The following is a 57,550-nucleotide window of genomic DNA, read 5'->3' as shown; positions in this document are numbered from 1 at the left end:
GGCAGCACCGCGTTCCAGACCGCGCCGCCGATATTTTCAAAGTAAATATCGATACCGTCAGGACACGCGGCCTGAAGCTGCTGCGCAAACTCCGGCGAGCGATGATCGATAGCCGCGGAAAAGCCCAGTTCGTCGAGCAGATACGCACATTTCTTCGGGCCGCCAGCGATTCCTACCGCGCGCAACCCCGCCTGTTTCGCCAGTTGCCCGACGAGCGAGCCCACTGGTCCGGTCGCCGCGCCGACCACCAGCGTTTCGCCCGCTTTGGGTTTGCCGATCACTTCAAGTCCCGACCATGCCGTAAAACCCGGCATGCCCAGCACGCCGAGATAGGCCGAGGCCTGCAGACCGTCGAGCGAGAGCTTCCTGAGCCCGGCAGCAGGCAGCGCCGCGTGCGAGCGCCAGCCGGCTTGCGCGAGCACCACGTCGCCGGGCCGTAAGTTCGCGGCTTGCGATTCGAGCACCGTGGCCACGCTTTCGCCGGGCATCGGCTGGCCGACCTCGGCGGGTTTCGCGTATGACTTGCTGTCGTTCATCCGGCCGCGCATATACGGATCGAGCGACAGCGTATCCACCCGCAGCAACACCTGACCGGCTTCGGGGACCGGCATCGGCACCGTTTCGACGCGGAAATTGTCGAGACTCGCGCGAGGTGTCGTGGGGCGCGAGGCCAGAACGACCTGGGTTGCATGTTGCGTTGTCATGGATGTGTCCTTTCTGGAAATGGGGGCGCGCAGCCGCGAGCACCGGCCGCGAGCACCGGGCGGCGGCAGGTGGAAGCATTTTGCATCGAAGCGCGGTTTGCTTCAGACGCGGCGACATGCTCGCCGGGGACCGTGTGGCGAGGCCGGTCAATCGAGCGGCGCGACAGATGCCGCGCCGCCCAACCTGCCGATCATGCTGAGCGCGTTGCGCTGCCCTTGATCCTCGAAGCAGTTGTTGAAGATCACGTGCGTTTTGGCGGCGCGGGGTGCAATGGTGCGAATCGACGCCGCCAGTTCGTCGAGTTCGGCGTCGTTGTAATCGTAGTTGAAGCGGTCCGACGCCGAGGCGCCGGACCCCGGGCTCCACGAGGCGGTGTTGCGGCCATGCAGGCGCACCATCGCGAGTTGTGGATTCGTGACGTCCCACACCGTATGAACGCGGCTCGTCACACCGGGCGGGGCGTCGACGATGACGTGCACCAGCTGCCGCTCGCGCAGAAACGCCAGCGTCGAGGGCGCCTGGCGTTCGTCGAGCCACGACTGATTGCGAAATTCGACCGCCATCGTATAGCCCGCCATACGCGCCGCGCATTCGTCGACATGCGCGAGATCCTGCGGCGCGCGGGTGATCCACGGCGCGAACTGGAACAGCACTGCGCCGAGCCGCTCTGTCTGCCGCAACGGTTCGAGCGCTTCGAGGTATCGTCGCCACATCTCGTCGCGAATCTCCACCGGCAGATCGCGGTAATAGAGGTTTTTCTTGCGCGTCACGGAAGCGGCGGATGTGCCGAGCGCCATCGCGATGTCTTTCGGCAGCGCGTCAGGCGAAGTCTGATGCCCGGTGAAAAGCCGGAACGCCTTGAAATTGAAAGTGAAGCCGGGCGGCGTGCGTTCGGACCATAGCAGGGAATTCGTCACCGAAGGCATGCCGTAGTAGGCGGAGTCGACTTCGACGAGCGGAAACCGCGAGGCATAGAAACGCAGCCGCGCTTGAGCCGTGCTGCAGCCGCGCGGATAAAAACGCTTGCAGGCGATCAGCGTTTTATCGGTCCATCCGGCGGTGCCGCACTGAATGTTCATCGTTGCCGGTCAGCTAACCCGCTTCGGTTTGTGCGGACCCTCCCGCCAGTTCACGGCGCAGGGTCGCGATATCGAACGGCTTGGGCAGCAGACGCGCACCAGGGATGGCTTCGCCGATGTCGGCTTGCTCGCCGAAGCCCGACATCAGCACGATGCGCAGATCCGGTTGCGCATGTCGCAGCGTGCGGGCGAGCGCGTCGCCGGAAAGCCCCGGCAGGGTGACGTCGCTTAGCAGGATGTCGTAACGATGCGCGGGCGCGAGCGCCAGCGCTTCCTCGGCGCTGCCGACGGCGGTGCATTGCAGGCCGAATGTCGCCAGCAGTTCGCCCATCGCCTCGCGTGACGGCGAATCGTCCTCCACCAGCAGCACGCGTGTCGCGGCAGAGGAGGGCGCAGCGGGGCCACCCACGAGTGCGGCGCGGTGCGCGTTGAGCACACCACGCACCTTGCGGGCGAGATCGTCGCGGCGATATGGCTTGCTGAGCAGTGTCACGCCAGAGTCGAGCTTGCCGTGATGGAAGATCTCGTCGCGCGTGTAGCCGGAGGTGAACAGCACCGGCACCGCGGGCGAACGCGCCGCGGCCAGCCGCGCCAGTTCGACGCTCTTGACGGTGCCGGGCATCACGACGTCGGTAAACACGAGGTCGAGCGGTACGTCGCTGTTGATGAATTCGAGCGCTGCGTCGCCATCCGGGGCAGTCAGCACTTTATAGCCGAGTTGCGCCAGCATTTCGACGGCGGTCAGGCGCACTTGCGCATCGTCTTCGACGACGAGAATCGTCTCGCGCCCGCCGGCCGGCGCTTCGGTCTGGTCGAGGAACTCGACGGTCTCGGCTTCGTGGCAGCGCGGGAAATAGAGCTGCACGGTCGTGCCTTGACCCACCACACTGTCGATCAGCGTGTGGCCGCCGCTCTGTTTGACGAAACCGAACACCATGCTGAGGCCAAGGCCGGTGCCGTGGCCGTTGGGCTTGGTGGTGAAAAACGGTTCGACGGCCCGTTCGAGCACTTCAGCCGGCATGCCGACGCCGGTGTCGCCGATGGAAAATACTAAGTACTCCCCATCAGGTATGTCGGTGCGGCCTCTGACGAGCAGATTCTGGGCGCGAATCGTGAGCGTGCCTTCGCCGCGCATCGCGTCGCGGCCGTTGATGGCGAGATTCAGCAGGGCGTTTTCAAGCTGGTTGCGATCGGCGAGGACGTTCCAGAGATCGGCACCCAGCACGGTTTCGACGCGGATCGTTTCGCCGAGCGCGTGGTGCAGCATCTCGCTCATGCCGTCGAGCAGACGCCGCGGATTCAGCACGGCGGGCGAGAGCGGCTGGCGTCGCGCGAAGGCGAGCAGATGTGCGGCCAGTTGCGCGCCGCGTTTGACGGCCTGCGTGGCCGCCGCGATACGGCGCTGCGTAGCGGGGTGATCGCCCGCCTCGGCGGCAAGCATCTGCAGATTGCCGTTGATTACCTGCAGTACGTTATTGAAGTCATGGGCGACGCCGCCGGTCAGGCTGCCGATCGCCTCCATCTTTTGCGCCTGGCGCAATTGCTCTTCGGCCAGCGCGCGCGCTGCAACGGCGTCCGTCACGCGTTGTTCGAGCGTTTCCGTGAGCTGGCGCAACGCCTGCTCGGCGATCTTGCGTTCGTGAATGTCGATCAGCACGCCGGGAAAACGGTAAGGCGCACCGTCTGCGTCGAATTCGCATTGACCGTTTGCCTGCACCCAGATGTATTCGCCATCGGCACGGCGCAGCCGGTATTCGGCCCGGTACGGCTTGCCGGTCTGGATGGATTCGGTCGTCAGGCGATGCGCGTATTCGAGGTCGTCAGGATGAATCGACTCGCCGGTCGCGGTGCGCGTGACGCCTTGCCGCGCCTGCTCGGCCGCCATGCCGAAGGTGCGGGCAAAACGTTCGTCGCCCGTTAGCATGTCGGTCTTGACGTCCAGCACCCAGGTGCCGAGCACGGCGCCGGTATTGAGCGCGAGCTGCAGGCGTTCGTTGGCCTCGCGCAGCGCGGCCTCGGCGCGTTCCCGCGAGCGTTCGGTGAGCACGCGGCCGGTCGTCTCCACCACCACGGCGATCACGCCGGCCGGCGCGCCGCTGTCATCGGCCACCGGGCTGTAGTAGAGGTCCATCCACACGTCCTCGGGACGGCCGTTGCGCAGCAGCACGAGTTCCTTGTCACGGTACGACAGCGTGCCGCCGGCCAGACAGGTGTCCATTACGTTGCGGTTGAAGGCGGCCACTTCCGGCCAGCCCATTTCCACCGGGCTGCCCAGCAGGTAAGGATGGCGGCCGCCGGCAAATTCCGCGTAGGCGTCGTTGTAGACCATGTAGCCTTGCTGGCCCCACAGCATCACGAGCGGCAGGGGCGAACCGAGTACGAATTGCACGGCGGCGACCAGACTTTGCTGCCATTCGTCGATGGCGTTCAGTTCGGTCGCGCTCCAGTCGTAAGCCCGGATGCGTTCGGCCATTTCCCCTTTCCAGCCGGGGCAGCCGTGGTCGTCTGCCGTGAATGGCATGGTTCTGCTCCACCTTGATCACTGTGATGAGCGTGTTCGGGCTGTGCGGCGGCAGCGCTCCTGGCTCGCGGCGCAGGGACGCGGGCCGCTCACGCGCGTGAGGCGTCGGACGTGTTCGAGAACAGAAAATTATTGTAGGCCACATCGACTTCCAGATGACGGGAGCCCGTCTCGGGCAGGGCAGGTTTGAACGGCATACGGTGCGGGCTTCGCGGCACAGAGGCATTACTCCAGACGGATGATCGGGCTGCGATGTCAGCCGATGGGTAGCAAATCGCGTTCCTGGGCGTCGGGTTTAGCTACGTGGACGTTGTTCCGCGTCGCCGTATGGTTGTTTGCCGATTCGGGCTGTGGCATGGTGATTGGCCGGCGCTCAACCGATCGCCTTTCGAACCCACCACCATGCCGAAGAAAAACGCCACACGTACTGGACTTCCCAAGCCGGACGCCCGCCAGGATCTGCTGATTGCGCGCCGTAACGCGAAGATGGCGCGCTCGGCACACGCCTATGTGCGAGGCAACACCACCAAGTTTTATGAATGGCTCGACGGCATCGAAAATCACACGCTGCCGGAAGGGCCCGCTGTGTGGATCTGCGGCGATTGCCATGCGGGCAACATCGGGCCGGTGGCGAATGCGCAAGGCCGCGTGGAAATCCAGATTCGCGATCTGGACCAGACGGTGATCGGCAATCCGGCGCACGATCTGATCCGCCTCGGCCTGTCGCTCGCCACCGCCGCGCGCGGCTCGGATCTGCCGGGAGTGACCACCGTGCGCATGATGGAAGCCCTCGCTGACGGTTACGAACGGGCCTTCGACGACGCCTCGGACCACAACGACATCCAGGCCGAAAAACCCGAAGCGGTGCGCGTCGTCATGAAGCAGGCTGTGCGACGTTCATGGCAACACCTGGCCGAAGAACGCATCGAAGACGTCGAGCCGGAAATTCCGCTTGGCAAGCGTTTCTGGCCGCTGTCGAAAAGCGAGCGCAGCGAGATCGTCGCGCTGTTCGAGAAACGCACGATGGCGGGTCTGGCGACGGCGTTGCGTTCGGAGGACGACGAGGCCAAGGTCTCCGTGCTCGACGCGGCCTATTGGGTGAAGGGCTGCAGTTCGCTTGGACGTCTGCGCTATGCGGTGCTGCTCGACGTCGACGGTGCGGCGCTCGACGGCGACGATCTGTGCCTGATCGACATCAAGGAAGCCGCGCAGGCGGCCGCGCCGCGCTATGCCGACGCCACCATGCCGCGCGACAACGCGCAGCGGGTGGTGGAGGGCGCGCGCCATCTCGCGCCGTTTCTCGGCGAGCGGATGCGCGCCGCGCGGCTCGCCAAACGCTCGGTGGTGATCCGCGAGCTGTTGCCGCAGGATATGAAGCTGACCATCGAACAACTGACGCGCGACGAGGCGATGCGCGCGGCGCGTTTTCTGGCGTTGGTCGTGGGCAAGGCGCATGCTCGGCAGATGGACGATATCGAACGCAAGGCGTGGCTCGGCGAACTGCGGCGCAACCGCGGCAAGACGATCGACGCGCCGCCGTGGCTCTGGAAGAGCATCGTCGAACTGGTGAGCGGCCATGAGGCCGGCTACCTCGAACATTGCAGGCGTTACTCGCTCGACGCCGCCGCGTGATAGAGTGCGCCGGACCTGCCGCCGGCGGGTGACGCATGGCGCGGTGCAACGCTGATTTGAATATGAGTATGGATATCGATTTTGAGTGCACGATGTGCGGCAATTGCTGTCACGATCTGCGCTTGCCGTTGACCGTCACAGAAGCGCTCGCATGGCTCGAGCGCGGCAACGAGGTGCAGCTTCTGTGCGAGGCGTTGCCCTGGCCGGAAGAGCCTGCCGCGGACAATCTGCTGGCGGCGCATAAACGCCGCCGGTCGTTTGCGGCGCTGAGCGGCAGCTTGCCGGCGCGGATCGTCGTGATCCTGACGGGGGCGTTTGTTGGGCCGTGCCCAAACCTGCAGGCCGACATGCGCTGCGGCATCTACGAGGAACGGCCCTTCGTCTGCCGGATCTATCCGGCGGAAATCAATCCGTTCATTGAACTGGAGCCTGCCAGCAAGGGTTGCCCGCCGGAAGCCTGGACGCCGGGACTCGCGCCGCTGGTGCGGGCAGGGCGGCTGGTGGATGCGGCCACGGTGGCGTTGACCGAAAAGTCACGCGCGGCCGACGCGGCGGATGCGCCGCTCAAGCAGAGGTTGTGTGCGCTGCTGGGCATCGATGCGGCTGCGTTGGCCAATGAGGGGTTCGTGGTGCATTCGCCGGCGCGGGAGGTGTTGTTGGCGGCGTTGCGGAAGGTGAGTGCCGAGGGCGTGGTGGATGCGTCACTTGATGCCTCTGATGCGCAATCGTCGGCGCAGGCGCCAGCCTGGCGTTTCGTATCGAATCGGCGTGCGACGGTGGATACACTGGTGTCGGTGGGGGCGCTCGGGGACTTTGTGGATGCTTCCGGAGAGGCGGCGTTCGAGTATCTTGGGTTTTTTCCGGCGCAGGCTTAGCGGGTGGCCCGGTTGCCTTCTCTGGTGCGAGCGGGGCAAGGTGCAAGTCTCGAGGACGCGGCGCGATTGTCGTTCCGCGTCAGGGGCTTGGGCGGTATTTGGCGGGGTTGTCCACAGTGTTGTCAACGAATTCTGTGGACAACTTTATCTCGCGAGCAACCTGCTGCCGTCACCCGCATGCGTCAAGACATCCCGGCGACCCTCCCCCAAACGCTCACCCTCCCTAATTCGACAACGAAACATACGGCGAACTTAGCGGCGCCGGCGGGAACGGTTGCAATCCTGCCTGCTTGGTAAAGCTATACCGCACATACAAGGCCGCCAGCCATTCCCGGTACTGATACGCGTTGCCGAGCGAAGCCGTCGCGCCCACCGCCACCTGCGGCGCGAGCTGATACTCGCCCACCGCGCTAAACGAATAGGCCACCCCGGTTTTACTCTGGCTGGGGTAAATCGCGCCGCTGTCGAGCGTGGGGTTTGTGATGCCAGCCATGTTCGCCGCGGCGGCCGCCTGCGCGCTGCCACTCGTCGGGAAATACGGTGACGAATTCAAGCGGTAATGCTGCACGCCGATCGAGCCTTTGAAGTCGTACGTGAAGTCGCCGTTGCGACCCATGTATTCGATCGGCAGGTTCAGGATCACGTACTGCTGCGGGCTGAAATAGCCACCTTGCCCATACGTGAAGTAGGACAGGTTTTTGTCGTAGCGCATCAGCGTTGTATTAACGCCGACCGTGAAAGTCTGATCGGCGTCCTTGTAGAGTCGTGTATAGACACCGCCGCCGCCCTTGACCGCGTAGTTGTCCGGCACGTTGCTGCCTTCGAGATACTGGAACGAGCCGTTCACATACAGGCCGCTCGTGCCGTCGTCCCAGGCGAGGCTTGCCAGGCCGCCGTTCGACGTAATGCCGCCCCATTGCAGATTCTGGCCTGAATCCTTGGCGCCCGCGTAGGAGAGCAGGCTGTCCGTGACCGCGCGCCGGGCGACGGCGAGCGAGTAGGACACTTTGTCGGTGATACCGCCGTCATACTCCGCACCGCCGACGATGTTCTCGATCGGAAAGCCGATCGGCGTGGTGCCGACGTCGGCCTTGAAGCTGTGCGTTTCATAGCCGACCGACAGCCCGACGCCACTGGCGGTTTGCGAGCCGAACCGGTTGGTCGCATTGGCGGCCTGGGTCGACGCGGCCGTGTCCCCCGGCAGAAAGGGCGCGAGGCCGGAGCCGAAGCGCGCCAGGGTGGAGAGCTGGCCGCTCGCGGTGCCTGCGTCGAGCGTCACCGGCGTGGCCGTGACCACCACGTGTCCGTTGCCGGCCTGGATGCGTCCCTGCACGGGGGCTTCGATATCGGTCAACTGCGACAGACCGTCTTCTCCGGCGCGATTGCGGAACACCACACCGGCCGACACGGTACTCGTCTGCTCGCGATTGACCTGCGCCAACTCTTCTGCAACCCCGAGCGTCTGCGAACTGGCGACGCTGGCGGGCGAGGGCGCATAGCTGCCGCCGTTTCCTGCGGGCGCGGCCTGGGCAGCGGGCGCCTGCGGATAATACGGCTGGGCATAGCCTGCCGGCGGTTGCGGAATATACGGCTGTTGAGCGTAATAGCCCTGATTGCCGTAGTTCTGATTCGGATAGGGCTGTTGCGGCTGGCCGTACCCCGGTTGCCCGTAGGTCTGCTGCTGCGGATACGGCTGCGGCGCGTAGGCCTGTTGCTGGGGATAGGGCTGCTGTCCGTAGTATGGCTGCTGCGCATAGCTTTGCTGCCCATAGGGCGCCTGCGCATACTGCTGTCCCGCGCCGGCCGTGCTGCGCGTGCCGTTCTGGTTACGCGCCATCGTCTGCTTGCGGTTCGTCTTGCGCTGATTGCCTGGCAGTGCTGGATAATTACCCTGCTGGGATACTGCCTGCGCGGCCGCGTTGGCTTGCGCCTCGCGCGCGGCGGGCGACATCGGCCACGGCGTCGACGCATACGGCGCGGGAGCACCATAAGGCGCCGCGTTCTGCGGGTAGGGCGCGTTATAAGGCTGCGTGTATTGTTGCGGATAGGGCTGCGCGTATTGCTGTGGATACGGCTGTTGCTGCTGCTGTTGCGGATAAGACTGCACCGGCGCCGACGCCTGTCCTTGCCCCGGATACGGCTGCAACGGCGCCGCAGCCGGCAAACCGCTCTGGCTCGATCCGTAGGTGTCCGGACCATATCCACCCGCGCCATTACTGGAACTCGGCATGCCGGAGGGATTGAGCGGTGCGGCGGAAGGCGGCGCATACGGCGCGGAGTACGGTGCCGAATAAGGCGCCACATACGGCGAGGGCGGTTGGGGCGGCGGATAGTTCGGCACGGTCTGCGTCGGAAGAGAGGACTGCGAGTACGGGGACGCTGCGGGCGCGCTATGAGGCGTCGTTACGGTGATGCTGAAGCCGCCGCCCGCGCGCGGTGTCGAGGCCGCGCTCGTGGCGTCGGCCGGCACGTCGACGGCGGTCTTGCCTTCGAACGGATTGGTGCCGGGCAGCGGCGTCGCACCGATTTGCCGCATCGCAATTTCCCAGCCACGCGGCACGTTGCCTGCCGAGCCGGCGCGCGGCGCGGCGCTCGTCACCGGCGTATTGGCCGCGACCAGCGAGCGCTGCAGATACGTCGACGCCAGCGTGAGCTTGCCTTCGGCGCGATACATGCGGCCGACGGCGGCCAGTACGTCAGGATCGTCCGGCGCGTTGTTCAGCGCCTGGCCGGCCAACGATTCGGCGTAACGGAAGTCCTTGGCGCCGGTTGCCGCAGGAATCGCCGCGAGCATCAGGCTCTGGTCGTCGGGACGGCGTGTCAGCGCCGCGCGGTAACTGGCGAGCGCGTTGCGGTCGTCGCCCGCGGAGGTATAGAGACGCCCGAGTGCCGCCTGCAGGTCGGCGTTGTCGGGCATCGCGGCGAGCCACGGCGCGATCACGTCGTAGGCGCCGGCCAGGTCGCCGCGCTGGCGTACCGTGTCGCATTGCCGGATCACGATTGCCAGATTCAGATTGCTGAAATCGGCGCGTTGCTCCGGGGTCAATTGCGTGGCGGCGAGCTGGCGCATCACTGTGCCTAGTTCGGTATCCTGATGAGTAGCAAGCAGGATGCTGGCGTATTGCAGTTGCAGATCCGGGTTGCCGGGCGCGGCGCTCATGGCGCTGCGCACGAGCCACACGGCGCGGTTCGAATCGCCCGCCTGCTGATACGCCGACGCCACCACGCCGATCAGTTCGGGATTGCCATCCGCAACCGGCTCGGCGGCGGCCAGCGTGGCGAGAGCCTGCTGGGTTTGCCCGCTCCTGGTCATCTGGATCGCGAGGCTCGCCTGCTGATGCACCCACAGACGATGCTGCAAGGTGGCCATGGCGTCGGTGCGCTGGGCGGCGGGAATGCGGTCGAGTTGCGCGAGCCCCGCGGACCAGTCCTGGGTTTCCGCCGACAGCAGCGCGCTCGCATAGAGCGCGTCGGTCATGTCGGGGCGGGCGGCCAGCAAGCCGTCCATCATGCTGCGCGCGTTGCCGACCGCGCCCTGGCGCACGTAGATGCGCGCAAGATCGAGCCGCAGCCACGGATCGTCAGGATTGCTGAGCAATGCGTCTTCGAACAGGCTGCGTGCCGCGCCCAGGTCGCCGCGTGCTTCGGCCGCGCGCGCCTGGGCGGCTTGCGCCTCGCCGCGCAGACGGTCGATACCGCCCGCTTTCGATTGCTGTTCCGCGTTCAGTTGATTGGCGAACTGCAGCGCTTCGTCGCCCCGTCCCTGAGCGGCGAGCGAGCCGACGAGGCCACGAATCGCATCGGGATTGTCGGCCTGGCGGCGCAGCGCCATCCGGTAAGCCTGTTCGGCGCCGACCGGGTCGCCATTGTTCAGCAGCATCTCGCCGAGCAATACTTGCGCGGTGACGTCGGACGGATTGATGGCGATGGCACGCTCGAACAGCGATTTGGCCTTGGCGAAATCGCCGTTGCTGCGCGCGCCGAGTGCGTCGCTGGTGTAAGTCCAGTAGGTCGCGCTGAGCAATGCGTCTTTCCAGCGTGCCGGATTGGCGCCCCGCGAAGCCCGTTCCAGGTCGTCGCGCGCTTCGGAGAAGTGCTCCTGCTTGAGCGCGGCGATGCCCATGCCGCCGAGCGCGTCCCCATCGTTCGGACTGCTTGCCAACACCGAAGAAAACTTCGCGCGCGCCGTGGCGAGGTCGCCGCGATCAAGCGCCGCAAAGCCGTCGGCGACGGTGCGCCCGCGCGCATCGACGGCGGCGTTTTGCTGGGCGCGTTCACGGGCCGCGGCGTCCTGCTGCACCATCGAATCGGAACGCGCCTTGACTGCGGCGTCGTCGGGAGCGAGTTGCAGGTAGGCCTGGTAGAGCGGGGCGTCCGAGGCGCGGGCGTCGAGCCATAGCAAGGCTTGCCGCCAGCTTTTGCGCGCGGCGGCGCCCACTGAGCTGTCGCCCGAAAGTTTCTGGAGTTGCGCGATGCCTTCGCGGCGCGTCACGTCGCGATACGTCAGATGCTGCGCGTAAGCGAGTGCAAAGCGCGGATCGTCCGGATTCTGCTGCGCGAGCTGCTGCAAGCCGTGGCGTGCCTGGTCCCAGCCCTGCGGCGTGGCCGCGAGTGCCTGGTAGTATTCGAGTTGCAGTTCGGGCGTGGCGGGTTTGCCTTCGAGCGCGCGCTGATACTGCTGCACGGCGCTGGCGCTCTGGCCGCTTTGCTGCAGGCGGCGGGCGTCGTTGACGGTCTGGTCGCGCAGGCTGCTTTCGCCGAGGCGTCGCCCGAGTTCGTCGATGCTCGGATAATTCGGCGCGACTTCCCGCAGACGCGCCAGATATTGCTGTGCACCGCTGCCATCCTTGCGGTCGGCGAGCACCATGCCCATGCCGAACAGCGCGTCGGGCTGTTTCGGATCGATGCGCAGCACTTTTTGCCAGGCCTGCTCGGCGAGGTCGCCACGGTGATGGGTCTGCCAATACTTGCCCTGGTCGATCAGCACGTTGAGCGGATCGGACGAAGCCTGGGCAAGCACGGCGCCGGGCAGCGTCGCGGTCGAGACGCTAACGAGGCTCAGCGCCAACGCGAGGGCGCTCAATCGCATGCGTTTCTCCAACTCGGCAGCAGCCGGCCGGCGTCATCGAAGCGATAGCGGCCTTCGATGAATCCCGTGCCGAACAAACCCAGCACACGATCGTAATAGACCGGTTCATGTCCCGCGACGGCGTTGTCGAGCGCCGCCAGATGGGTGCGCGCGAGACCCAGGTCGCGTTCGTCACCGAGCGTCTTGAAGTACGGCGCCAGCGCCCCCCAGTAGCTAAGCGGCCCTTCGCCGCTTACGACGCCAGTGGTCGCCGCCACCTTCTCGGGCGGAAAACCGGCTTCGGTGACCTGCAGACGCATGCCGCCAAGCGCCGCGAGCCAGGGCCTGGCGAGCGGATCGCCAGGCGCGGCCATGCCGGCCCACAGGTAGGCGCGGATCGCGTCGTAGCTGCCGGTGTCGCCGCTTTTCGGATCCACCACGAACTGGCCGGCGCGCCATGCGGCCCAGTCAGGCACGAAACCGCGCGGAGATGTGGTCTTGATGAGCTGATAGGCGTTATCCGCGAGCTTGTTCCATGGACCGCCAGGTACGGCCTTGGCCAGCGCGCGTAGCACTGACAGTGGGAAATAGCTGGGATTCAGGCGCGTCACGTCGCCGGTCTGGAAACCTTGCGAACCAGGCAAGAGCATCGGGCCGAGACCGGACAGGCTGACCACTTCCTTGCTGGCGATCTGTCTGGCCAACGCCTCGCCGAGCGTCGTGTAGCGGCTGTCGTTCCACAGGCGTCCCGCCTGCAGCAGATCGTAAGCAATCCATAGATCGGAGTCCGAAGCAGAATTCGGATCGAGCACGCCGTAAGAACCATCGGGCTTTCTGCCCCATTGCCACGAAGGCAAACGCACATCCTGCGCGTCGAACTGATTACCCGCGAGGTTGGTGCGGGTCCAGTCGAGCAGGCGGTCGAAGGTGGCGCGATCGTTTGCCACCAGCGCGAAGAACATGCCGTAGGACTGGCCTTCCGACGTGGTCTGCTGGGTCGGCGTCGAAAAGTCGATCACACGTCCGTCGGCCTGCACGAAGCGTTCGACGAAGGTGCGATAGGCCGGCCAGTCGCACGAGGCCGCATTCGTGCCTGGATTCGCGGCTGCGGCGTGATGGGGCAGCACGGCCGCCACGGATGCGGCGAGGCCGAGAGCCAGCGCGACGGGTGCCGTTTTGAGTGTCACCGGCATTTCAATCCCTCAGGCGGCGCGCCGCGATCGAGCGCAGCGCACGGTAGAACAGCGCTGCGATGATCAGCGCGGCGAAGATGCCGCCGAGCAGCAGCAGGAGCGGATGCGACGACAGCGCCCAGCGCAGGTATTCCTGCGGCGACAGATGGCCGATGTAATACGCCGTGCCGTTCGAGGTAATGGTGACGCTGCGGCCGTGGATCACAGCCATTGCACCTTGAATTTGCGGCAGCACGTCGGCGTCGAGCAGGGCCGCGTTGAGGTCGGCATCCGACTGGCCCGCCGCGCTGACGAACGCCACCGCGCTGCGCTCTTTCTGCAGCGGCGATTCGAAACCGGTCAGGAGCGCCGCGCCGTTCGAACTGACGAGCGACAGGTCGGCGCGCGCCGGCGCGCGTTCGACGCCGCGTTCGCCGTGCCACCAGTCTTCCAGCTTGAAGACGATGTCGGACAGTTCGAACGTGCGCGTATCGCCGTCGCTCGAGAACGGCATCGATTTGGCCCAGCGCTGCAGCAGCGGTTGACGGCCAGGCGCGCCGAAAATCAGCAGATCCTTGTTGGCGAACTGGTCGACCTGGTCGGCGTTGGTGACGGTCACGCCGGTGACCGGATAGCCGGTCGACGCGCCCATGCGGCCCATCTCCAGCAGGTACAGGCTGTAGTCGCTCGAATCCGCGTCGTTCGGCAGGATCACGGCGGTCTCGGAAAGGTCGGCCATGCGCGTGAACGGGAAGCCGCTATTGGCGAACGCGGCCAGATCGGGCAGCGCCATGTAATGCGGGAACGACGACAGGTCGATGGTCGAATTCGGATCGATCGAGCCCACCACGTTGTCGAGCAGGCGGCCGTGGCATTCGCCGGTGTTCGGGATGTCGTAGTAGAAGTGCAGCCGCAATTGCGCGCGCGGCGTCAGCAGCAGCGGCGGAATATAGACGGTGCGGCGCGCGTCGCTGGTCTTGTCCGGCTGGATGGTGCTGAAATAGCGGCCGAGGTCGAACATCGACGCGGGCCGCGCTGGAATCGGCAGCGACTGCACGAAGCCGTCGTTGATGCTGATGTTCAGCGACGAGCGATCCGGCGCCGGGCGCACGGTGTAGCGATAGCGCAGGTCGATCGGCGCGCCCTTGGTGTGCCACATGAACAGATCGGGCGGCACGCGCAGGTTCACGCGCACGGCGTCGGCGTCGTAGCCTGCCACGCTCAGGTCGCGCGCCTCGGCCAGTTCGCCGAAGCGCACCGGGCGATTGGTGGGCAACCAGTTCGGCGCATCGTAAGGGGCGCGCGGGCCGAGCTCGTTGAGTTGTGTGATCGTCGCGCTTTCGCCGGACAGTACGCTTTGGCCCACGCCGAGCGCCTTCGCGGCGGTCTTCAGTTCGGCTTCGTTGCGGCCGAGCACCAGCAGCAGTTTGCCGCGCGCGGGCGCGTCACGGTCTACCACCGCGACGGTCGGGCCGGAGATGGCGGGAATCGTCACGCCGGCAGGGCGCTGATCGGAGGTGGCGAACACCACGGCATTGCCGGAGAGCGGCGCCTCGTCGAGCTGGGCGGGAAAGCGCGCGCCGCGATAACCGGCCAGCGCGCCGAACCACGACGCCACGATCCCGGCCGCCTCCAGCGTTTCCGAGCCGGGTTTCGACGGCAACACGAACGGCAGTTCGAGCCGCCGCACGTCGCGACGGTCGAAGAACGGCTGCGGCAGCGCGGCCAGATCCGGCTTGCTGGTGAGCGAGGCGTAGGTCAGATCGAGCGAGCTCGCATTGCTGACGGTGGCCCACAACGACGAATTGGCCGGGTCTTCGCACTGCTGCGTGTAGTGGCCGATCAACTGCACATTGAGGTGATTGAATTCGGTGATGAAGCGCGGATCGATCGAGACGTCGCGCGCCACCAGCAGGCCGGCCTGCTCATGCGGCACCGGCAGCGTGGCCGCGACTTCGCCGTTCACCAGCACCTTCAGTTGCGAGATCGCCGGCAGCAGGGCGGGCGAGTAGCTATAGACCAGATGCAGGACCGCGCCGGTCACCACTTCGTCGCTGCGCACCGAAAACGCGATGCCGTTCTGGCCTTCGGTGCCGCGCAACTGCAACGGATCGAGCGCGCCGAAGTCGGCGAAGGTCAGCGTCTGACGGCGGCCGCCCGGCACCAGGGTGCCGGGTTCCGCGGTGGTCGGCGTCTTGATGCCGAGCGCTTTCACGGACGACGCGGCGAGCGCCGGTGTCGGCGTGGCCAGCGCGGGCTGCGTGATGGCGTTGGGATCGAATGGCACGGCGGCGCTCGGCGCCGGCACGTTGCCTACGCCGGTGGCGTCCGCCGGATTCGCTGCTGCACCCGCTGTCGTGCCGCTTGTTGCCGCGCCGGATGTCGCACCGCGCGCCGAGGCTGCGACCACTTCCGCGGCCGCCGCCAGCGGCGCCGCCAATGCGGTCTGAACGGCCAGCCAGCAGGCGAGTGCCCGAACGAGGCGGCGCGAACGCAAGCGCGTTGCCCATCCCGTCATGCCGCGCCCGTCTTGCAAGTGTTGATTCTGTGTCCGCGCAATCCCTTTGCCCATAAGTCAGTCTTTTTTCGTTTTCAGCTTTTTGACGTCGATTGGACGGCTTTTCATCGAGCCGCGCAGGTCTTCGTAGAGATGTTCGAACAGGCCGGCAATACCGCGCACGCCGACCAGCAAAACGTGTGAGAGTCCGCGCAGCGGGGTGTCCTGCTGACGCCCTTCGGCCCAGCCCATCCAGGCGTCGGCGCGTGCGAAGGTCGACTTGACGAACTCGTACTCCTGCTCGCGCGACATGGCGTCAAAGCGCAAGCCGACCCGTCCGGGCGCGGTGAAGCCGACCGTGGCGGCGAACGCATATTCTTCATCGCCGCGAAACAGGGAGACGGTCACGCGTTCGTGCATCGGCACCTTGATGGCGCCGGGCAACTCCACGCCAACGCCGCCTTCCGAATAGTCGATGGTCTGGCAGGCGAGCGTGCGGCCCGTCGAAAATTTCAGCATCACCGGCATCTTCATCGCCACGCGGTGCACGGCGCGAATCTGGCGGCGCTCGCTCGCCGCCGCCACGCTCGCGCCGAGAATCAGCATGTTGTAGCCGGTCCAGGCCAGATTGAGCACGGTGGTCTGCACTTCGCTATGCACTGCCAGGTTCAGATAGATGTGCACGAGGCCCGTGATGAAACCGATCAGGTTCAGCAGCAGCAGGAACAGATAGGGACGAGAGATGGACCAGTCGAAGTAATTCTTTTCGATCTGGCCGCCCTTGGCCGTCACGTTGAACTTGCCGAGCTTCGGGTTGATCAGCGCGAGCAGGGTCGGCGCGGTGATGTACGACGCCAGCACCGATTCATAGACCTCGGCCCAGAACGAATGGCGGAACAGGCGCTGCATGCGCGAATTGGTGACGCTCGCATGCATCATGTGCGGCATTGCGTAGATGGCGATCGTGCCGGCGGCCGCTTCGATCACGTGCGCGCCGAAAAACAGGAACGACAGCGGCGCGGTCAGGAACACGAGTCGTGGCACGCCGTAGAAGAAGTGCATCATCGCGTTCAGATAGCAGAGCCGCTGGCCGATCTTGAGGCCCTTGCCGGTCAACGGATTGTCGATCCGGAAGATCTGCGTCATGCCGCGCGCCCAGCGAATCCGCTGGCCGATGTGGCCGGACAGACTTTCGGTCGCGAGGCCGGCCGCCTGGGCAATCGCCAGATACGCGGTGGTGTAGCCGAGACGGTGCAGCTTCAGCGCGGTGTGCGCGTCTTCGGTGACGGTTTCCACCGCGATGCCGCCAATCTCCTCGACCATCGAGCGGCGCAGCAGCGCGCACGAGCCGCAGAAGAAAGTGGCGTTCCACAGGTCGTTGCCGTCCTGCACGAGACCGTAGAACAGCTCGCCTTCGTTCGGCACCTTGCGGAAGGTGCCGAGATTGCGCTCGAACGGATCGGCCGAGAAGAAATGGTGCGGCGTTTGCAGCATCGACAGCAGCTTGTCGCGCAGAAACCAGCCGAGGCCGATTTGCAGAAACGAGCGGGTGGGGATGTGATCGCAGTCGAAGATCGCGAGGTACTCGCCGCTGGTGATCTTCAGCGCCTCGTTGATGTTGCCGGCCTTGGCGTGGCGGTTGTGGGTGCGGATCGTCCAGTTGACGCCCACTTCCTCGCAGAACGCCTTGAACTCGGGACGGCGGCCGTCGTCGAGCACGTGGATGGCGAGTTTGTCGGTGGGGTAGTCGAGTGCGAGCGCCGCGTAGATGGTCGGCTTCACCACCGAGAGCGGCTCGTTGTAAGTGGGGATGAACACGTCGACGGTCGGCCAGGCGCTGCGATCGGCCGGCAACGGCAGCGGCTCGCGCTTGAGCGGCCAGGCGGTCTGGAAGTAGCCGAGCATCAGCACCACGGTCGAATAGACTTCGGCGGAGACCAGCAGCAGGCCCCAGACGGCGTCGAGCGGATGCTCCCAGTATGTCGTGGTGGTGAGGCGCCAGAACATGTAGCGGCCCGAGGCGACCACCGACAGCATGATCATCACGAGCGTCGCATAACGGCCTTGTAGACGGCGGAACAGCAGCGCGCAGATGAAGCAGCAGGTGGCGAAGGTCAACTGCTCGTAGAAGGCGAGCGGCACCGTAAACACGAAGTACAGGATCACCAGCGCAAACAGCGTCAGGCACACCACGACCGGCGTGCTGCCCCACAGGCGGGCGTCGACGATGCGCTCGAGCCGCGAAGGCGCGGCAACGGGTTCTGTCATGCGTGCTTGCGGCGTGCTCATGCGACACTCCCCGGCGAAACGGCAATCGAATCGACCCGCGACATCAGCCACTGGCTGCACGCGCGGAAATCGGCGGCGGCCTGGCTGAGCGGATCGTAGTGGATCAGCGTGGTGTCGCAGGCGAGCGACTCGCTCACCCCTTCGTCCTGGTGGATGACGCCAGGGAACAGCTTCTCGCCGAGCAGATGACGCAGCACCTTGAGGACGTCCTTGGTCAACTGGCGCGACTGGTCCACCTGGTTGACCACATAACCCACGCCGCCGAATTCGGGGCGCGGCGCGGCGTAGGCGTCGATCATCCGCTCCATTTGCGGAATCGCCGCATACGAAGCGGCGTCCGCGAGCACCACGTTCAGCGCGAAGGTGGCCGCGCACAAGGCGGCGCGCGTGTAGACCGACGAGCCCGGCGGCGTGTCGATCACCACGATGTCGGAGGCTTCGAGCCGCAGCGACTTCAGCGAGTGCAGCAGCCAGAGCGGCTCCTGATCGACATAGGCCTCGAAGCGGCGCCGGTCGTCTTCGACGACGGCGCCGTAGGGCAGCACGGTCACGCCGTCGACGCCATCGAACATGATGCTTTGCCACGCGTCGCCGCTCAGCGTGGCGCGCGACAGGCCGTCGATGCTGTCGAGCGGCACGCCGAAGTGCAGACGCAAGGCGTTTTGCGGGTCGAGGTCGATCGCGAGCACTCGCCGGCCGCTGGTGGCGAGGACGGAAGCCAGGTTGGCGGCGAGCGTGGTCTTGCCGACGCCACCTTTCGCGGAAACGACCGCAATAACTTTCATGAGCGACGCGGGCCGTTGGTCAGCCACGAATGAGGAGCGGGCGTTGCCGCGGCGGGGGCATCGCCGCGCAGACGATCGAATAGCGAACCGAGCGCGGCCGGCGCGGCTCCAGTCGCGGCGCCCGATGTGGCTGAGGTTGGCGCCGTGCCGGCCGGCTGGAATAGCTTGCCGAGGATGGATGGCGCTTGGGCCGCAGGGGCAGCGGGTGCTGTCGAAACTGTGGCCGTCGCGGGTGGCATGAAAGCGGCCGGAGCAGGAGCGGCGCCCCTGGTGTTGAAGAACGTGGGCGGCGCAGCGGGAGATTCCGCGGGGCTTTGCACGGCCGGCGGCGTGGACGGACGAAAAGCGGGTGCCGGAATGGTTGCGTGCGCAACGACAGGCGGCACGGCGACGGGCACCATCGCCGGCGCCGGCGCGAAGGCGGGCGGCATATGGCTTACCGGCGCAACAGGCGTGGCCGCCGACGCGGCTACTGGAACCTGCGGTGCGGGCGCGGCTGGAATGCCCGATGCCGGCGCCGGCGCTGCCGTTTGAACATCACTTGCGACAAGCTCGCTTTGCGCCGCCGGCATGGGCACCGCCGAGAAACGCTCGGCGCCCCGTGGCGCCTCCACCTTGACGGCTTTGTCGACCGGCGGAATCGAGCGGCGATGCGGCCGCGTAAATAACGGCGTCTTGCTGCGCACCTGCGGCGTCGCGATGCGTTCAGCGTTAGCGAGACCGTTGACCGCTTGTGGTCCAGCGTCCGGCGTTTGCGTCGGCGCCTGCGTGGCATCGGCTGCCGGACCCGAGCCCGCATCGCGCCGCTGCGGCACAGCCGGAATGGACGGTTGCGTCAGGTCGAGCGTGACGAGCAACGGCCAGCGCGTGCGCGCCGAACTTGCTTCGTTCTCGCGGCCGATTTCCTGGTAGTCACCGGCATTGCCGCCAAAATGCCCGAAGAGCGTTTCGATGTCGCTGGAAGGACTCATATCGCCGCCGTCTTGTTCATGTCTATCTCGCGTTGCGCGTTTTGCTGCAGCAGTGCTTAGGCTGGCTGACGGCCGAGCCGGAACTCGATGGATGCGTTCTCATCGAATGCGCTCGCCTGGGCAACCGACAAACCTTCGGCGCCAAGCGAGCTCAACCACGTCTGATAAACGCCTTCGAGGAAGGCGGGCGTCCAGCCAAGCGCAGCAACGCCGAATGCCTGCAGCGGCGCGCACGAATGGACGATGCGCAGGTACTGCGCCTCGTCTGCCAGTTCGACGTAACCCCACTCCGCCTCTTGCCAGCGCGCGTTCAGGGCGTGAGCGAGATCGGCGGTCGAGCCGCACGCCGGCAACGGATGCGCGGCGGCAAAGCGGCAACCCACGCGATACATCAGTTGACGTAATTCGCCTTGGCCGATCTGGGCTTCGAACTCTTCGGCCAGCGCTGTGAGCAGGCCGCGCCATTGAGGGGAAATCTGGCGCTGCAAAAGGTAGTCGAGGGTAGAAACCATGTTTTCCGAAGTAGATGACCGTCTGCTGTTAAGCCGTACTTAAACGGGTGCCTGGATACGGACATCTCAAAGTGTTGCAAGTGAGGCGCGCATTGCACGCGCCCGGCGGTTATTTTTACCTGTACTGTGTGATGCAAAATGACCGCCGCCTCTAGTTAATGCGCAGTCTACTGAAGAGATAAACATTTCGCTACCACTGTCCTGATTGAAGCTATAGGCGCTTACGCACACTTCGCAAGAATGGATGCGATTAGCTCGGGACTTTTTTTCCGATGCGTTATCCATCGCGCCATACAAGGGTATCAAGCGCATACGGCAATTCGCATTTGGGATGCGCATGCGATATGTAAGGCCTGTAAGGCAGGGTGGGACCGTTGTGCGGTTGCATCACCGGCACGCTTGAGAGGCGCTTGACATTTCACCCGCAGACAGGGACGGGCGGAGATTTGACTCGAGGTTGACCCGGAGTTGCGGCGAGCGTGGCACGATGACGGGCGAGCGGTGCCAATTTGGGCCGCATCTAAATTTGTTTGACGACGGCATTAATATTTGTCAGAGGGATGCCGTTATACATCGGCAGAGTGACGGAACTGGCCTGATTTCTATCAATATGCTTTCCACCTCCACGCAACACATGACCGATGCCCATTTGCGTCTTCTTTTTCACCGACGATCATTAGAACAGCAGCGCCCGCTTTCGACGGTCACCATGGCTTTCACGGTCTTCGCCTCACTGCTGTTCGTGCTGGCGCGCAGCCTCGTGGCCGGACCGGCGGTGGCGGTTTCTTACCGGGTTAGCTGCCTGCTGCTGTTGGCGCTGCTGGTGACGGGGGTGCACCGGGCTCGCACGACGGCCGTGTTCGGCAGCCTCGGCGTGGCTTACACATTAGTGCTGGTCGTGCTGATTGCGTTGAACATCTCGGGGCTCCAGCAGCCCTTGCTGTGGGCGCTGCCGGCCTTGCTGGTGATTCCGATCTGCTCGGCGCCGCTCTGGCTCACGCCGACACACTTTTTCGTCGGTACGGCGATTTTTTACGCCAGTGGTTTGCCCTTGCTGTTCAGCCAGTCGCAGACCCATGACGTAAATGTCGTGGCCTGGCTGTGGGTGCTGATCGGCGCGCCCACTGCGGCGGTGTTTCACTTCGGCTTTTACTGGTTCCGGCGCGACCACTTCCTGCTCGAGAACCGTCTCGCGCAATTGGCCGCCACCGATCCGCTCACCGGCCTGCAGAACCGCCGCGCATTCATGGAGCAAGCCGAGCGGCGGCTCGCCGCGCTCGGCGAAAGCGCCAAGATCTGCGCGATCTTCGTGGATATCGACTCTTTCAAGTCCTTGAACGACCAGTTCGGTCATGCGGTCGGCGATCAGACCTTGTCCGAGGTCGCCCACGTGCTGATGGATCAGACCATGCCGCAGGACAGCGTGAGCCGGATCGGCGGCGAAGAGTTCGCGGTGCTGCGGCGCGGCGGCCTGAACTCGGCGCTGGATCTGGCCGAACGCCTGCGCGGCGCGGTTGCCTGCATTGCGCGCCCGGACGGTTACGTGACGGCGAGCTTCGGGGTGGCCGAGCATCGGGTCGGCGAAAGCATCATGGCCCTGCTCGATCGCGCCGACGAAGCCCTCTTGCGCGCCAAGCAGTCCGGCCGCAACCGCGTGTGCGCCGAGCGCGCCATCCCGTTCGATCCGCTGCAACTGCTCACCGGTCATCTGAGCGATCCCAACGATCCTTCCGGCGCCGCACGGCCACGCTGGGACGACTACTATCTGACGTCGCATTTTCAGCCGCTGTATAGCCTGTCGCATCAGAAGCAGGTGGGTTTCGAGGCGCTGCTGCGCGGCGAGCAGCGTGACGGCGTGCTGGTCCCGCCGGCGGTGCTGTTCGCGCCGCGGCCGCTGAGCGACGAAGGTGCGCTCGACCGCGCCAGTCACGCGGTCCATCTGGGCAATGCGCGGCGGCTGATTCCCGACGAAGCGTGGATCTTCCTCAACATCCTGCCCGCCAGTTTCGTCGCGCAAGGGTATGCCGACCAGCTTGCCGCCATCGCGCGCGCAGCGGGGCTCGAACCGGATCGGATCGTCCTCGAGATTCTGGAGTCGCATGGCGGCAGCGTCGACGAGATGTCGCGGGCGGCCGCGCGCTATCGCGAGCACGGTTTCCTGATTGCCGTGGACGACTTCGGCGCGGGCCAGTCGAATCTGGACCGGCTGTTCCGCATTCGTCCGGATTTCGTCAAGCTCGATGGCGAACTGATTCGCGCGACCATTCCGGGCACCCAGCAGTCGATTCTTCCCAAGCTCGTTTCCCTGCTGCATCAGGCGGGCATGCTGGTGGTCGTCGAAGGCGTGGAGACGACCGAGGAACTGATTCTGGCGGTGGAGTCGAACGTCGATTTCGCCCAAGGCTATTTGCTGGGCCGTCCAGCCGCGCAGATCGCGCCGCCGGATTCGGTCAACCGTTTGATCGACCGTTCCTTCGACGTCATCGCGCAAGGCCGCGCGCATCTGCACGCGCTATTCGAAGGCGAAGTAGAGCCGTACCGCTTTGCCTTGCGCAGCGCCGCCGACGCCTTGCTGTGCGGCGTCAGCATGGAAGAGGCGTTTGCCGACCTGGCGCAGCAGGAACTGTGCATCAGCTGTTTCATGCTCGACGAGCGGGGCCGTCAGATCGGTGCGGAAGTCACGGGCGTCGCGGGCGCGCAGCCCGGTGAATCGATGGAGCCGGTTGCGGACCCGCGCGATGCCCGCTGGGATCATCGTCCGTACTTCAGGAATGCGGTGCTGCTGCCGGGCGTGCCGGTGACGAGTAACCCTTATCTGTCGCTGGCGAGCGGGCGGCCCTGCATTGCGGTGACGGTGGCGATCCAGTCGGCGCAAATGCGCGCAGTGGTGGGAACCGAGCTCGACTGGTCCTCGCCGCATTTGCCCTGGCCGGCGAGCGAATAAGACCGGTGCGGCTAGGTTTCCCGACGCGGCGCGTGAGTCGAGCCGCGCACCACGAGGGTAGGCGCCGAGGTCACGCACACGCGGGGCGCCTTCGTCTCTGCGTGGATGCCGCGCGGCGCTGCCTCGATCAGCTCGCGCAGCAGGGAGACGGCAAGTTCGGCCGCTTCGACGGTCGGCACCGCAACCGTCGTCAAGGCGGGGCGCGATTCCTGGGCCAACTGAATATCAGTAATGCCGATCACCGAAAGATCGTGCGGCACCTGCAAGCCCAGATCGGCGGCGGCGTGCAAGGCACCGAGCGCGGGCAGGTCGTTAGTGGCGAATATCGCGCTCAGTTGCGGGTCGGCTTCCAGCAATTCACGGCTGGCGAGATAGCCGCCGCGCGTGGTGTCCCGCGCGTAGCGCACCGGTGTTTGCGCGGGATCGAGGCCCGCAGCACGCAAGGCGGCCACGAAGCCTTCGAAACGCGCCGCGTGGATCCCCGCGGCCTTGCTGCCGACGATCGCGCCAATCCGGCGGTGTCCCAGTTCCAGCAGATGCTGGGCGGCCAGCTCGCCGGCGCGGTGGAAGTCGACGGCCACGCAGGGCAGGCCGGGCGGTTCATGCGGACGTTCCCACATACACAGCACCACCGGCGCGCCGCGCGCCTCGGTCTTGTGCAGATCCGCGAAGTCGAGGTTGGCGTTCATCACCAGCACGCCCTCGGACAGCGTGCCGGCAATCTGTTCCAGGTAGGCGCGCCCCGCCAGCGGATCTTCGTTCGTATTGCAGATGATCAGGAAATGGCCGCTGCTGCGCGCGGCCCGTTCGACGGCCAGCGCGAACTCCGGATAAAACGGATTGGCGATGCTGGAGACCATCAGCGCGATGGTGGGCGCGCGGCCCTCGGCGAGTGCCCGTGCCGCCAGATGCGGCTGGTAGCCGAGCGCTTCGACCGCCTGCAACACCCGTTGCCGCGTCAGCGCGCCGACTCGTCCGCGATTACGCAGCACGTTCGACACCGTGGCCGGCGTGCAACCGGCGCGGCGCGCGACTTCGCTCAATGTAGGCATGATTGCTTCACTATTTGGGACGATTTCTCAAAATTTGCGTCTGTCAGAAAGGCGCGGCACCATTTGCCGCATAGACAAAACGATTTCGGAGACGCTGCAGCAAGCCATTGATCGCACGCGGTCAATTTTTTTCGGCTTTGCAGATTAAGCGCTTAATCTCCGGTTTCGAGCCGATTAAATCACGGAGACGAGGCGATGGCGAGCATTTCGTTGAGAGGCGTCCAAAAATCCTACGGCGACGGCGCCCCGGTGATTCGCAACGTCGATCTGGAAATCGGCGAGAACGAATTCTGCGTCTTCCTCGGGCCGTCCGGCTGCGGCAAATCCACCTTGCTGCGCATGATCGCGGGTCTCGAAGACGTGAGCGACGGCGATCTGTCGATCGGCGGGCGCATCGTCAACGATGTGCCGTCGGCGCAGCGCGGCGTGGCGATGGTGTTCCAGAGCTACGCGCTGTTCCCGCATATGACCGTATTCGAGAACATGGCCTTCGGCCTGAAGCTCGCCAAAACCCCCAAAGACGAAATCGACCGCAAGGTGCGCGAGGCGGCTCGCGTCCTGCAACTCGAAGCACTGCTCGAGCGGCGCCCTAAGGCGCTGTCGGGCGGGCAGCGGCAGCGCGTGGCGATCGGCCGCGCGATCGTGCGCGAACCCGGCGTGTTTCTGTTCGACGAACCGCTTTCCAACCTCGATGCCACCTTGCGCGGTCAGACCCGCGTCGAAATCGCGCGCCTGCACAAGCAATTCGCCAAGGCGAGCGTCGTCTACGTGACGCACGACCAGATCGAGGCCATGACGCTCGCCGACAAGATCGTGCTGCTGCACGCCGGCAAGGATACGGAGCGCTATGGCAGCATTGCGCAGACCGGCGCGCCGCTCGAGCTGTATCACCGGCCGCATAGCCGTTTCGTGGCGGGCTTCATCGGTTCGCCGCGGATGAATTTTCTGCCGGGCAAGGTCGAGGCAATCGACCCGCACGGCGTGAGCGTGAAGCTCGATCACAGCGGCGAGATCATGCGCGTGGGCGTGGACGGCGCGGCTTTGGCAGCGGGGCAGGCGGTGACCTTCGGCGTGCGGCCCGAGCATCTGGAACTGGCGGATGGGTCGGCCGTGGCTGCCGGATCTGCACCAGCCAATGTTCAGGATGCCTTATTGACGCGCACCGTCTCGCTCGTCGAGCAACTCGGCGAACACAGCTACGTCCATCTGGATGAGGCGGACGGCGCCGTGCTGATCGCCAAAGCGCCCGGCGACACGCGCCTGAAGCAGGGCGAGCGCGTCAGCTTTCGTGCGCCGGCCGCTGTTTGCCATCTATTTACCGAGGACGGCTTTGCCGTCGCTTCGCTCGAATCCGTCGAACACTACGCTTAAAGGACACCCGGATGCGCCTTGGAGTCTGCTATTACCCGGAACATTGGCCGGAATCGATGTGGCAGGACGACGCCCGCCGCATGAAAACGCTCGGCATCGAACAGGTTCGGATTGCTGAGTTTGCGTGGAGCCGGATGGAACCGTCGCCCGGCGAATACGACTGGGGCTGGCTCGACCGCGCCGTCGATGTGCTGGGCGCGGCCGGCTTGCAGGTGGTGATGTGCACGCCGACCGCGACGCCGCCGAAATGGCTGATCGACCGTCATCCGGACATTCTGCCGGTGGGCGCCGACGGACGGCCGCGTGGTTTCGGTTCGCGGCGTCATTATGATTTTTCGTCGCCCTCGTATTTCGCGGCGTCCGCGCGGATCTGCACGGCGGTGGCCGAGCGTTACGGCAAGCATCCGGCCGTCGCGTATTGGCAGACCGACAACGAGTTTGGTTGCCACAACACCGTGGTCAGCTATTCGCCGGCTGCGGTGGGACGCTTTCGCGAATGGCTGAAAGCGCGCTACCAGACGGTCGACGCGCTGAACCGCGCGTGGGGCACGGTGTTCTGGAGCATGGAGTACCGCAGTTTCGATGAAATCCACGCGCCGGTTGGCACCGTCACCGAGGCGCATCCGTCGCACCGGCTCGACTACCGGCGCTTCGCTTCGGACGAGGTGGCGCGCTACAACCGCATGCAGGTCGAGATCATCCGCGCGTATTCGCCGGGCCGGCCGGTGGCGCACAACTTCATGCAGTTGTTCACCGAGTTCGATCATTACAAGGTCGCCGCCGATCTCGACGTGGCGACGTGGGACAGCTATCCGCTCGGCGCGCTCGAAGAGCAATGGTACGCGCCGGAGGTGAAGGCGAAGTGGCTGCGCACCGGCCATCCGGACTTCGCCTCGTTCAATCACGACGTGTACCGCGGCATGTCGAAGCTGCCGTTCTGGGTGATGGAACAGCAACCGGGGCCGGTCAACTGGGCTCACTGGAATCCGGCGCCGCTGCCGGGCATGGTGCGTCTGTGGAGTTGGGAGGCGTTCGCGCATGGCGCCGGCTGCGTGTCGTATTTCCGCTGGCGCCAGGCGCCGTTCGCGCAGGAGCAGATGCACGCGGGCCTCAACACGCCGGACAACCGGCTGGATCTCGGCGGCAGCGAGGCGGCGCAGGTTGCGCGGGAGATCCGCGAGGTGTTGATGGTGGATCGGGATGCGAATGCCGGCATCCGTTCGAAGGTCGCGCTCGTCTATGACTACGAAGCGAAGTGGCTGTTTGAAATTCATCCGCAGGGCGCGGACTTTCACTATCCGCGCTTTGCTTTCGAGTACTACTCGGCGTTGCGCGGGCTCGGTCTCGACGTGGACATCGTGCCGGTCGATGCGCCGCTTAACGGCTATCGATTGATCGTCGTGCCGCCATTGCCCGTAGTGCCCGCGGACTTCGCGGCGCGCCTGACACGCTCGGGCGCCCAGGTGGTGCTGGGACCGCGTACCGGCTCGAAGACTGCAGACCTGCAGATTCCCGCGGCCTTGCCGCCGGGCGCGCTTGCCACGGTACTGCCGATGCGCGTGTGGCGCGTCGAATCCCTGCGGCCCAACGTGACCGAACCCGTGCGGCTCGCGGGCAGCGCCAGTCTCGATGACGGCGCGGGGCGGCATTGGCGCGATTTCATCGAAGACGCCTCGACGGACCAGGCCGCGCTGGAGACCTGCGCGCGTTTCGCCGACGGCCATCCGGCGTATGTCCGAAGCGGCGCGCTTCATTACTTTGCAAGTCTGTTCGACGATGCGCTGACCACGCGACTCCTCGCCGGCATTGCCCGCGAAGCCGGTCTCGCGGTAACGGCCCTCGGCGACGGCGTGCGTATCAGCCGGCGCGGCGGCCTGACTTACGTGCTGAACTACGGCGAGCAGGTGCATACGCTCGCCGATGTCCCGGACGGCGCGTTCGTGGTCGGCTCGCGCGAAATCCAGCCGCAGGGCGTCGCGGTGTATCGCTCATGATCTAAAACGACGTAAAAACCAAGGAGACAGGCATGACACTCAAACTTCGCAAGGTTCTGATTGCCGTCGCGCTGACAGCGGCCACGGCGGCGGCATCCATGGCCGGTAGCGCGCAGGCGGGCACGCTTACGATGAACATCGCGTTCAAGGGCGCGAGCCAGCGGGCGGTGTGGCAGCAGGTGGTCGACGAGTTCAGGAAAGCGCATCCCGGTACCGACGTCAACGTGTCGTTTATCGATGAGGAGGCCTACAAGGTGCAGTTGCCGGGCTGGCTGTCGACGGCCCCGCCCGACATCGTGAACTGGCACGACGGCGAACGCATGGCGTATTACGCACAGCGCGGTCTGTTCGACGACCTGAGCGGCGACTGGAGCAAGAACGGCTGGAACAGTACCTATGCGTCGACGAAGGAGGCTTCATCGTACAAGGGCAAGCAGTACGCGGCGCCGACTGTCTACTACTCGTGGGGCATGTTCTATCGCAAGGACCTGTTCCAGAAAGTCGGGATCGCGGAAGAGCCTAAAACGTGGGATCAGTTTCTCGACGCCTGCAAGAAGCTGAAGGCGGCTGGCATTACGCCAATTGCCGTGGCGGGGCGCGATGCGTGGACGCTGGCCGGCTGGTTCGACTATCTCGATCTGCGCCTGAACGGCAATGCGTTTCATCAAAAGCTGATGGCGGGCGAGGTGCCGTACACCGATCCGCGCGTGAAGAAGGTGTATACGACATGGAAGCAACTGATCGATGCGGGCTACTTTATCGATAATTCGCTCTCCTATGATCTCGATTCGGCGCAACCGTTCCTGTTCCAGGGCAAGGCGGCGATGATGCTGATGGGCACGTTCATCACCGGGGGCTTCCCGGCGAACGTGAAGCCGCAGATGGGCTACTTCCAGTTCCCGATTATCGACGCCAAGGTGCCGACTGCCGAGGACGGTCCGGTCGAATCGTTGCATATCCCGTCGAAGGCGAAGAACAAGGCCGACGCGCACGCGTTCCTGGCCTTTGTCGAAACGCCGGACATTGGCGCGCAACTGGCGACGGGGCTGGGGTCGCTGTCGGCCAACAGCAAGTCGCCGGAACCGGAGGATCCGATCTCGAAGATCGGTTTCCAGATTCTCGCCAATACCAAGGGCGGCATCGCGCAGTTCTACGATCGTGACATGACCAAGGAAATGGCCGACGAAGGCATGAAGGGGATGCAGCAGTTCGTCGCCGATCCTTCCAGGCTCGACGACGTGCTGGCGCAACTCGAGCAGACCCGTCAGCGGATCTACAAGAAATAAATGTATGCGGTAGTGCTAAGTAAATTCTAAGCGAAGTGAGCGTGGGCGGCGATTTGCCTTGCGCCGCTCACGCCCGACCAGGATCGTTCAGGAGACTCGCCGTGGTTCACTCCGTCAGCCGTCAGTCCATTACCGGCGATGCGGGACCGGGCGCACCGGGCGGCGCCGCGCAATCCGGCGCGTCGCCGCTGCCCGGCAGCGCGCCGCGCCGCCGTGGCCCGTCGCCTACGGCGCGCCGGCAACGACGTGCCGCGTTCCTGTTCCTCGCGCCCGCCTGCGTGATGGTGGCGATCTATGTGATCTGGCCGATCCTGTCGACCATCCGCATCAGCTTTTTCAACTGGGACGGCATGACCGATCCCAGCTTTATCGGGCTGGGAAACTATGTGGAACTGTTCCATAGCTCGACGTTCTACACCGCGTTAAAGAACAACCTGATCTGGTTGTTGTTGTTCCTGCTGGCGCCGCCGATGGGTCTCGCCGTCGCGCTGTATCTGAATCAGGCGGTGGCGGGCATCCGCATCGTCAAGTCGCTGTTCTTTGCGCCGTTTGTGTTGTCGGGCGTGGTGGTGGGGCTGATTTTCTCGTGGTTCTACGATCCCACCTTCGGCCTGCTGGCGCTGATTCTCGGGCATGGCGTGCCGGTGCTCGGCGACGCGCGCTATGCGACGCCCGGCATCATCTTCGCCGCGCTCTGGCCGCAAACCGCGTACTGCATGATTCTGTATCTGACTGGCCTGACCGCGCTGAACGCCGAGCAGGTCGAGGCGGCGCGCATGGAGGGCGCGCACGGCTGGTCGATGCTGTGGCATGTGATTCTGCCGCAACTGCGGCCCACTACGTTTATGGCAATTGTCGTCACGGTGATCGGCGCGCTGCGCAGCTTCGACCTGATTTCGGTGATGACGGGCGGCGGCCCGTTCGAGAGTTCGACCGTGCTCGCGTATTACATGTATGACCAGGCCATCAAGTACTACCGGATCGGCTATTCGGCATCGGTGGCGGTGGTGCTGTTTGCGATCATGCTGGTTTATATCGTCTATCACCTGCGGCGGATGCTGCGCGCCGAGCAATAAGGAGGCCGTCATGTATCCGCTGCCGATTGCCAAATGGAAACCCGCTTCGCGGCGACTGTACAAATTGTCGCTGCCAGTGGCCTTGCTGATCTGGCTGCTGCCGATGATCGCCGTGCTGGTCACCTCGATCCGCTCATCCGATGAACTGAGCGAAGGCAACTACTGGGGCTGGCCCAAGCACTTTGCGATGTGGGACAACTATCGCGATGCGCTCACCACCTCGCCGATGCTGCATTACTTCTGGAACAGCGTGATGATTACCGTGCCGGCGGTGGTCGGCTCGATCGCGCTGGCTTCGATGGCGGGCTTCGCGTTGGCGGTCTATCGCTTCCGCGGCAACAGCACCTTGTTCGCCACCTTCGTGGCCGGCAATTTCGTGCCGGTGCAGGTGCTGATGATTCCGGTGCGCGACCTGTCGCTGCAACTGGGGCTCTTCAATACGGTGGGCGCGTTGATCCTGTTTCACGTGTCGTTTCAGACCGGTTTCTGCGCGCTGTTTCTGCGCAATTTCATCAAGCAGTTGCCGTTCGAACTGATCGAGGCGGCGCGCATCGAAGGCGCCAACGAATGGACGGTGTTCTTCAGGATCGTGCTGCCGCTGATCCGTCCGGCACTGGCCGCGCTGGCGATTCTCGTGTTTACGTTTGTGTGGAACGATTACTTCTGGGCGCTGTGCCTGACCACCGGCGATGCAGCCGCGCCGATCACAGTTGGCGTGGCGGCGCTGAAAGGACAGTGGACTACGGCGTGGAATCTCGTGTCGGCGGGGTCGATTCTGGCGGCGTTGCCTTCGGTGGCGATGTTCTTCGCGATGCAGAAGCATTTCGTCGCGGGGCTGACGTTTGGCGCGACGAAGGGGTAAGTTGGCGAGGGCCGAATTGGGATGGGCTCAGTGGCGTTTGACGTACCAGGTTACATAGCTGGCAACGAGCGCGATTTTGCTCAGACATTCAATCAGCGACAGCGTGAACAACTGACGCGCAATGGCATATTCGAGCGGCAGCGTCGAGGCGAGCGCAAACACACTTGCTGCACAGACGAAAGCAAGAAAGCCGCGTGCATAGCGGACGCCGAAAAATGCGGCCACGCCGATTCCGAGCAACAGGCATTTGGCGAGCAGCAGCGCAGCGAGCCGCGCCAGGCTATCCGTAGGGCTTAGTTCCCAAGGCATTTCGACGATCGTCCAGACGCCGACCAGCACGATCGAAACCTGCATCGCGCGGTACGTGAGCGATGGTTTGCGGGCCGCCGTCGACCGCCCAGCTTGCCCCTGTGCCGCATCGAGTGGCGCGCGGCGCATGTGAACGTCCCATGCATCTTCGATGTTCATGAGTTTCTCCGTCATCCGGGCGTGCAGTTAACAGTCTGCGCGATATCTGGCGGCAACCCAAATTAAATATTGTCAAGTACGCGATTTTCCCCGTATTGGCGCATGGCATGTCCCTCTGTGTCCGGCGGATGACGCATCGATGGCGTAGATGCGCGGGTGCAACCGGCGCGCGCCAACGGGTTGCGTCGTAGCTTTGCCGGAGACGCACCCGCAGCGCAACCTGAAGCGCTTCAGCGCCGCTGCCGCCGTTGGTTGACCAAGCGCCATAGCGCGCTTAACAGCAACGAACCGACGCCTAGTCCGACCCCCAGCAACACGATCGAACTCATGTGATCGCGCACCACCGGCACATTGCCGAACAGATAGCCCGCCGTCACCAGCGACACGATCCATAGCGCGGCGCCGGCCACGACGAACGACGCGAAGCGCGCGAACGTCATCCGCGAGACGCCTGCGACGAACGGCGCGAAGGTGCGCACGACGGCGATGAACGGCGACAGCAGAAAGGTCAGGCCGCCGCGTGCTTCGTAGAAGGTATGCGCTCTTTGCAGCGCGTGCCTGTCGAGCCAACGGTACTCGGCGCTATAAACCTTTTCGCCGATCGCGCGGCCAAGCAGAAAGTTGACGATGCTGCCGGCCACGGTTGCGGCAAACAGTACGGGAATCACCAGCCAGACACTCAGCGCGCCGGTGGCGGCGAACGCGCCGCAGATGAAGATCAACGGATCGCCGGGCAGAAAAAACAGCGGCAAAAAGGCAATTTCGACAAACACGACGGCGAACAGCATCGCGTACACGGCCGCGCCGTACTGCGCGATCAAACCGCCGAGGTTGCGGTCGAAGTGCAGGGCGATCTGCAATAGATGCATCGGATCCAACTTTGAACGAGGGACGGGAGATGCCGCGAGTGAAGCGCTCGCAGCAGGTGCAAGGCATGGCATTTTGACGTATCTCGCGCGTTGTTGCATGACGCAAGGAAAGCCGTGCATCTGTTCGTTTCGCTGCCGGGATGTCAAGATTGCGCTAACACGTTTGCGATGCCCGTATGAGGCACAGGACGTGGACGGCGCCGTCGCCGCCGCCGTTCGTTGAAGTTTGCCGCGACGTTATCGATTTGCACCGGACGCTTATGCAGGGCTCTTTGGCCATCACGTTTCGCTTCGCTGTGCCTGGTGAGATCGACACCGTGCGCGCGATCGAGTATGAAGCCGCGCAGCGCTTTGCGAGTATCGGCTTGACCGGCATCGCGGATGCGCAGCCGATGAACGCGGACTTCGTGCGGCGCAAGATCGAGGCGTCGGAAATTATCGTCGCGCTGAGCGGCGCGGTGCAGTGCGTCGGGTTCGTGATGTTTGCGCCGTTGCCCGCGCGCTTCTATATCGAGGAACTCGATGTGCTGACCGCCTGGGCCGGACGGCGCATCGGCGCGGCATTGCTCGGCCAGGTGGAGCGGCTGGCACGCACGGCGGGGGCGCGGCAACTGGTGCTGTCGACGTTTCGCGACGTGCCGTGGAATGCGCCGTACTATCGACGGCTGGGTTTCGAGGTGATCGAGAACGCGCAACTCGATGCGAAGTTGCGCGCGATTCGCGCCGCGCATGTGGCGCGCGGGCTCGACGAATCGAAGCGGGTGTTTATGCGGCGTGAAGTTGTCGCCGAACGCCCGTAGGTCCGTGGGCCCATAAGCAAGCAAAAACGCGGCGGGCACCAACGGACTGATCTCCGCTCGTGCCCGCCGCGTTTCCATGCACTGTGACGCCTGCCCGCTCTTTACCCTGCCCGGGCGGAGCGTGCGCCAGCCGCGCTTACTCCACCGTTTCCAGTGTCGGATAATCCGTGTAGCCGGTCTCGCCTTGCGCGTAGTACGTGGCCGGATTCGGCGCATTCAGCGGCGCGTCCAGTTCGAAGCGGCGCGGCAAATCCGGATTGGCGATAAACAACTGACCCCACGCCACGGCATCCGCTTCGCCGGCATCGAGGACCTGCTGTGCCGATTCCTTGGTGAATTTCTCGTTGGCGATATACGGACCGCCGAACGCCGCCTTCAATTGCGGACCGAGACGATTGTCGCCGAGCGATTCGCGCGCGGCGATAAAGGCGATCTTGCGCTTGCCGAGTTCGCGTGCGACATAGCCGAAGGTCGCGGCGGCGTTCGAGTCGCCCATCGTGTGCGCGTCGCCGCGCGGTGCGAGGTGCATGCCGACGCGATTCGCGCCCCATACTTCGATGCACGCATCCACCACTTCCAGCATCAGGCGGGCGCGGTTTTCAATCGGGCCGCCGTAAGCGTCGGTACGATGATTGGTGCTGTCCTGCAGGAACTGGTCGAGCAGATAACCGTTCGCGCCGTGCACCTGCACGCCGTCGAAACCGGCCGCCTTGGCGTTTTCCGCGCCTTTACGATAGGCGTCGACAATACCCGGAATTTCAGCCAGATCGAGTGCGCGCGGCGTCACGAACGGACGCTCCGGACGCACGAGGCTGACGTTGCCCTTCGCTGCAATTGCGCTCGGCGCCACCGGCAGTTCGCCGTTCAGATACATCGGGTCGGAGATGCGGCCCACGTGCCACAACTGCAGGAAGATCTTGCCGCCGGCGGCGTGCACCGCGCTGGTGACGAGCTTCCAGCCCTCGACCTGTTCCTGCGACCAGATGCCCGGCGTAGCCGCATAGCCGACGCCCTGCGGCGCGACCGAGGTGGCTTCGCTAATGATGAGGCCGGCCGAGGCGCGCTCGGCATAATACTTCGCCATCAATGCATTCGGCACGCGGATGTCGCCCGCGCGCTGACGCGTCAGCGGCGCCATGATGATGCGGTTCTGCAGCGTGAGATCGCCAATTTGAAGCGGGTCGAAAAGAGTCGGCATAAGGGTCACCTTGGCTGGCGGGAACAGTACCCGCGGCTAAAAAGGACAGCGTGAAAAAGAAGCGCGGCGAAAGCGACGCGCGGCGTCAAAGGTCCACGTTCATGTGCTCGAGAAACGCCTCGATGACGGGCTCGTTACGTCTGAAAAATACCCACTGGCCAACCCGCTTCGACGTGATGAGACCGGCGCGCTGCAAGGCGGCCAGATGCGCCGACATCGTCGACTGCGACAGGCCGCAGTGCGTGTAGATCTTGCCGGCGCAGACGCCATGATCGAGCGTCAGTTCCTGGTCGCCGAAGTGCGCTTGCGGATCCCGCAGCTTCGCCAGAATTTCGCGGCGAATGGGATTGGCGAGCGCCTTGTGGATCGCATTGATGTCGATGGGATGGGTCATCGGTGAGTTTCGGGTTCATGAACGGCGGGCAGCGAGCCAGCGGACGTGTGCCGGCGTCTGCATCGCAACAGAACGAATCATATATCGTATTTTAACGATATGCTCTAAGCCCTACTGCGGATGGGGACGATCGAAAGGTCGGGGCGGCAATGGCGGCGACCACATCCGGTGCGCGGCGGCGCGCATGCACATTGGCAATGCTTACGTTAGTTGAAAAACGCAACTAACGGTCAAGGCCGCCTTGCGCCCGCGAAATTCCGCGGCCGACCCGTCACGGGGGAAATACGTCGGCGCTCGCGTGCATCGCAGTAGCTACGCAGAAAGACGGCCGCTAAGCGACTCAGCGGTTACCGTCAAGCAGATCGCCGAGCAATTCATCGAAGGCGGCTTGCGCGTCTTCGAGCTCTTGCAGCGCGGCATCGAAAGTCTGCAGCGCGAATTGCGAGGGCTTTCCTTCGCCCTGAGGCGGGAATTGCGATTGCAGCGACGTGAACGCCGACTGCACCCGTTGCGTGGCAGCCAACACGCGCTCCATCGCGCGCGATTCTTCGGCTCGGGCCTGTTCGTGATTCATCCAAAAGCTCCATGGTTCAGCCGGCACGGACGTCGTGCCTTGCCATGTCGGCCACTATGCCATGACTCGCGCACGCGGCGCGCGCCGGCCGTGGCGATCAGCCAAGCGGTAAGCCACCATTGGCCTTGACTTCGCGCAGCGAAAGCGCGGATTCGAGCGAGGTGACGCCCGGCAGACTGCGTAGCTGGTCGCGCAGGAAAGTGCCGAAGTCGTCGAGATCGCGCGCAACGATCTGCAGGATGTAGTCCGCACTTCCCGACACGTTGTGGCATGACAGGATGCGCGGGATGGCGAGCACTTCGCGCTCAAAACGCGTGGCGACCGCGCGGTCGTGCACGGCAAAACGTACATAAACGAACGCGACCACGCCATAACCCAGGGCCGAGCGCGACAGCATGGCGCGGTATTGATCGATGTAGCCGTCGTTCTCGAGCCGCTTTAGGCGGCGCGCGCATGGCGTTTCGCTCAGGCCGACGGTTTCCGCGAGACGCGCGTTCGACATGCGGCCGTCGTTCTGCAGCGCGGCGAGGATGGCGAGGTCGACTTTGTCGAGGTCGTTCATGTGGGGGAGGCTGCTATTAAGTGGGTCAAGTCTAGCGTATTCCTCTAATACTCATGAATTGTCATGCGTAAATCGCCAGAAAACCCTCGCACTTCGATAGCAAGATAGAGCCCTTAAAAACACGAGGCTCATATGGTTTCCGCGCATCTTTTGATCGTCTACATGGCTGCATTGTTCGTCGTCTACGCGGTGCCCGGACCCGATATGGCCCTGTTGCTGCAAACGAGCATTGCTCGCGGCACTCGCGCGGGTTTCGCCACGGCCGGCGGTCTGGGCGTGGCGCGCGCCACGCACGTGACGCTGTCGGCGTGCGGCATGGCGGCTTTGCTGCGCAGCGCGCCATGGCTTTACGAGGTCGTGCGGTACGGCGGGGCGGTATATCTCGGCTGGATCGCCGTGCAGATTTTTCGCTCGCCGATGTTCGCGCTTTCGGACAGCAGCGGCGCGAGCGCCGGGCCGCAGACGTCGCGCGCCGCGTTCGTCAAAGGGCTCTTGACCAACCTGCTTAATCCCAAGGCGCTGCTATTCTGCTCGGTGCTGCTGCCGCAGTTCGTGCGGCCAGAGGCGGGACCGGTCACGCTGCAGATGGCCGAGCTCGGCGTCGTGCTGCTGGCTATCGGGGTGTGTTTCGATGTGAGTTACGCAATCGGCGCGGCGTGCATTTCGAACTGGATGCGTTCCCATCCGCTCGCGCAAACGGTGCAGCGCTGGACCTTCTCGGCGGCCTTGATCGGCTTCGCATTGCGCCTGTCGCTCGACTAGCCGCGCGCCTTGTTCCCGAGCTTCGACGAGCGCAGGGCGCGTTCGTCGACGATCTTCTGCCGGTGCTTGTTCTTCATCTTCTTCCACTCTTTACATTCGTCGCGTGTGCGCAGACACCCGACGCACAGCCCGGTCTTGCCGTCGAACTTGCAGATATCGATGCAGGGAGATTTGACGCTCATGGGCGGTTAAATGCGGATTGAATGCGCAATGAGCGCGTGAGTCGGATGCGATGACTCTCGCACGGGGACTATCCCATCGGCAAAGTGATTGTGTTAATAAAGGCGATAGACGCAATGGCGCCAGGTGCGCTGTCACATTCCCATTGCATAACCTTTACATTCACCGTCTGTCGTCCGATGAAGACTTTTCTGTTGTATGCCGTGACCGCCGTTGCCGAGATTCTCGGCTGCTATCTGCCATGGCGTTGGTTGAAGGATGGCGGCTCCGCCTGGCTGCTGCTGCCCGGTGCGCTAAGTCTCGCCGCGTTTGCCTGGCTGCTGACGCTGCATGGCGCCGCCGCCGGCCGCGTGTATGCAGCTTACGGCGGCGTCTACGTTGCCGTGGCAATTCTATGGCTGTGGTGCGTCGAGCAGGTGCGCCCAACCTTGTGGGATCTGACCGGTGTGGCGTTCACGCTGGCTGGAATGGGGATCATCGCCTTCCAGCCGCGTGTCTGAACGGTATTGCCTGAATCGCGGCCTTTAACGGGCGCCGAGATAATCCAGTTTGCCGAGTTCAACGCCGTTGTGACGCAGGATGTCGTAGGCGGTCGTCACGTGGAAATAGAAATTCGGCAGCGCAAACTGCAGCAGGTAATTGAGGCCGCTGAATTCGACCGGACCGCTGCGCATCTTCAGCGTGACCGTGCGGTCTTCTGAGCCGTCGATCTGCTCCGCATTGAATTCTCGCAGGTAATCAATCGTTTTCTGAAGACGGGCTTGCAGGTCTTCGAAGGTCATTTCGACGTCTTCGTACTTGGGTGCTTCGACATTGGCGAGGCGCGCGGCGCAGCCTTTGGCGGTATCGGTGACGATGTAGACCTGGCGCACGAGCGGCAGCATATCCGGAAAGAGCCGCGCGCCGAGGAATACCGACGGGTCGATCTGCTTTTCGGCGGCGTGCGCCTCGGCCTTGCCGAGAATGGCTTGCAGGCTGGTCAGGCCGCGCACGAGAACGGGCACGGATGCTTGATACATCGAAATGGACATGGAACGTTCCTCTAATTCACTCGGAATTTTCGGCGGGCGCGCACGGTGGGCGCACGGGCCAATACAACGGCGGGTTTGCCGCTGCAGCATCATACCTGCGCGATCCATGGATGGGCATTAGCCATTCGGACAACTGTTGCGCAACCCGGAACTGTGTTCGAATGGATTTGTCGGACGGCATGACGATGTCCTAGCAACCAGACTCCCGCGTGGGCTGTGCCGCATTGCAGTGGTTCGAGTCGTAAATCAGGCGCGTGCCCGCCGGGATTAACGCGCAGCCTCGCGGCTGTGCATCGAGGAGTGTCGAAACAATGGCCAAGCATCCCCTGCAAGGAAGTGAGCGATCAGTCGCGGAAGGTTCGACCCTGGTCGGCAATTGCAATCCGGCTGAACACATTGAAGTGCACGTGGTCTTGCGCCGTCACGCGCAGGCGAAGTTCGACGCGTTGCTCGGCAAAATCGAGGCAGGCGACCCGAGCGTCAAGCCCTTGTCGCGCGAAGATTTTGCGAAAGAGTTCGGCGCGGCGGCAGACGACCTCGCCAAGGTCAGGACGTTTGCCGCGCAGGCCGGCCTGACGGTGGTGCGCGAAGATCCGGCCGCGCGCACGGTGGTGCTGGGCGGCACCATTGCGCAGTTCCAGACGGCGTTCAGCGTCGAGTTGCAGCATTATCAGCATCAGTCTGCGGGGCAGTATCGCGACCATACCGGCACGATCAGCGTGCCCGATGATCTATCCGGCATCGTGACGGCCGTGCTGGGGCTCGATAATCGCCCGCAGGCGCGTCCGCACTTCCGTATCCGGCCGCCGATCCACGCGTCCAGGGCGCAGCAACCCGCTTCGTTCACGCCGTTGCAGGTCGCGGAGCTTTACCAGTTCCCGCAAGGCGACGGCAGCGGTGAGTGCGTCGGCATCATCGAACTGGGCGGCGGATATGAAACCTCCGATCTGCAAACCTATTTCTCGAATCTTGGCGTGAGCGCGCCTACCGTGGTCTCGGTGGGCGTCGACAAAGGCGCCAACAAGCCTACTGGCGACGCCAACGGGCCGGATGGCGAGGTCACGCTCGATATCGAAGTGGTCGGCTCCATCGCGCCGGGCGCGAAAGTCGCGGTCTACTTCACGCCGAACACGGACGCGGGCTTTATCGACGCAGTCAGCGCCGCGGTTCACGACACCACCAACAAGCCCTCGGTCATTTCGATCAGTTGGGGCGGCCCCGAGTCGTCGTGGACCGCGCAGTCGCTACAGGCGTTCAATAGCGTGCTGCAAGCCGCCGCCACCATGGGTGTGACGGTTTGCGTGGCCTCGGGCGACAGCGGTTCGAGCGACGGCGCGAGCAGCGGCAACGTGGTGGACTTCCCCGCCTCCAGCCCCTACGTGCTGGCGTGCGGCGGAACGCGCCTGACGGCTTCGGGCCAGACCATCTCGAAGGAAGTGGTGTGGAACGACGGTGCTCAGGGCGGCTCGACCGGTGGCGGCGTCAGCACCGCGTTTGCGGTGCCGACGTGGCAGAAGGGCCTGTCCTCCACCAGCAACGAGGGCGTCAAAACCGCGCTTACCGGACGCGGTGTGCCGGACGTGGCAGGCGACGCGTCGCCCGACAGCGGCTACGACGTACTGATCGACGGTTCGCAGACGGTGGTGGGCGGCACCAGCGCGGTGGCGCCGCTGTGGGCCGCGCTGATTGCCCGCATCAATGCAGCCAACGGCTCGCCGGCGGGCTTCGTCAATCCGAAGCTGTATGCCACGCCGGGCGCCTTGCGCGACATAACGCAAGGCAACAACGGCGGTTATGAAGCATCGGCAGGCTGGGATGCGTGTACGGGGCTTGGCAGCCCCAATGGTCAGAAAGTCGCTGCGGCACTATAGTCGTCTTCCGGGCAGGCGCGCGGCGACCCGCCACCTGTTCGCGGTGTGAGCCTGGGCAGTCTCAGGCAGAGTGGGTCGTGGAGTTGAGACAGCGCCTCGCCGGCGCCTATATGACGCTAATGACATAAACGAATCCGATGGAGCGAACATGACGAACACCGAGTCAGCTTCCGGCAGTCCACAGTCGCCTCATAATTCTCACGCTGCGCCCGCCGGAGCGGCCGCGAAAGCGGCGCACCCAGCCGGCAGTCAGCCATTCTTCGATCCCGTTGCCTACGGTAACGGCCCCGACGACTCTGTGACGGATACGACGGAGAACGCCGCCGTCACGAAGCACTCCGTCGTGATCGGCGGACGTAAGATTGCCTACACCGCAACAGCCGGCCACCTGGTGACGGTCGACTCGAGCAGTTCCGTGCCCAACGCCAAGATGTTCTATGTGGCGTTCACAGCGGACAACCAGAAGGAAGACACGCGCCCCGTCACGTTCTTCTATAACGGCGGGCCAGGCTCTTCCTCGGTATTCGTGCTGCTCGGCTCATTTGCGCCGCGCCGGATCAAAACGGCGATGCCGAGCTTCACGCCGCCCGCGCCTTATTCGCTCGAAGACAATCCCGACAGTCTGCTCGACAAGAGCGATCTGGTTTTTATCAATCCAATCGGCACCGGCTATTCGGCGGCGGTCGCGCCTAGCAAGAACCGCGACTTCTGGGGCGTGGATCAGGACGCGACCTCGATCAAACAGTTCATCAAGCGCTTTCTGACCAAAAACAATCGCTGGAACTCACCGAAGTATCTGTATGGCGAGTCCTACGGCACCGCACGCACTTGCGTGCTGGCGTATCTGTTGCACGAGGACGGCGTCGATCTGAACGGCATTACGCTGCAGTCGTCGATTCTCGATTACACGCAGTCGGGCAATCCCGTCGGCGCGCTGCCCACGGCTGCTGCCGACGCGTGGTATCACAAGAAGCTCGGCGTGGCGCCCACGCCGACCGATCTCGGCAAGTTCGCCGAAGAAGTTGCCCAGTTCTCGCGTACCGACTATCTGGCGGCATTACGCAAGGTGCCGGCCACCGATCCGGCGACGGTCGAAAAGCTAAGCGAATACACCGGCATCGACAAGGCCACGCTACTGGCATGGAGCCTCGACATTGCCGGCTACGACAGTCGCGGCAACTCGCTGTTTCTCACCACCTTGCTCAAATCGAAGGGGCTCGCGCTTGGCGAATATGACGGTCGCGTGACGGCTATCGAAACCGGCATCGCGGGCAAGATCGATCCGAATTCCGGCAGCAACGATCCGACCATGACGGCGGTAACGGGCGTCTACACGACCATGTGGAACGTCTATCTGAACGAGCAGTTGCTCTACACATCGAACTCGTCGTTTACCGATCTGAACAATCAGGCTTTCCAGTATTGGGACTTCAGCCATATCGATCCGACCGGCGCCCAGAAGGGCGTCGACGCGAAAGGCAACGTGATTCTCTACACCGCCGGCGACCTCGCGGCGGTCATGGCGCTCAATGTGGACCTGAAAGTATTGTCCGCGAACGGCTTTTTCGACTTCGTCACGCCGTTCTACCAGACCGTGCTCGACCTGCAGCAGATGCCGCTCGTCAGTCCGCAGGTGCGCCAGAACCTCTCGGCGCGTTTCTATCCGTCGGGACACATGGTGTATCTCGACGGTCACTCGCGCACGGCATTGAAGGCGGATCTCGCTGCCATGTACGACGCCACGGTCAGCAACACCGGGGCGGTGGCGCGCATCCGTGATTTGCAGGCGCGCAGGCCAAGTTAGGCCGGTAGCGGGCGAGAGAAAGATTGTTGCGCGTGAAGCACTGCGCTCACTGGGTAAGCGCGCGGTTGGACGCGCGGTGAAGGCCGCGCACAGGCTTGCGGCGAAGGGTGCGGCAATCTGCAGCATCCTTTGCACTTGCGCCGGCCCAAGCCGCCGGCGTGGATGGCTTTTTGAGACACGCGCTTACGGCCAGATCCAGGTCAGGAGTCCGTCCGCCGGCTCGAATTGCCCCCGTCCGGGGTGAATGTGTTTTAATTGTCCTGCGAATTTAACCATTCCGCGTCAAGGCCTGGCGCGCTGACGAATGAATCCAGGAAAGGCAGGCAGGCGTGGCGACGCGCTGCGCAGTAGAAAATCTGGCGTCTTGCGCGCGTTTGAGCGGGCCTACGCATGTGACGCCGGGCGGGTTGCACGTATCGGTTTGCTGGTGATGGTCGGCGCGCTCGCCGCATCGCGCGCCGGTCAGGCCACGGCCCAAACTGCGGCGATGCTCGACGAGCGCGTCACCCAGCAGTCGATTGCCGACACGATCTGCCGTCCCGATTACGTCGACGCCGTCTCGCCCCCCGTCGACGTGATGATGCAGCACAAGCAACGTCTGCTCGCCGAACGTGGCATTGGCGCGGACGACAGCGCCGACTACGCCCTCGACCGGCGCGTGCCCGTCTTGCTGGGCGGCTCGCCGGACGCGCCGGCCAATCTCGACCTGTTGCCTTGGGCGGGCACCAGCGGCGAGCGCCGCAAGGCACGCTTTGTCGTCCATCTCAAACATTGCGTCTGCGAGGGCAAACTGAGCCTGAGCGATGCGCAGGCCGCGATTACCGGCAACTGGTCCGCGGCTTATGCAGGCTTTGGACGGGACTCTTGCGATGTGAGCGGCGTCAACGTGGCGACCGGTTCTCACGACGGCGAACCTTGAAATAATGCATACCCCAACCGCCGAAAATGTTGCGACTGCATCAAACAGCGCGGTTTACGTATTTGTCCAGGCGCTTATTCAGGTACAGTGCATTAATGAGTATTTTCGGCGCTGCCTGTAAAGGGTGGTATCAGCGGCACGACCTGTCAAATGCGCCGCCAACAGCGCATTGTGCTTTCCAGCGTGATTCGGCAGGCTTTGCTGGGGTACGATGACTGGAATCGAAATTGCTCAAGATCACGTGTCGCGCCGTATTTACGGTCGATGCCGTCTATCCTGACAACAGGACGTAATTCGAAGGGGAGATTTGAAATGATTGCCTTTTATCTGTCATTGGCCGCTTTCGGCGCAGCTTTGATCACCGGTGCGGCTGCCGTTGCAGAGGCCAAGGCGCGTGCCAGTCTTCAGCCTGTGCGGATTCGCAGCACGGACCGCCGCGGCCGCTAACGCGGGTGTCAAGCCGAGGACGTTGCAAACATGAACCTGTTCGTCCGGAACATCGCTGAATCCTGCTCCGAGCAGGAAGTGCGCGAGTTTCTCCAGCATGAGCTAGGACACTACGCGAAAAGCGTGACGGTCCATGAGATCGGCACGCCCGAGGCGTATGCCGCAGTCGAACTGTCGGCGGACGGCCCGTATGTTGGTGAAGTGATCGCCCGGCAATTGCAGGGCAAGCACCTGGCCGGCAGGGCGCTAACCGCTAGCAGCGAGTTGTTCGACGAAGAAAATCCGCCGCCCGGCTGAGCGGGTGGTCTATAAGAGGCCTACTGCCGGGCCGGCCAGTCGAATGGCGTGTAGGGCAGCGCGCGCTTGTGCCGCGTGCTTTCATAGAAACGCAATACGGTCTCGCGGACTGCTGCGGCGACCGGCTTACCCTCCAGAAAATCATCGATGTCGTTGTATGGGATGCCGTATGCATCCTCGTCCGGACGCTGCGGACGCAACATTTCCAGATCCGCTGTCGGCACCTTGTGCGCGAGTGCGTCCGGCGCGCCCAATGCGCCGGCAAGCGCGCGCACCCGGCGCTTGTTGAGACCTGCGAGCGGCAGGACGTCCGCGCCGCCATCGCCGAATTTGGTGAAAAATCCCATGACCGACTCGGCCGCGTGATCCGTGCCAATCACGACGCCGGCGCGCGATCCCGCCACCGCATACTGCGCGATCATGCGTTGCCTTGCCTTGATGTTGCCGTGGACGAAGTCCTGCTGCGCGTGATCGGCAAACGGCACGCCGGCCGCGGCCAGTGACGCGAGCATGGCGTCGGCCGCCGGCTTGACGTCGATGGTGAGGTTTTCGTCGGCGCGAATGAAAGCGAGCGCCTGCTGCGCATCCGCTTCGTCCTGCTGGATCCCGTAAGGCAGACGCATCGCAACGAAGCGCGCTTCGTACTGCCCGGCGCGCAGGCGTTCGACCGCAAGCTGCGCGAGCCGTCCTGCCGTGGTCGAATCGACACCGCCGCTAATACCGAGCACGTAAGTCTTAAGACCGCTCTCTCGCAGGTATTGCGCGAGAAACGCGACGCGTCGCTCGATTTCCTGCTCTGCGACGAAATCTTGCGTGACGTGCAGTTCTGCAGCGATGTGCCGTTGGCGGACGGTCGGGTCGTCCTGGATCATGTTTTTCCCTGGCGAGTGTGCGGCCGTGCGAAGTGATCTGGCCGAACGGTGAATCGTCATTGCTGCCAGCTATTTTGCCGGTTAATACCGTTTCGCGCCGGGCATTTGCCGCATCTGATTCGACGGCGGCCGTTACGGCCCAAAATCAGCCGGGCAGTTTGCCCGGCGATTTAATCGCGTCAGCGTAGTGTCAGATAAATGGCGGATATTGAAGCTGCATTCAAGCCGAACGATGATCGACAGAAACAGATGCGCTGAGTAATATCGTGCGTGCATCTGGACGCGGAATAAGCCGCTTGAGGATCGATGAAAGGCGGGTTTGCTCGACTGCGTAATGACTACAAAAAACGGACTACAAAAAACGGCTTGACCAGCCACTGAAAAAAACACAATGAACCCATGCATTGGAATCAATTGTCGTATCGTCAGGCGCAACAGATTGCGGGTTGAAAGTATAGGCCGTGCATGGTTCGGTGCCGCATTATTCCCGTTGGCTTTCTCTATCGCACAGGCGGCCGGCGCGCCGAATCGCGATCCCGCTCCGCCTGTCGATATAACGGCTTCCTCCGTGGCCGCGCCGGACGCCGCGGGCCTAGTCGACCCGCATCGGGCGCTGTTATTACGCGCCTTGTTTGCACGCGACGTGAAGCGCCGTCTGAATGTGCCGGCAACAGTCCAACAGGAATATGGCGAGCGGCTCGAAGCGGCGCTTGAACAGAATCAACTCGGCAGTCTCGCGGGTGAATATATTGTGCTGGTCGATCGCAATGCCAATGTCCAGGCGCTGTTCATCTATTTTCGTCCCACGCCGTCCGATAAGTGGGTAATGATCGGCGCCGCGCCGGTGGCGACGGGCAGGCCGGGCGAATTCGATCACTTCGTTACGCCGCTCGGCGTGTTCGAGCATACCCCCGATAATATGGATTTTCGCGCCGAAGGCACGATGAATCAGAATGGCATTCGCGGTTATGGCAAGCGCGACATGCGGATTTTCGATCTCGGCTGGACTCAGGGCGAACGCGGCTGGGGCAAGGGCGGCATGTCGCAGATGCGCTTTCAGATGCACGCGACGGATCCCGACAAGCTCGAACCGCTGCTCGGCATTCGCCATTCGAAGGGATGCGTGCGGATTCCCGCGTCGCTGAATGTCTTCCTCGATCACTACGGCATTCTCGACGCGGAGTATCAGGCGCTCGTCGAGTCGGGCCAGTCGCTGTGGGTGCTGCATAGCGATCGTCAGGTGACGCCGTGGGCGGGGCGCTATATCGTCGTGGTCGATTCGGAACGCAAGACGCGTCCGGCGTGGTCGCCGGCACCGGGCGGCAAGGCCGAAGCGAAAGTCCCGGCTGGCGCGGATACGGCAGACTAAAAGGCCACTCAACCCACATGCAATTGACAGGCGTCCACGGGCCTACAGACCACGAGCCGGCCGGGCGGGTGACGAAACCCGCCGTGCCAGCCGCCGTGTGCAACCGCTACGAGCGCGCCAGCAACACCCCGAGCAGCGCCAGCACAAAGCCCGCGACCTGCACCGGCAGAAGCGTTTCGCCGAACCCAAGATAGCCTTCGACGGCTGCGAGAGGCGGCGCCAGAAACATCAGCGCGGTGGCCCGCGAGGCGTCGCCGCGCCGGACCATCCAGACCAGCAACGTCACGCTGATGCCGGACAGCATGATGACCCCCCACGCAAGCGACCCCCACAGCGTCGCCGACGCCGCTACCCAGCGATGCTCGTCCAACGCCAGCGCGAGGATCGCGGCCACCATCGCTGCGCCGAAGTTCTGCACGGCGCTGGCGCTGCGCAGATCGGCGCGGGCGAGGGAGGTCTTCTGGAACAGCGTGCCCGCCGTGATCGCGCCGATCGCCAGAATCGACACGGTCACCACCAGCCATCCCGGCGCCGCGCCGTGCGGCAGATGTGGGGCGTGCGATGCCGCTGCGGTCAGTTTCGGTTGCAGCACCAGCACGACGCCCGCAAGGCCCAGGGCCATGCCTGCCCAGCCGCGCCGCGACAGGCGCTCGCCGAATAGCGGGGCGGCCACGGCCGCGGTCAGCAACGGTTGCAGGGCGCCGAGCAGGGCCATCACGCCGGCGCTCAGGCCTTGAGCCACGGCCCAGTAGCCGGCGCCGAGATACACGCCTTGCAGCAGTGCGCCCGCGAGCAGATGCTTGCCGAGGTCGCGCCCGCGCGGCCACGCGGCGCGCGCGAGCCCCGCAGCAAGTGCGAACAGCAAGGCCGTGCCGCCGAAGCGGGCCAGCAGGAACAGATTGGGATCGGCGAAGGGCGTGATCGCGCGGGCGACCACGAAGCCCGTCGACCAGAGCACGACAAAGACCGCGGCGGTAAGGGTAGCGAGCATGAGACGTCGTCGGTGGCGGCGTAAAAGTCTCGCAGTATTGCGTGGCGCTGGGCGGGTGTCTTGTTCGAAGCTGCACTGCACCGCACCGGCGGTGGTCAGCGTGTCAGCAACACCGCCCCCGCGCCGAGCAGGCCGCCGCACAGCACGCAGGCCCATAGCAGAATCCGCGTCCGCCGGTATTCCACTCCCAGCTCTCGCATCAGGGTCGCCTGTTGCCGCTGGCCGCCCGCATCGTGCTGATGCTGCAGGTAGCGCACCGCGAGTTGCGGCACGCGCGGCAACATATGCGCGAGATGCGGCAACTCCTGGGCGATACGTTTGATCCAGCCGCGATGATCGACGTCGCGTTGCGCGATTCCCGCCAGTACCGTGCGCGCAACATTCCAGGTATCGACGCCCGGATGCAGGGCGCGTGCCAGCGTCTCCGCCTGTTCGAACGAGCGCTGGGCCGTTGCGAGCCGCGGCGAGACGGCGCCTTCGAACGGCTGAACCGCGTGCAGCAGATGATGAAACAGCGAGCCCGCCGTGCGATCCTCGGGCTCGGCTGCGAAGTGCGCTTCGCTGCGCCGGCGCAGTTCGGCCTCCAGCACTTCCGTTCGGGTGTCGGGATGAACGTGGCCCGCGTCGCGGTGCAGGTCGGCAAGGCGCGCGTAGTCCTGATCGAACAGCGCGGTGGCGCCATGCACGAAAAATCCGCGCTCGTGCGAGGAGAGGCTCGACATCACCGCAAATTCGGCCAGCACGATGCGTCCGAGCGTCGCCGGTTCGATGCTCACGCGCACATGGCCGGCGTCGAAGGTGGCGTGAAAGAAACCGTGCTCGAAGGCCTGTTCGGTGACGACTTCGACCAGGTGCGTCGCGAGTGGCGCGAGCCTGACGTGATGCGCGTGCAGGCCGGGCAGATCCGTCGCCGCCAGGGTGTCGATGTGCTGCACCGCCAGTGTGTGCGTGCCGCACAGTTCCCAGATCACGTCTGGCACGGCGAGCCGCTTGTCGCCGTCGAAGTGATGGCCGGTCTGACTCAGATTGGCCGCTTCGGCGCGCAGGTCGAAGCGCCGCAGCACGTCGTCAGTAAAAGATTGCGCGAGGGCGCGCACCTTCAGCCGGCGTGCGTCGCCGGAGAGGTTTTCCAGCCAGCGCGCCACCCAGCGCAGCAAAGCCAGTTCGTCGCCGATCTGCTGGACCTGCTGTGCGCGCACAAATTTGATCGCAATGTCGCGATGGCCATTCACCGGCTCGGCGAGACGGGCGAGGTGGGTCTGTTCGGCGAAGCCGCTGCGCGCGGCCACGAGTTCGATGCGCGTGAAGAGCCCCGTCAACGGCCGGCCGAGCGCGCTCGCCAGCGCGCCCTCCACCTGGTTCGGCGGCAGCGGTTCTTCCATACGGCCGATGGCGTCGAAGGCCTCGTGCATGCTGCCGCTGGCGAGTTCCGGGTGCGCCGCCAGGTTTTGCAGGAAGGTCGTGGCAAGCGGACCCAGCGTGGGCAGCATGTTGTGCAGGCTGTCGCGGCCGGCTTCGGTGGCATGCACCCGTTTGACGAGGGTGACGATCCAGTGCAGCTTGTGCTCGCGCGGCGCCGCAAGCCAGATGAGGCGTGCGCCGAAGCGCAGCGCGTGGAACAACAGCAGTAAGCGGCGAAACAGTGGCGGCATGGGCAGTTCGTATGGCACGGCGCGCGTCGGGCAACGCGCGGCCAGAGCCATCAGGTTAGCAGGTAAGCGCTGCAACAGGAGCATCCACGCCCGGCGCGTAATACAATACGGCGCACTCACAATCCCCACGCGCGCCGCCTGCTGGCCATCTCCCGATGCTTGCTGAACAACGTCATCAATACATTCTCGCGCAAGTCACCCGCAACGGCGCGCTGTCGGTAGCCGAACTGGTGCGCGAACTGAACGTGTCGCGCGAAACCATCCGGCGCGATCTGAATGCCCTGGCGGGCCGCGGTCTGATCGTCACGACGCACGGCGGCGCGCTCTCGGGCGACCGCCGCGAGCCCGATCTGGACGTGCGCGAGGCGGCCAATGCCGGCGCCAAGCGCGCCATCGGCGAACGCGCGGCCGAGCTGGTGCCCGACGGCGCCTCGCTCATCATCGACTCCGGCAGCACGACGCAGGCCGTGGCGCGCGCCTTGACCGCGCGCCACCGGCTGACGGTCTACACCAACGACTGGCGCATCGCGCTATTGCTCGGTCGCCGTAACGAGAATCGCGTCACCCTGCTGGGCGGCGAGCTGTCGGAGAACGAGGACGCCACTTTCGGCCTCGACACGGTCCATCAGTTGACCCAATATCACGCGGATTTTTCCTTCGTCGGCGCGGGCGGAATTTCGCCGGATGGCTGGCTTACGGATTACACGCGCATGGCCGCCGAGGTGCGCAGCCGGATGATTGCGGCCGCGAACCTGGTGGTGGTGGTGGCGGACAATTCGAAATTCGGCCGTGTCACGCCGGTGCGCATCAACGGTTTCGAGAGCGCCCGTTATCTCGTGACCGAACTGGCGCCGGACCGGGCGCTTGCCAAGGAAATCGCCGCGCGCGGACCGGAACTGCTGATTGCCTGAGCACGCCGCGCGATGGTTCATCCCTTCCGGCATGGAGGGGTTTCGATGGACGTTGCCCCTTTCTCGTCAGACGAATCCACTTTTCCCGCTCTGTGCGGTTTGCACATTATTGGCGAATTGTGTCATTTATTGGATGCCGACAGAATGGTCATGGCCCTGTCACGGAAACCTGCAATTCTTGCGGTGCCCGTTCGGACAAGGCAGGCAGCGTAGTAAGGATGGGTTGGCTGTCAGTCTGGCTGGAGATCAAGCAGAAGGGTTGTCAGCAATCTGCAATTGCATGAAGCTGGCGGCCGGCTGCGAGCACAAACGTAAGCGGCGCGGTGCGACCGCCGTCAAATCACAACAGGTATCGGGATTTCCCGACCGTCTGGTTTACTGCCTTTCGGAGAGAACGACATGAAAAAGACGAATCACCTTCGCGCGACTGCCAGCATCGTCCGCAAAACTTTGCCGGCACTCGTGGTGGCTGCAGCATTCGGAGGCACGGCATTGCCGGCCCAGGCCGCCGACGCGGTGGTGCTGTACACGGCCGATGGCCTCGAAAACCTCTACAAGGACGTGCTGCCGGGCTTTGAAAAGCAGGAAGGCGTCAAGGTCAACATCGTTACGGCCGGTAGTGGTGAAGTGGTGAATCGCGCGACCATCGAAAAGGATGCGCCGAAGGCCGATGTTCTCGTCACGCTGCCGCCGTTCATCCAGCAAGCCGATCAGTCCGGCCTGCTGCAGGCTTACCAGAGCGCCAACTACAAGAACGTGCCGGCGATCGCTAAGGCGTCCAACGGCACGTGGGCGACCTTCGTGAACAACTACTTCTCGTTCGCGATCAACCCGGACGTGGTGAAGACCCAGCCGAAGACCTTCGCGGATCTGCTGAGCCCGGATTACACGGGCAAGGTTGCCTATTCGAATCCGGCCACCGCCGGCGACGGCATGGCCGTGATCATTCTCACGACTTCGCTGATGGGTGAAGACAAGGCGTTCGACTATCTGAAGAAACTCGAACAAAGCGCCAAGTTCCACACCAAGGGTACGGGCTACCTCGACGTGCTGCTTTCGCGCAACGAAATCTCGCTTGCCAACGGCGACCTGCAGATGGATCTGGACGACCAGGCGAACGGCGGTCTGTCGCTCAAGCCGATCTTCCTCGCCGCAGCCGCCGGTGGCAAGCCGACCACGTTCCAGTTGCCATACGCGATCGGCCTGATCAAGAACGGCCCGAACCAGGCTGAAGGCAAGAAGCTGATCGACTATCTGATGTCGAAGGACGTGCAGGCCAAGGTGCCGGACATCTTCGGTATTCCGGGCCGCACCGACGTGCCGCTCGCCGGCAAGAACGGCGAAGCCGTCAAGCAGGCGATTGCCGGTGTCAAGCTGATTCCGGTGGACTGGACCCAGGTCATGGCCAAGAAGGCCGACTGGACGGCACGCTGGAAGAACGACGTGATCGGCAACTCCGGCAAGCAGGTGGAAGTCGTCAAGCCGGCGCAGTAAGTCTCGCAGCACGCCTCGCCGCGCTGCTGCCGGTCCGGCCGGCTTCCTTTAATAGGGAACTGGCGCGTGGGCGGCGCGCGAGGTTTCACCCGCAATACCTAGTTGGAGGACGAATCCGGTGAATACCGCAACTCTTGCCCCTGGCGCGCTCGGCGCCTCACCGGAGGCGCTCGCTGCGGCGCAGCCGGGCACGCCGGGCGGCGTGCAGATCGAGCATCTGACCGTGCGCTTCGGTACGCGCACGGTGCTCGACGACCTGTCGCTGAATATCGAGCGCGGCGAACTGCTGACCGTGCTCGGCCGCAGCGGTTGCGGCAAGACCACGCTGTTGCGTTTCATCGCCGGATTCATCGAAGCGGACGGGCTGGCCGGCACCTTGACGGTGGCCGGTCACGACCTCACGCATGTGCCGCCGCACAAACGCAATCTGGGGCTGCTGTTCCAGAGCTATGCGCTGTTTCCTCATCTTTCTGTCTTCGAGAACGTGGCCTTCGGCCTGCGCGCGCGGCGCGAGTCGTCCAAAAACATTGCACGTCGCGTCGCGGATGCGCTCAAGCTCGTGCAACTGGGCGACGCCGGCCATGTGATGCCAGCCCAGCTATCCGGCGGCATGCAGCAGCGCGTGGCGCTGGCGCGTGCGCTGGTGATCGAGCCTGACGTGCTGCTGCTCGATGAACCGCTTTCCGCACTCGACGCCAACCTGCGCGCCTCGGTGCGTTCCGAACTGAAGGCGCTGCACGAGCGCCTGCCGAATCTGACCATTGTGTGCGTGACGCACGACCAGGACGACGCGCTGGTGTTGTCCGACCGCACGCTGCTGATGCGCGAAGGGCATATCGCGCAACTCGGTACGCCGCAAGAACTGTACGACCAGCCGAATGACGGCTTCGTCGCGCGCTATCTGGGCGCCGCTAATCTGTTGCCGCCGCAGGTCGCGTTTTCGATGGGCGATTCGCGCCATAACGAACGCGATCGCGTCGCCTGTCTGCGCCCCGAGGCGCTGCGGATCGTGCCGCTTGGCGAAGGGCATCTGCATGGCACGATCAGTTCGGTCGAATGGTATGGCGCGGTGCTGTCCGTTTCGATCGTCCTCGACGCAATGCCTAACGAGCCCGTGCTCGTCACGATGCAGCGTGGCCACGGCATGTCGCCTGAAAAGGGCGCACGCATCTCTTTGCGCTATGAGGCAGACGATGTCGTCCTTATCCACCCCTGATAGCGCCGACGCGCTCGGCGACGCGCGGCGCGCCGCCACTTTCGCTTCGCACGCGGCCGCCGTGCGGCGCCGCGAACGCGCGGCGCAGTGGCATCTGCTGTTTCTCGTCGTGGTGGTGTTGGGACCGCTGGTGATTTATCCGCTGGTGCGGCTTGTGTTGCTGAGTCTGACCGGCCCGCATGGCGGCTTCGGCTTTCAGGCTTACGGCGCGTTCTTCGGCAATCCGGAAACGCGCGGCGTGATCGGCACCACGCTGTGGATCCTGTTCGCCAGCGCAGGCCTTGCCTCACTGCTCGGCGTGGCGCTCGCCTCGATGCTGTTCTTCAAACCGTTTCCCGGCGCGCGTCTCGTGACGCGTTTTCTGGAATTGTTCGTGGCGTTTCCGTCGTTTCTGGTCGCCTTCACGCTGATCTTTCTGTACGGCTCGCAAGGCTCGGTGAGCATCGGCCTGCAGCGTCTGTTCCATCTGCAGACGCCGCCGCTCGATTTCCTGTTCGGCGTGGGCGGCGTGATTCTCGCCGAGGTGGTGTTTTATGCGCCATTCGTCGTGCGGCCGACGCTCGCTTCGTTCGCCACGCTCGACATGCGTCTGATCGAAGCCGCTCGCAGTCTCGGCGCAAACGGCCTGATGGTGGCCTTCAAGGTGATCCTGCCGCTCGCCTGGCCGGGCATCGCCGCTGGAACGATTCTGTGTTTTCTGCTGACGCTCAACGAGTTCGGCATTCTGCTGGTGCTCGGCAGTGCGCATCTGATCACGCTGCCGGTGGCCATCTACAGTTCGGCGACCGTCGATCTGGATTTGCCGACCGCCGCCGCCGGCGCAGTCGTGATGCTGATGATGTCTTTGTCGCTGTATGCGTTGTACCGCCAGGTCAACCGACGCAAGGTTAGAGGAGCACGGTAATGGCCGTCGAACTGGATCCCACTGTCTTGCCGGTCATGCACAAGCGGGCGCGGCCGGTGCAGCGCAGTCTGCTGACGCGCATCGTCGGCGGCATGTTCCTCGCGTTTGCCGCGCTGCTGTGCTTCTGGTTGTTCGTGCTGCCGGTGGTGGTGGTGGCGCTTTCCAGCGTGGCCGCCCATTGGTCGGGCACGATCCTGCCTGACGGCTTCAGCATGCGCTGGTTCGAACGGCTCGGTTCGAGCGATTTCGACGCGCTCACCACGAGTCTCGAAATCGGCTTCGGTGTGGCGGTGCTCGGCACGATTCTCGGACTCTGGCTGGCGCTGGCGCTCGAAGGGCGCGACCGGCGCGGGCTCGGCGCACTCGTCGACACGATCGCGATGATGCCCAACGGCGTGCCGAGCGTGGTGCTCGGACTGGCCGTGCTGATCGCGTATCACAAGCGTCCGCTCGATCTGTCGAGCTCGGCGGCCATCGTCGTGTTCGTCCAGCTCGCGCTGGTGCTGCCGTTCTGCTACCGCTGCGCCGCCGCCGCGCTGCGCCCCGAACTGACCGTCCTGCGCGAGGCCGCTGCCAGCCTCGGCGCGCCGCCGTCGATGGTGCTGCGGCGGGTCGTCCTGCCGCAACTGGTGCCGGCCATCCGCGCGAGTCTCGCGCTCGGTTTCGCGCTGTCGCTCGGCGAACTGGGCGCCACCTTGACCGTCTATCCGCCCGGATTTGCGACGGTGCCGATCGTCGTGGTCGGCCAGGTGGAGCGCGGCTACTACCTGCCGGCCTCCGCGCTCTCGCTGATCCTGCTGCTTGTCTCTCTCGCCGCGCTGCTGCTGATCGCCGCCCGGGTTCCGCGCCGCCGGGCCGACTGACCCGCGGCTTGCCCTGACTTCCGGTGTCGAATGTCGTGTTGCTGTTCGACACACGTGGATGTGGCAAAAAATGTCGAAATGACCGAAAATATGGAAAACGCCCCAGCCGATCCGATTGACGTCGTCCGCCGGCATTCGCTCACGGCGCTGGTTCGCGCCGAAATCGAGCGAAACATCATCGAAGGCGCGCTGGCGCCCGGCGCGAAGCTCAACGAGTCGGACTGGGCCGCGCGTCTGCAGGTTTCGCGCGGGCCGGTGCGCGAGGCGTTCCGGGCGCTGGAACAGGCGGGGCTCGTGCGAACCGAGAAGAATCGCGGCGTATTCGTGCGGGTGGTGTCGCTGGCGGAGGCGGATGAGATTTACGCCGTGCGGGCCGTGCTCGAAGAGGCGGCCTGCCGGATGCTGGCGTCGAGTATCGACGCGGCGCAACTGGCGGGGCTGCGCAAGCACATTGACGCGATGCGCGTCGCGCTGGATGCAGAGGATCACGACGCCTACGCGCGTGCCAATGTGGCGTTTCACGACGGCATCGTCGCGGCGGCGGGCAACCGCAAGCTGTATGAGACGTACCGGCGTCTGGTGGGCGAGTTGAGTCTGTTCCGGCGCGCGGCGCTGGTCGTGCGCGCCGACGCGATGGAGCGCTCGCTTGCCGAACATCGCGCCATCCTGACCGCGCTGGCTTCGCGTGACGCCGATCAGGCCGCCACGCTGATGCATGCGCACGTCAACGGCGGATTACGGCGGGCGCATGAGGCTTGTCAACCGGTTGAAGGCGCTGGGCAACGCAGCGGGTTGCCGATCTCGGCGCCCATCGACGAAGAACGCGCGTAGGTGACGCGCAGGGAACAAAGCAAATGTCTATCCAGTCCGGGCAGAGCGGGCGCAGCGTTGACGTGAATGGCCGGCATTACCGGCTGTCCGCGAGGCCGACGGCCGTTGTCTGCGTGGATGGTTGTGAATACGACTATCTCGAAGCAGCGGTCGAAGCGGGCGTGACGCCGTTCATCGGCAAGATGCTGAACGAGGGCTCCGCGCTCAAGGGCGATTGCGTGATTCCCTCTTTCACCAATCCCAATAACGTATCGATCGTCTGCGGCGTGCCGCCATCGGTGCACGGCATTTGCGGCAACTACTTCTGGGATCCGCAGGCCAACGGTGGCGCGGGGGCGGAAGTCATGATGAACGATCCGGCCTATCTGCGCGCCGGAACCTTGCTGGCCGCCGCGGCCGGAGAAGGCGCGGCGGTCGCCGTGGTGACCGCGAAAGACAAGCTGCGCCGCCTGCTCGGCTGGCAACTCAAAGGCATCTGTTTCTCCGCGGAAAAAGCCGACACGGTGACACAGGAAGAAAACGGCATCGCCGACGTGCTGGATCTGGTCGGTCTGCCTGTGCCGGATGTCTATAGCGCGGGTCTGTCCGAGTTCGTGTTCGCCGCGGGCGTGCGGCTCGCGCAGACCCGCAAGCTCGATCTGATGTACCTGTCCACCACGGACTACATCCAGCACAAGTGGGCGCCGGGCACGCAGGGCGCGAACGACTTCTACGCCATGATGGACGGCTATCTCGCTCAGCTCGACGCGCTCGGCTGGGTGATCGGCCTGACCGCCGACCACGGCATGAACGCGAAGCACGATCCGCTCACCGGCGAGCCGAACGTGATCTATCTGCAGGACGTGCTGGACGAATGGCTCGGTGCGCGCGCGGCCCGGGTGATTCTGCCGATTACAGATCCGTATGTGGTCCACCACGGCGCGCTGGGCTCGTTTGCCACGATCTATCTGCCTGCGGACGTGAAGGCGAAGCCGATGATCGAACGGCTGAGCGGTCTCGAAGGCGTCGAAGTGGTGCTGGATAACCGCGCGGCGTGCGAACGTTTCGAACTGCCGAACGACCGGGTCGGCGACATCGTGGTGGTTAGCGGGCAAGACGTGGTGCTCGGCACGCGGCGCGCGGAGCATGACCTTTCCGGCTTGACTGTGCCGTTGCGCTCGCACGGCGGCATCTCCGAACAGGTCGTGCCGTTGATCTTCAACCGGCATCTGGACGGTCTCGTCGAAGGCCGGCGGCTGCGCAATTTCGACGTGTTCGATCTTGCCCTGAATCACGTGGCGGACGCATGAACGCCGTGCTGACGGACCACCCGGCGTTTCGCGCCGAAGCCTTGCGCCTGAAGGGCGTGCGGGCGTCGCGCGAACGCACGCTCGACGTGTTCGATCCGTACACAGGATTGCGCGTCGGCACGGTGCCGTTGGCCAGCGTCGACGATGTCCGCGCCGCGTTCGAATATGCCGGCGCCTACGAGGCGAGGCTCACGCGTTACGAGCGCTCGCAGATTCTGGAGCGGGCGGCCGTCCTGTTGCGCGAGCGTGCCGAGGCGGCCTCGGATCTGATCTCGCTCGAATCCGGTCTCTCGAAGCAGGACTCGCGTCATGAGATTGAGCGCGTCGCGGATGTGTTCAGGTTCGCCGCAACCGAGGCCTTGCGTGACGACTGTCAGAGTTTCTCGTGCGATCTGACGCCGCATGGCAGGAAGCGTCGGGTATTTGCACAGCGGGAACCGCTTGCCGGCGTGATCGTCGCGATTACGCCGTTCAATCATCCGATGAACCAGGTCGCGCACAAGGTGGCGCCGGCTATCGCGACCAATAATCGGGTCTTGCTGAAGCCGTCCGAGAAGGTGCCGCTCTCGGCGTTTTATCTGGCGGATCTGCTTTACGAAGCCGGTTTGCCGGAACCGATGCTGCAGGTGTTGACCGGCGACCCAGGCGAGATCGCCGACGAGCTGGTCACGCATCCGCTGGCCGAGCTGGTGACGTTCACGGGCGGTGTGGCGATCGGCAAACATATTGCGGCGAAGGCGGCCTATCGACGGGTCGTGCTGGAACTGGGCGGCAACGATCCGTTGATCGTCCTCGAAGACGCCGACCTCGAACGGGCGGCCACGCTCGCCGTGCAAGGCTCCTATAAGAACTCGGGGCAACGCTGCACGGCCGTCAAGCGGATGCTGGTGCAAAAGAGCGTGGCGGCGGACTTTACTGAGCTGGTGGTAGAGAAGACGCGCGCATGGTCCTACGGCGATCCGTTCGACAGCGCCAATCAGATGGGCACCGTCATCGACGAAGCCGCGGCGCGGCTTTTCGAGGCGCGCGTCGACGAAGCCGTGGCGCGCGGCGCCCGGCTGCTGGTCGGCAACCAGCGCGACGGCGCGCTGTATGCGCCGACCGTGCTTGATCGCGTGGACCCGGCGATGTCGCTGGTGCGCGAAGAAACCTTTGGGCCGGTGTCGCCCATCATCACGTTTAACACCCTCGACGACGCTATCCGGATCAGCAATGGCACGGCGTTCGGGTTGTCGTCGGGAGTGTGTACCAACCGTCAGGATGCGATTACGCGGTTCATCAACGAATTGCGGGTCGGTACGGTCAATGTGTGGGAAGTGCCGGGTTTCCGGATCGAGCTGACGCCGTTTGGCGGCATCAAGGATTCGGGTTTGGGTTACAAGGAAGGGGTGCAGGAAGCCATGAAGAGCTTTACCAACCTCAAGACGTTTTCTTTACCTTGGGAGTGATGTCGTGGCTTTGAGTCTGGAAGATATTCGTAGTTTGTTTGAACAGCACGGTGATGTTGCTTATAGCGGCGAACCGGTCACCCAACTGGAACACGCGCTGCAAAGCGCCGCGTTGGCGGAAGGCGAGGGCGCGAGCGATGAACTGGTCGCGGCGGCGTTTCTGCACGACTTGGGGCATTTGCTGAACCGCTTCGGCGAGACGCCGACTGCGCGCGGCATCGACGATCTGCATCAATACTTTGCGTTGCCGTTTCTGCGGCCGGTGTTGCCGGAGGCGGTGCTGGAGCCGATTCGGCTGCATGTGGACGCAAAGCGCTGCCTGTGCGCCATCGACGATACTTATTTTGGCCGGCTGTCAGTGGATTCGGTGCGCAGCCTCAAGCTGCAGGGCGGCGTTTTCAGCGAGCAGGAAGCCGCAACGTTTCTTGGCAAGCCGTTTGCCGAGGACGCGTTGCGGGTACGCCGCTGGGACGATCTGGCGAAGGAAGCGAACCGCGCGACGCCGGATCTGGACCATTACCTGAGCGTCGTGGAGCGGGTGATGGAGACGCACGCTACGGCTTGAGCGGGTGGTTGTGTTCCCGAGGGCGCTTTTGTGTGTGTTCGCGGGCGCGTTTTCGGGTCCGCGGCCTTGGCGTCGCGGGACGTAATTCCGCATTTGATGGTTCTCAAAATAACGCTTGCGCGCCCTGGTTGGGCTCGCTAGAATCTCGTTCTCTCGCGTTCCGGATGACGGGGCGCGGGGAACGGGAGAGCCAGCAGTGGCAAGGCTTTCGGCGGGGTGGGCAGGCTCAGGCAGTGATAAAAAACCTGTTGACGACGTAGCGAAAGTTCTTCATAATC

Annotated in this window: 49 protein-coding genes (1 of these 49 cut by a window edge); 26 read left to right on the top strand and 23 right to left on the bottom strand. The window is 64.2% G+C overall.

What is annotated here, in order from left to right:
* The 3 genes from FQ755_RS04510 to FQ755_RS04500 all read right to left on the bottom strand — a co-directional run.
* On the bottom strand, nt 1-704 hold the 5' portion of the coding sequence (locus FQ755_RS04510; protein ID WP_144151344.1) for an NADP-dependent oxidoreductase. The gene continues 352 nt to the left of window position 1, outside the view; 704 of the gene's 1,056 nt are visible here — the first part of the coding sequence; its start codon is at nt 702-704; its stop codon lies off the left edge, out of view.
* Between the two features lie 147 nt (nt 705-851).
* Nucleotides 852-1,784: a DUF72 domain-containing protein gene (locus tag FQ755_RS04505; protein WP_144151342.1), complete on the bottom strand. Its 933-nt coding sequence runs from the start codon at nt 1,782-1,784 to the stop codon at nt 852-854.
* 13 nt (nt 1,785-1,797) lie between these two features.
* Nucleotides 1,798-4,305, bottom strand: a complete 2,508-nt coding sequence (locus FQ755_RS04500) for a response regulator (protein WP_144151340.1) — start codon at nt 4,303-4,305, stop codon at nt 1,798-1,800.
* 402 nt (nt 4,306-4,707) lie between these two features.
* Between FQ755_RS04500 and FQ755_RS04495 the strand changes: the two genes are divergently transcribed.
* Entirely contained in the window at nt 4,708-5,937 is a 1,230-nt protein-coding gene (locus FQ755_RS04495; RefSeq protein ID WP_144151338.1) for a DUF2252 domain-containing protein, read from the top strand.
* Nucleotides 5,938-5,972: 35 nt separating this feature from the next.
* Nucleotides 5,973-6,812: a YkgJ family cysteine cluster protein gene (locus tag FQ755_RS04490; protein ID WP_313957408.1), complete on the top strand. Its 840-nt coding sequence runs from the start codon at nt 5,973-5,975 to the stop codon at nt 6,810-6,812.
* 223 nt (nt 6,813-7,035) lie between these two features.
* Here FQ755_RS04490 and FQ755_RS04485 read toward each other — a convergent pair whose 3' ends face one another.
* The 8 genes from FQ755_RS04485 to FQ755_RS37155 form a co-directional block, all read right to left on the bottom strand.
* Nucleotides 7,036-11,901 (bottom strand): cellulose synthase subunit BcsC-related outer membrane protein, encoded by a 4,866-nt coding sequence (locus FQ755_RS04485; protein WP_144151335.1) that lies wholly within the window; start codon nt 11,899-11,901, stop codon nt 7,036-7,038.
* Entirely contained in the window at nt 11,892-13,073 is a 1,182-nt protein-coding gene (gene bcsZ / locus FQ755_RS04480) for a cellulose synthase complex periplasmic endoglucanase BcsZ (RefSeq protein WP_144151333.1), read from the bottom strand. Before bcsZ ends, FQ755_RS04485 begins: the two co-directional genes overlap by 10 nt.
* A 1-nt stretch (nt 13,074) precedes the next feature.
* Nucleotides 13,075-15,570: a cellulose biosynthesis cyclic di-GMP-binding regulatory protein BcsB gene (bcsB, locus tag FQ755_RS04475; protein WP_260858294.1), complete on the bottom strand. Its 2,496-nt coding sequence runs from the start codon at nt 15,568-15,570 to the stop codon at nt 13,075-13,077.
* 57 nt (nt 15,571-15,627) lie between these two features.
* A complete protein-coding gene (gene bcsA, locus FQ755_RS04470) occupies nt 15,628-17,838 on the bottom strand; it encodes a UDP-forming cellulose synthase catalytic subunit (protein ID WP_144151329.1) in 2,211 nt (736 codons plus the stop codon).
* Nucleotides 17,835-18,623, bottom strand: coding sequence for a cellulose biosynthesis protein BcsQ (bcsQ, locus tag FQ755_RS04465; RefSeq protein ID WP_144151327.1), 789 nt, complete (start codon nt 18,621-18,623; stop codon nt 17,835-17,837). The genes bcsA and bcsQ overlap by 4 nt, the downstream gene beginning before the upstream one ends.
* Nucleotides 18,620-19,594: a cellulose biosynthesis protein BcsP gene (bcsP, locus tag FQ755_RS04460; RefSeq protein WP_144151325.1), complete on the bottom strand. Its 975-nt coding sequence runs from the start codon at nt 19,592-19,594 to the stop codon at nt 18,620-18,622. Before bcsP ends, bcsQ begins: the two co-directional genes overlap by 4 nt.
* Before the next feature lie 56 nt (nt 19,595-19,650).
* Entirely contained in the window at nt 19,651-20,106 is a 456-nt protein-coding gene (gene bcsD / locus FQ755_RS04455) for a cellulose biosynthesis protein BcsD (RefSeq protein WP_144151323.1), read from the bottom strand.
* 520 nt (nt 20,107-20,626) lie between these two features.
* Nucleotides 20,627-20,773, bottom strand: coding sequence for a hypothetical protein (locus FQ755_RS37155; protein WP_186308418.1), 147 nt, complete (start codon nt 20,771-20,773; stop codon nt 20,627-20,629).
* Here FQ755_RS37155 and FQ755_RS04450 point away from each other — a divergent pair.
* Entirely contained in the window at nt 20,717-23,050 is a 2,334-nt protein-coding gene (locus tag FQ755_RS04450; protein ID WP_144151321.1) for a bifunctional diguanylate cyclase/phosphodiesterase, read from the top strand. The two genes, FQ755_RS37155 and FQ755_RS04450, sit on opposite strands and share 57 nt — an antisense overlap.
* 11 nt (nt 23,051-23,061) lie before the next feature.
* On the opposite strand, the gene FQ755_RS04445 is transcribed toward FQ755_RS04450, so the two are convergent.
* Nucleotides 23,062-24,102, bottom strand: coding sequence for a LacI family DNA-binding transcriptional regulator (locus tag FQ755_RS04445; RefSeq protein ID WP_144151319.1), 1,041 nt, complete (start codon nt 24,100-24,102; stop codon nt 23,062-23,064).
* 195 nt (nt 24,103-24,297) lie between these two features.
* Here FQ755_RS04445 and FQ755_RS04440 point away from each other — a divergent pair, with 195 nt between their 5' ends.
* The 5 genes from FQ755_RS04440 (at nt 24,298) to FQ755_RS04420 (ending at nt 30,691) form a co-directional block, all read left to right on the top strand.
* Nucleotides 24,298-25,473, top strand: a complete 1,176-nt coding sequence (locus tag FQ755_RS04440) for an ABC transporter ATP-binding protein (protein WP_144151317.1) — start codon at nt 24,298-24,300, stop codon at nt 25,471-25,473.
* 11 nt (nt 25,474-25,484) lie between these two features.
* Complete coding sequence (locus tag FQ755_RS04435; protein WP_144151315.1) at nt 25,485-27,467, top strand: beta-galactosidase; 1,983 nt, start codon at nt 25,485-25,487, stop codon at nt 27,465-27,467.
* Between the two features lie 32 nt (nt 27,468-27,499).
* Entirely contained in the window at nt 27,500-28,753 is a 1,254-nt protein-coding gene (locus FQ755_RS04430; RefSeq protein ID WP_144151313.1) for an ABC transporter substrate-binding protein, read from the top strand.
* Nucleotides 28,754-28,854: 101 nt separating this feature from the next.
* On the top strand, nt 28,855-29,829 hold the full coding sequence (locus tag FQ755_RS04425; RefSeq protein ID WP_144151311.1) for a carbohydrate ABC transporter permease: 975 nt from the start codon (nt 28,855-28,857) through the stop codon (nt 29,827-29,829).
* A 10-nt stretch (nt 29,830-29,839) separates the two neighbouring features.
* A complete protein-coding gene (locus FQ755_RS04420; protein WP_144151309.1) occupies nt 29,840-30,691 on the top strand; it encodes a carbohydrate ABC transporter permease in 852 nt (283 codons plus the stop codon).
* A 27-nt stretch (nt 30,692-30,718) separates the two neighbouring features.
* On the opposite strand, the gene FQ755_RS04415 is transcribed toward FQ755_RS04420, so the two are convergent.
* Together FQ755_RS04415 and FQ755_RS04410 are read right to left on the bottom strand one after the other, a co-directional pair.
* Nucleotides 30,719-31,159: a hypothetical protein gene (locus FQ755_RS04415; RefSeq protein WP_144151307.1), complete on the bottom strand. Its 441-nt coding sequence runs from the start codon at nt 31,157-31,159 to the stop codon at nt 30,719-30,721.
* Nucleotides 31,160-31,389: 230 nt separating this feature from the next.
* Complete coding sequence (locus tag FQ755_RS04410; protein ID WP_144151305.1) at nt 31,390-32,037, bottom strand: VTT domain-containing protein; 648 nt, start codon at nt 32,035-32,037, stop codon at nt 31,390-31,392.
* 251 nt (nt 32,038-32,288) lie between these two features.
* Here FQ755_RS04410 and FQ755_RS04405 point away from each other — a divergent pair, with 251 nt between their 5' ends.
* The gene (locus FQ755_RS04405; protein ID WP_144151303.1) at nt 32,289-32,828 is read left to right on the top strand and encodes a GNAT family N-acetyltransferase; all 540 of its coding nucleotides are present in this window, start codon (nt 32,289-32,291) and stop codon (nt 32,826-32,828) included.
* A 136-nt stretch (nt 32,829-32,964) separates the two neighbouring features.
* On the opposite strand, the gene FQ755_RS04400 is transcribed toward FQ755_RS04405, so the two are convergent.
* The 4 genes from FQ755_RS04400 to FQ755_RS04385 form a co-directional block, all read right to left on the bottom strand.
* Nucleotides 32,965-34,026, bottom strand: a complete 1,062-nt coding sequence (locus FQ755_RS04400; protein ID WP_144151301.1) for an alkene reductase — start codon at nt 34,024-34,026, stop codon at nt 32,965-32,967.
* A gap of 85 nt (nt 34,027-34,111) precedes the next feature.
* Entirely contained in the window at nt 34,112-34,420 is a 309-nt protein-coding gene (locus FQ755_RS04395; protein ID WP_144151299.1) for an ArsR/SmtB family transcription factor, read from the bottom strand.
* 340 nt (nt 34,421-34,760) lie between these two features.
* The gene (locus FQ755_RS04390; protein ID WP_144151297.1) at nt 34,761-34,994 is read right to left on the bottom strand and encodes a hypothetical protein; all 234 of its coding nucleotides are present in this window, start codon (nt 34,992-34,994) and stop codon (nt 34,761-34,763) included.
* A gap of 97 nt (nt 34,995-35,091) precedes the next feature.
* Nucleotides 35,092-35,556 carry an Lrp/AsnC family transcriptional regulator gene (locus FQ755_RS04385; RefSeq protein ID WP_144151295.1) on the bottom strand — a complete coding sequence of 155 codons (465 nt, stop codon included), beginning with the start codon at nt 35,554-35,556 and terminating at the stop codon, nt 35,092-35,094.
* Between the two features lie 132 nt (nt 35,557-35,688).
* Here FQ755_RS04385 and FQ755_RS04380 point away from each other — a divergent pair, with 132 nt between their 5' ends.
* Nucleotides 35,689-36,318, top strand: coding sequence for a LysE family translocator (locus FQ755_RS04380; RefSeq protein WP_144151293.1), 630 nt, complete (start codon nt 35,689-35,691; stop codon nt 36,316-36,318).
* On the opposite strand, the gene FQ755_RS04375 is transcribed toward FQ755_RS04380, so the two are convergent.
* Nucleotides 36,315-36,500: a DUF1289 domain-containing protein gene (locus tag FQ755_RS04375; RefSeq protein WP_144151291.1), complete on the bottom strand. Its 186-nt coding sequence runs from the start codon at nt 36,498-36,500 to the stop codon at nt 36,315-36,317. The genes FQ755_RS04380 and FQ755_RS04375 overlap by 4 nt on opposite strands.
* Before the next feature lie 177 nt (nt 36,501-36,677).
* Between FQ755_RS04375 and FQ755_RS04370 the strand changes: the two genes are divergently transcribed.
* Nucleotides 36,678-36,998 (top strand): YnfA family protein, encoded by a 321-nt coding sequence (locus tag FQ755_RS04370; protein ID WP_144151289.1) that lies wholly within the window; start codon nt 36,678-36,680, stop codon nt 36,996-36,998.
* A gap of 24 nt (nt 36,999-37,022) precedes the next feature.
* On the opposite strand, the gene FQ755_RS04365 is transcribed toward FQ755_RS04370, so the two are convergent.
* Nucleotides 37,023-37,529: a DUF1993 family protein gene (locus FQ755_RS04365; protein WP_144151287.1), complete on the bottom strand. Its 507-nt coding sequence runs from the start codon at nt 37,527-37,529 to the stop codon at nt 37,023-37,025.
* Between the two features lie 311 nt (nt 37,530-37,840).
* On the opposite strand from FQ755_RS04365, the gene FQ755_RS04360 reads away from it, so the two are divergent.
* From FQ755_RS04360 to FQ755_RS04340, 5 genes are all read left to right on the top strand, one after another.
* Nucleotides 37,841-39,400 (top strand): protease pro-enzyme activation domain-containing protein, encoded by a 1,560-nt coding sequence (locus FQ755_RS04360; protein WP_144151285.1) that lies wholly within the window; start codon nt 37,841-37,843, stop codon nt 39,398-39,400.
* A gap of 148 nt (nt 39,401-39,548) precedes the next feature.
* Nucleotides 39,549-41,204 (top strand): S10 family peptidase, encoded by a 1,656-nt coding sequence (locus tag FQ755_RS04355; RefSeq protein WP_144151283.1) that lies wholly within the window; start codon nt 39,549-39,551, stop codon nt 41,202-41,204.
* Between the two features lie 304 nt (nt 41,205-41,508).
* A complete protein-coding gene (locus FQ755_RS04350; protein WP_144151281.1) occupies nt 41,509-42,123 on the top strand; it encodes a hypothetical protein in 615 nt (204 codons plus the stop codon).
* A gap of 150 nt (nt 42,124-42,273) precedes the next feature.
* Nucleotides 42,274-42,570, top strand: coding sequence for a hypothetical protein (locus FQ755_RS04345; protein WP_144151279.1), 297 nt, complete (start codon nt 42,274-42,276; stop codon nt 42,568-42,570).
* Nucleotides 42,571-42,600: 30 nt separating this feature from the next.
* The gene (locus tag FQ755_RS04340) at nt 42,601-42,867 is read left to right on the top strand and encodes an RNA-binding protein (RefSeq protein WP_144151277.1); all 267 of its coding nucleotides are present in this window, start codon (nt 42,601-42,603) and stop codon (nt 42,865-42,867) included.
* A 20-nt stretch (nt 42,868-42,887) separates the two neighbouring features.
* On the opposite strand, the gene nadE is transcribed toward FQ755_RS04340, so the two are convergent.
* Complete coding sequence (nadE, locus tag FQ755_RS04335; RefSeq protein ID WP_144151275.1) at nt 42,888-43,739, bottom strand: ammonia-dependent NAD(+) synthetase; 852 nt, start codon at nt 43,737-43,739, stop codon at nt 42,888-42,890.
* A 391-nt stretch (nt 43,740-44,130) separates the two neighbouring features.
* Here nadE and FQ755_RS04330 point away from each other — a divergent pair, with 391 nt between their 5' ends.
* On the top strand, nt 44,131-45,108 hold the full coding sequence (locus FQ755_RS04330) for a hypothetical protein (protein ID WP_409937103.1): 978 nt from the start codon (nt 44,131-44,133) through the stop codon (nt 45,106-45,108).
* A gap of 106 nt (nt 45,109-45,214) precedes the next feature.
* Here FQ755_RS04330 and FQ755_RS04325 read toward each other — a convergent pair whose 3' ends face one another.
* Both FQ755_RS04325 and FQ755_RS04320 read right to left on the bottom strand, forming a co-directional pair.
* Complete coding sequence (locus FQ755_RS04325) at nt 45,215-46,099, bottom strand: DMT family transporter (RefSeq protein ID WP_144151273.1); 885 nt, start codon at nt 46,097-46,099, stop codon at nt 45,215-45,217.
* A 95-nt stretch (nt 46,100-46,194) separates the two neighbouring features.
* The gene (locus tag FQ755_RS04320) at nt 46,195-47,751 is read right to left on the bottom strand and encodes an ABC1 kinase family protein (protein ID WP_144151271.1); all 1,557 of its coding nucleotides are present in this window, start codon (nt 47,749-47,751) and stop codon (nt 46,195-46,197) included.
* A gap of 155 nt (nt 47,752-47,906) precedes the next feature.
* On the opposite strand from FQ755_RS04320, the gene FQ755_RS04315 reads away from it, so the two are divergent.
* The 9 genes from FQ755_RS04315 to FQ755_RS04275 all read left to right on the top strand — a co-directional run bounded on the left by FQ755_RS04315 (nt 47,907) and on the right by FQ755_RS04275 (nt 57,272).
* Nucleotides 47,907-48,662, top strand: coding sequence for a DeoR/GlpR family DNA-binding transcription regulator (locus tag FQ755_RS04315; RefSeq protein WP_144151269.1), 756 nt, complete (start codon nt 47,907-47,909; stop codon nt 48,660-48,662).
* 399 nt (nt 48,663-49,061) lie between these two features.
* A complete protein-coding gene (gene phnS / locus FQ755_RS04310) occupies nt 49,062-50,156 on the top strand; it encodes a 2-aminoethylphosphonate ABC transporter substrate-binding protein (RefSeq protein ID WP_144151267.1) in 1,095 nt (364 codons plus the stop codon).
* A gap of 118 nt (nt 50,157-50,274) precedes the next feature.
* Entirely contained in the window at nt 50,275-51,372 is a 1,098-nt protein-coding gene (phnT, locus tag FQ755_RS04305) for a 2-aminoethylphosphonate ABC transport system ATP-binding subunit PhnT (protein WP_144151265.1), read from the top strand.
* The gene (locus FQ755_RS04300) at nt 51,350-52,276 is read left to right on the top strand and encodes a 2-aminoethylphosphonate ABC transporter permease subunit (protein WP_144151263.1); all 927 of its coding nucleotides are present in this window, start codon (nt 51,350-51,352) and stop codon (nt 52,274-52,276) included. The genes phnT and FQ755_RS04300 overlap by 23 nt, the downstream gene beginning before the upstream one ends.
* Complete coding sequence (phnV, locus tag FQ755_RS04295) at nt 52,276-53,139, top strand: 2-aminoethylphosphonate ABC transport system, membrane component PhnV (RefSeq protein ID WP_144151261.1); 864 nt, start codon at nt 52,276-52,278, stop codon at nt 53,137-53,139. Before FQ755_RS04300 ends, phnV begins: the two co-directional genes overlap by 1 nt.
* Nucleotides 53,140-53,217: 78 nt before the next feature.
* Nucleotides 53,218-53,970 carry a phosphonate utilization associated transcriptional regulator gene (locus FQ755_RS04290; RefSeq protein ID WP_144151259.1) on the top strand — a complete coding sequence of 251 codons (753 nt, stop codon included), beginning with the start codon at nt 53,218-53,220 and terminating at the stop codon, nt 53,968-53,970.
* Nucleotides 53,971-53,993: 23 nt separating this feature from the next.
* On the top strand, nt 53,994-55,259 hold the full coding sequence (gene phnA / locus FQ755_RS04285) for a phosphonoacetate hydrolase (protein ID WP_144151256.1): 1,266 nt from the start codon (nt 53,994-53,996) through the stop codon (nt 55,257-55,259).
* Nucleotides 55,256-56,707 carry a phosphonoacetaldehyde dehydrogenase gene (gene phnY, locus FQ755_RS04280; RefSeq protein WP_144151254.1) on the top strand — a complete coding sequence of 484 codons (1,452 nt, stop codon included), beginning with the start codon at nt 55,256-55,258 and terminating at the stop codon, nt 56,705-56,707. The genes phnA and phnY overlap by 4 nt, the downstream gene beginning before the upstream one ends.
* 4 nt (nt 56,708-56,711) lie before the next feature.
* A complete protein-coding gene (locus tag FQ755_RS04275; protein WP_144151252.1) occupies nt 56,712-57,272 on the top strand; it encodes a phosphonate degradation HD-domain oxygenase in 561 nt (186 codons plus the stop codon).
* Nucleotides 57,273-57,550 lie beyond the last annotated feature (278 nt).

It is taken from the genome of Paraburkholderia sp. BCC1885, assembly GCF_900996235.1.
Lineage (GTDB): Bacteria > Pseudomonadota > Gammaproteobacteria > Burkholderiales > Burkholderiaceae > Paraburkholderia.
Note: the sequence above shows the minus strand (reverse complement) of the source record. Positions and strands in the feature narration are given on the sequence as shown.

Coding starts and splice junctions, on each gene's coding strand:
- FQ755_RS04490 (WP_313957408.1), top strand. CDS start 5,973: ATGGCGCGGTGCAACGCTGATTTGAATATGAGTATGGATATCGATTTT.
- FQ755_RS04290 (WP_144151259.1), top strand. CDS start 53,218: ATGACCGAAAATATGGAAAACGCCCCAGCCGATCCGATTGACGTCGTC.
- FQ755_RS04435 (WP_144151315.1), top strand. CDS start 25,485: ATGCGCCTTGGAGTCTGCTATTACCCGGAACATTGGCCGGAATCGATG.
- FQ755_RS04350 (WP_144151281.1), top strand. CDS start 41,509: ATGAATCCAGGAAAGGCAGGCAGGCGTGGCGACGCGCTGCGCAGTAGA.
- bcsB (WP_260858294.1), bottom strand. CDS start 15,570: ATGACGGGATGGGCAACGCGCTTGCGTTCGCGCCGCCTCGTTCGGGCA.
- FQ755_RS04375 (WP_144151291.1), bottom strand. CDS start 36,500: ATGAGCGTCAAATCTCCCTGCATCGATATCTGCAAGTTCGACGGCAAG.
- FQ755_RS04340 (WP_144151277.1), top strand. CDS start 42,601: ATGAACCTGTTCGTCCGGAACATCGCTGAATCCTGCTCCGAGCAGGAA.
- FQ755_RS04405 (WP_144151303.1), top strand. CDS start 32,289: ATGCAGGGCTCTTTGGCCATCACGTTTCGCTTCGCTGTGCCTGGTGAG.
- bcsZ (WP_144151333.1), bottom strand. CDS start 13,073: ATGCCGGTGACACTCAAAACGGCACCCGTCGCGCTGGCTCTCGGCCTC.
- bcsQ (WP_144151327.1), bottom strand. CDS start 18,623: ATGAAAGTTATTGCGGTCGTTTCCGCGAAAGGTGGCGTCGGCAAGACC.
- FQ755_RS04395 (WP_144151299.1), bottom strand. CDS start 34,420: ATGACCCATCCCATCGACATCAATGCGATCCACAAGGCGCTCGCCAAT.
- FQ755_RS04345 (WP_144151279.1), top strand. CDS start 42,274: ATGCGCCGCCAACAGCGCATTGTGCTTTCCAGCGTGATTCGGCAGGCT.
- bcsD (WP_144151323.1), bottom strand. CDS start 20,106: ATGGTTTCTACCCTCGACTACCTTTTGCAGCGCCAGATTTCCCCTCAA.
- FQ755_RS04390 (WP_144151297.1), bottom strand. CDS start 34,994: ATGAATCACGAACAGGCCCGAGCCGAAGAATCGCGCGCGATGGAGCGC.
- FQ755_RS04315 (WP_144151269.1), top strand. CDS start 47,907: ATGCTTGCTGAACAACGTCATCAATACATTCTCGCGCAAGTCACCCGC.
- FQ755_RS04320 (WP_144151271.1), bottom strand. CDS start 47,751: ATGCCGCCACTGTTTCGCCGCTTACTGCTGTTGTTCCACGCGCTGCGC.
- phnY (WP_144151254.1), top strand. CDS start 55,256: ATGAACGCCGTGCTGACGGACCACCCGGCGTTTCGCGCCGAAGCCTTG.
- phnS (WP_144151267.1), top strand. CDS start 49,062: ATGAAAAAGACGAATCACCTTCGCGCGACTGCCAGCATCGTCCGCAAA.
- FQ755_RS04330 (WP_409937103.1), top strand. CDS start 44,131: ATGAACCCATGCATTGGAATCAATTGTCGTATCGTCAGGCGCAACAGA.
- FQ755_RS04360 (WP_144151285.1), top strand. CDS start 37,841: ATGGCCAAGCATCCCCTGCAAGGAAGTGAGCGATCAGTCGCGGAAGGT.
- FQ755_RS04415 (WP_144151307.1), bottom strand. CDS start 31,159: ATGAACATCGAAGATGCATGGGACGTTCACATGCGCCGCGCGCCACTC.
- FQ755_RS04370 (WP_144151289.1), top strand. CDS start 36,678: ATGAAGACTTTTCTGTTGTATGCCGTGACCGCCGTTGCCGAGATTCTC.
- FQ755_RS04505 (WP_144151342.1), bottom strand. CDS start 1,784: ATGAACATTCAGTGCGGCACCGCCGGATGGACCGATAAAACGCTGATC.
- FQ755_RS04420 (WP_144151309.1), top strand. CDS start 29,840: ATGTATCCGCTGCCGATTGCCAAATGGAAACCCGCTTCGCGGCGACTG.
- nadE (WP_144151275.1), bottom strand. CDS start 43,739: ATGATCCAGGACGACCCGACCGTCCGCCAACGGCACATCGCTGCAGAA.
- phnV (WP_144151261.1), top strand. CDS start 52,276: ATGGCCGTCGAACTGGATCCCACTGTCTTGCCGGTCATGCACAAGCGG.
- bcsP (WP_144151325.1), bottom strand. CDS start 19,594: ATGAGTCCTTCCAGCGACATCGAAACGCTCTTCGGGCATTTTGGCGGC.
- FQ755_RS04400 (WP_144151301.1), bottom strand. CDS start 34,026: ATGCCGACTCTTTTCGACCCGCTTCAAATTGGCGATCTCACGCTGCAG.
- FQ755_RS04440 (WP_144151317.1), top strand. CDS start 24,298: ATGGCGAGCATTTCGTTGAGAGGCGTCCAAAAATCCTACGGCGACGGC.
- FQ755_RS04450 (WP_144151321.1), top strand. CDS start 20,717: ATGCTTTCCACCTCCACGCAACACATGACCGATGCCCATTTGCGTCTT.
- FQ755_RS04445 (WP_144151319.1), bottom strand. CDS start 24,102: ATGCCTACATTGAGCGAAGTCGCGCGCCGCGCCGGTTGCACGCCGGCC.
- FQ755_RS04385 (WP_144151295.1), bottom strand. CDS start 35,556: ATGAACGACCTCGACAAAGTCGACCTCGCCATCCTCGCCGCGCTGCAG.
- bcsA (WP_144151329.1), bottom strand. CDS start 17,838: ATGAGCACGCCGCAAGCACGCATGACAGAACCCGTTGCCGCGCCTTCG.
- FQ755_RS04300 (WP_144151263.1), top strand. CDS start 51,350: ATGTCGTCCTTATCCACCCCTGATAGCGCCGACGCGCTCGGCGACGCG.
- FQ755_RS04365 (WP_144151287.1), bottom strand. CDS start 37,529: ATGTCCATTTCGATGTATCAAGCATCCGTGCCCGTTCTCGTGCGCGGC.
- FQ755_RS04500 (WP_144151340.1), bottom strand. CDS start 4,305: ATGCCATTCACGGCAGACGACCACGGCTGCCCCGGCTGGAAAGGGGAA.
- FQ755_RS04355 (WP_144151283.1), top strand. CDS start 39,549: ATGACGAACACCGAGTCAGCTTCCGGCAGTCCACAGTCGCCTCATAAT.
- phnA (WP_144151256.1), top strand. CDS start 53,994: ATGTCTATCCAGTCCGGGCAGAGCGGGCGCAGCGTTGACGTGAATGGC.
- FQ755_RS04380 (WP_144151293.1), top strand. CDS start 35,689: ATGGTTTCCGCGCATCTTTTGATCGTCTACATGGCTGCATTGTTCGTC.
- FQ755_RS04325 (WP_144151273.1), bottom strand. CDS start 46,099: ATGCTCGCTACCCTTACCGCCGCGGTCTTTGTCGTGCTCTGGTCGACG.
- FQ755_RS04485 (WP_144151335.1), bottom strand. CDS start 11,901: ATGCGATTGAGCGCCCTCGCGTTGGCGCTGAGCCTCGTTAGCGTCTCG.
- FQ755_RS04495 (WP_144151338.1), top strand. CDS start 4,708: ATGCCGAAGAAAAACGCCACACGTACTGGACTTCCCAAGCCGGACGCC.
- FQ755_RS04430 (WP_144151313.1), top strand. CDS start 27,500: ATGACACTCAAACTTCGCAAGGTTCTGATTGCCGTCGCGCTGACAGCG.